The sequence below is a fragment of the Streptomyces sp. Y2F8-2 genome (assembly GCF_014905555.1).
Lineage (GTDB): Bacteria > Actinomycetota > Actinomycetes > Streptomycetales > Streptomycetaceae > Streptomyces > Streptomyces cynarae.
The window spans coordinates 57672-115342 of the sequence record NZ_BNGS01000012.1 but is presented as its reverse complement, the minus strand read 5'-3'; the positions used below and the strand labels follow the sequence as shown (position 1 = coordinate 115342).

The window sequence follows — 57671 nt, the reverse complement described above, 5'->3', positions numbered from 1 at the left end:
GCAGCGCCGCTCGGGTCGTCCGGACGATGCCGAGCACGTTGACGTCCAACACCCGCCGCCACTGCTCGTCGTCGTTGTCCTCCACCGTGCCCTGGGCGCCGATGCCCGCGTTGTTGACCAGCACGTCCAGACCGCCGAGGCCGGCGACGGCGGCGGCGACGGCGGTCCGTACGGACGCGTCGTCGCCGACGTCCGCCCGGTGGGCGAGCAGCGGCTTCTCGACCTGCGAGGGGTCGAGGTCCAGGACGGCCACCTGGGCCCCGCGCTCCGCCAGCAGCTCCGCGGTGGCCCGCCCGATGCCGGAGGCCCCGCCGGTCACCAGGGCCCTGAGGCCCTCGAAGTCGCTCATGCGGCGTGCCCCTTCTTGCCCTCGATGTCGGCGGCCCAGAAGGCGCCGCCGGGGAACGTGTACTCCGCGATGGACTCGGGCCGCATCGCGGCGGAGAAGCCCGGCGTGGCGGGTGCCGTGTAGTGACCCTCCCGGATCACCACCGGGTCGAGGAAGTGCTCGTGCAGGTGGTCCACGTACTCGATCATCCGGTCCTCGGTCGTCCCGGAGAGCGCGACGAAGTCGAACATCGACAGGTGCTGGACCAGCTCGCACAGCCCGACGCCGCCCGCGTGCGGGCACACCGGCACCCCGAACTTGACCGCCAGCAGCAGGATCGCGAGGTTCTCGTTGACGCCGCCGACGCGGGCCGCGTCGATCTGGAGCACGTCGATCGCCCCGGCCTGGAGGAGCTGTTTGAAGATGATGCGGTTCTGCACGTGTTCGCCGGTGGCGACCCTCACCGGGGCCACGGCCCTGCGGATCGCCGCGTGGCCCAGGATGTCGTCGGGGCTGGTCGGCTCCTCGATCCAGTACGGGTCGAACTCGGCGAGCGCCTTGGTCCAGGTGATCGCCTCGTCCACGTCCCAGCGTTGGTTGGCGTCGATGGCGATCCGCACGTCCGGGCCGACGACGGAGCGGGCGACCCGGCAGCGGCGTACGTCGTCGGCGAGGTCCGCGCCGACCTTCAGTTTGATCTGCCGGAAGCCGTCGGCGACGGCCTGCGCGGCGAGTCGGGTGAGCTTGTCGTCGGAGTAACCGAGCCAGCCGGCGGAGGTGGTGTAGGCGGGGTAGCCCCGGGCCAGCAGGTGGGCGGTGCGCTCGTCGGCGCCCTGCTTGCCGCGCCGCAGCAGCTCCAGCGCCTCCTCGGGGGTGAGCGCGTCGGTGATGTGGCGGAAGTCGATCTGACGGACCAGCCACTCGGGGTCGGCCTCGGCGAGCAGCCTCCACAGCGGCTTGCCGGCGCGCTGGGCGGCCAGGTCCCAGACGGCGTTGACGACCGCGCCGATCGCCATGTGCATCACGCCCTTCTCCGGGCCCAGCCAGCGGAGCTGGCTGTCGCCGATCAGGGCGTGGAACACCGAGCCGGGGTCGGCGCACACCTCGTCCAGGCTCCGTCCGACCACGTGTCCGCGCAGCGCCTCGATCGCGGCGACCTGCACCTCGTTGCCCCGTCCGATGGTGAACGTGAGCCCGTGCCCCTCCAGGCCGTCGCCGGCGTCCGTGCGCAGCACCAGGTAGGCGGCCGAGTAGTCGGGGTCGGGGTTCATCGCGTCGGAGCCGTCGAGCTCGCGCGAGGTGGGGAAACGGATGTCGAAGGTGTCGATCCCTGTGATTCGGGCGGCAGTTGGGGACACGGGAGGCCTTTCGGTCCGGGACACAAGGTCGTACACGAGGGCGTACGTCGTACGGCGCTTTACGACAACGAAGCGGGTCAGTCCTGGGCACGGCCCGTCGTCACGCGGGCTATCACCAGGGCGACGAGGATGATTCCGCCGTAGATGGCCTGGATCCAGAACGACGGCACCTGGGCGAAGGTGAGCAGGTTCTGCACGACACCCAGGAGGAGCACACCGGTGAGGGCGCCGAGCATGGTGCCCTTGCCGCCGTCCAGGCTGATGCCGCCGATGACGGCCGCCGCGAACACCGTGAAGATCATGTTCTGGCCCTGGTTGGCGCTGATCGCGCCGACGTACCCGGTCTGCATGATCCCGCCGACGGAGGCGAGGAGGCCCGCGACCACGAAGACGCCGAGCATCACCCGCTCGACGCGGATACCGGCCGCGCGGGCCGCGTCCGCGTTGCCGCCGATCGGTAGTCGCACGCCTTCTCGCCGTACGCGACGTTGTCGGCGCGCACCACCATCGCGACCTTGCCCTTGTCGGGCGCCACGTCGACGGCCACCACGGGGACGCCCTTGCGTTCCGCCTGGTCGAGGCCCGCCTCGATGGCGGCGCTGTCCAGCGGGGCGACGACCAGGCCCTTGACGCCCTGGTTGAGCTCGTTGTTGATGTCGGTGATCTGCTGCGAGGGGTCGCTGTTGGAGTTGACGGTCTTGAGGGCGTCGACACCCTCGGACTTCGCCATCTTGGGCACGTAGTCGTTGTACGACTGCCAGAACGGCGAGGTCAGCAGGGGCAGGATCACCCCTACCTTGCCGGTGCCGTCGCCCCCGGCCCTCGCGGCGCCGGTGTCCTTGGTGCTCGCCGCATGCGGCGAGCAGGAGCGAGGCGCCGACGGCGAGGGCCGCCGCGCCGACGACCCGGGGCCTGTTCCGCTTCGTCAGTGTTCTGCCGGGCATCTGGCAGCTCCTCGTTGAGCGTGTTCGAGCAGATGCCCGCATACTTATCAGACCAATCCCCCGCCAGAACAGCCCTCGACGTACGTTTTCGCACCATCGGGCCGTAGTGGTCCGACCACCTTGGTGGTTAGACTGCGGCGCACCCGGTGACTGGAGAAGTGGCGTGGACGAGACAGCCCCGTACAAGGGCACCGTGACGCAGCGCGCCATCGAGCAGATCAAGGCGATGATCGCCGAGGGCCGGCTCGAGCCGGGCCAGCGCCTGCCGACGGAACGCGACCTCGCGGCACAGCTCGGGATCTCGCGCAGTTCGATGCGGGAGGCGATCCGCGCGCTCACGGTCCTCGGCGTGCTGGAGGCCCGGCACGGCTCGGGCATCTACGTCACCCGACTGGAGGCCGGGGACCTGTTGGAGACCTTCGGCGTGGTGGCCGATCTCTCGCGCGGGCAGCGCCTGGTGGAACTGCTGGAGGTGCGCCGGGTCCTGGAGTCGACGGCGACGGCGCTGGCGGCCGCCCGTATCACGGACGACCAACTCGCCGAGGTGGAGAAGCACTTGGCGGCGATGAACGCGACGGACGACCCGGAGGAGATCCTCGCGCACGACCTCGCCTTCCACCGGGAGATCGCTGTCGCGGCGGGCAACGAGACGATGGCGGCGATCCTGGAGGGCCTGTCCTCACGAACGTTCCGCGCCCGTGTGTGGCGCGGCTATGAGGAAGAGGGCGCCTTCGCACGCACCCGCCGCGAGCACGCGGCGATCCACCGCGCCCTGGCCGCGCGCGACCCGGAGGCGGCCAGGGCGGCGGCCGCCGCGCACGTCGGCGAGGTGGAGGAGTGGCTGCGCAGCCAGCTGCCCTCCTGAACGGCGGCTTTCCGGCAACGCCGGCTACCGGCGCGGCTCCGGCGGCTCGTTGTCCAGTGCCAGATCGGTCTCGACGTCGTAGCCGACCGGGCCATGACCCACTGTGGGGTGCGCCATGTCGGCCCCCAGGTCGAAGCCGGCGTCTTCCACCGCACGCTCCAGCTCTTCCTCCTCGCGACGCCGGGCGGCGTCCCTGTGGTGCTCGTTCATCCGTTGGACAAGACCCCGGACGCCGTGGTGGTGGTCCTCGGGGGCATCGGCTTCGCTCATGGCCCCCATGCTCGGCGCGCGCACGGCGTCCCGGCAACGGCCTGCGGACGGCGAGCGGTGAACTCTGCACGCTCAGGACAGGATTGTGCAGTCCTGGGCCACTGCCCCTGCCCGGAATCTGCGAGAAAGACAGCACGCACAGGGAAGGAGCGCACGTGGCCGACGCAGCGATGGGTGACGAGGTCTACCAGCCGGACGGTTCCGAGGTGCAGGACGACGCCGGACTGCTGGACGCGTCCGACACCCTGGACTACCGGGCCGGTGACCAGGCGCTGGACGAGGGGTACTCTCCCCCGGAGCGGCCCTGGGGCGTGCTGCACACCGGCGTCACCGCGGCGGAGCGGCAGCGGGGGGAGAGTCTGGACGAGCGCCTCGCCGAGGAGGTACCGGACATCGGTGTCCTGGACGGCGACGGCATCGGGGACGCCTGGGACACGGACGGCGAGCTCGTCGACGACGAGGTCGGCGATGTGCGCGCCGGACGGCTGCTCGCGCCCGACGAGGGCAGTCACGAGAACACCGAGTCCGATCTGGTCGCTTCCGACGTCGGGCTGGACGGCGCCGGCGCGTCGGCCGAGGAGGCCGCGATGCATGTGGTCCCCGACTCCGACACCTACTGACGCACGGAGGAGCCCGGGTCGCCTACTTGAGCGGGGCGAAGACGCGCTGGGCCGCGACCGCGGCACCGCCCCGGGCCCACTCCTCGAAGGGCAGCGGCCTGACCACGAGATCGCAGTCCGCGGCGGCGCCGAAGGCGTGATCGGCGAAGGTCTGCCGGATCTGGTCGGCGAACAGGTCGTAGGACGCCACGCCCTCACCGGAGATGATGATCCGTTCCGGGCCGATGAGGTTGGCGACCGAGGCCAGCGCCAGGCCCATGGCATGTCCGGCGCGGGCGAAGACGGCCCGGACGGCGGGGTCGCCGGCATGGGCGAGCCGGACCGCCTTCTCCATCGTCAACTCCGGGTCACCGGTGGCCTGGCGGGCCTGCTCGGTGATCGCGTGGGTGGAGGCGACCGCTTCGACGCAGCCGGTGTTGCCGCAGGTGCAGGTGCGGTCGGTGCCGCCCACCGGGAGGTGGCCGATCTCGCCCGCCACGCCGTGCGCCCCCGAGACCACGCGGCCGCCGATGGAGAGACCGGCGCCGATGCCGGCCCCGACGGTGACCACGGCGAACGACGACAGGCCGGCGCCGGCGCCGAACCACTGCTCGGCCACGGTCAGGGCACGGACGTCGTTCTCGATGACCGTCGGAGTGCCGGTGGCCGACTCGACCAGCTGAGCCAGCGGTACCCGGCGCCAGTTCAGGAAGGGTGAGTACTGCACGGTGCCGGTCTGGCCGTCCACGTCGCCGGAAATGGCGACCCCGATGCTGTGGATCCCCTCAGACCCCGCTGCGCCTGCCGCCGCCCGCAGCCGGTCCACCAGGCGGGCGATCGCCACCACCACGGTGCCCACATCCCGCGAGCCGAGAGCGGCCCGCCGGGACGCCAGCGGCTGAGCGGTCAGGTCGGCCAGCACGCCGATGAGTTCGTCCCCGGTGACCTTCACGCCGATGAACCGGGCACGTTCGGCCCGGACCGCGATCAGCGTCGCCGGACGGCCGTTGGCCCGCTCCACGGTGGGTCGGCCCACCTCGGCGATCCACCCGTCGTCGATCAGCGGAGTGGCCACCTTGGTGACGGCTCCCGGTGACAGCCCGGTCCGCCGCCCGACCTCGGCACGGCTCAGCGGGCCGTGCTGGAGCAGGGTCTGGAAGACCAGGGCGGCAGCGGGGGGCTGGTCGGCGAGGCTCATGGAGCGACCATACCTTTCCCAAGGAAACTAAATCAACGGGCCTGCTCATCCCGCCTGTGCACCCTCTACGCCTACCTGAGGTGCAACGGGGCACAGCGGCCTCGGACTTCCTTCCGATGACATCGGATTTCTATGAGGCAACTATGTTGACGCTGGAAGGAAACCGTGGCTACATTCGCCGCACTCCTCGTCGGAGCGGCCGGGACGGATCCGCGCCGGGGAGGGGCGTGGCCACACATTCCCCGCTGGTCCTCAGTTGTTCTCCCCTCGGTGGCGCTCCGGGACGACCACCACCGAGGGAGCTCCCACCACCCTCGATCCTCAGGCGGAAGACCGCTTGCGCTCGCGCCGAGATGGAGTACATCCATGGCTCGTCCAGCTCGACCCGTACGCCTCAGAACACTCACCTGTGCCACCGCGCTCGCGGTGGCCCTCGCCGCGCCCACCGCGTGGGCCACCACCCCGTCAGGTTCTTCCGGCACCCAGGCCTCCGAAACGACGACCGCCTCGGCCGTGGCCGCCAAGCCGTACATGGGCTACAGCACTTGGAGCCTCGAATCCACCAACTTCCCCGGCTACGGCGGGGAGAAGTGGCTCACCGAGTCCCATGTGCTTCAGCAGGCCGACGTCCTGGCCTCGAAGCTGAAGTCCCACGGCTACGAGTACGTCAACGTGGACGCCGGCTGGAACGTCGACAACGGCAAGAACGTCGCGGACGACTACGCCCGCCCGACCGCCGACCTGAAGAAGTTCCCGCACGGCATGAAGTACGTCGGGGACTACCTGCACCGCAAGGGGCTGAAGTTCGGTCTCTACCTCGCGGTCGGCCTCTACATGGACTACTACAACGACGGCAGGACGCCGATCCACAACGCGCCCGGCTGCACCACCAAGGACATCGTCTACCCGGACCTGCGCAAGACCAGCGGCTGGGACAACGTCTCCTACCAGCTGAACTTCGCCAGCCCCTGCACCACCCAGTACATCCAGTCCGTCGCCGACGAACTGGCCGGCTGGGGCGTGGACTTCCTCAAGATCGACGGAGTCGGCCCCGGTTCCTTCCAGGGCGACGACGCGCACGACAACGTCCCCGACATCCAGGCGTGGCACACCGCGCTGCAGAACACCGGCCGCCCCATCCAGTTCGTCCTGTCCTGGTCACTCAGCCACAACCAGGCCGACGTGTGGAAGGCCAACTCCAACGGGTGGCGGGTCGACACGGACGTCGAGTGCTACTGCGACACGCTGGTGACCTGGAACAACTCGGTCAAGCAGCGCTGGAACGACGTCGTCCAGTGGATACCCGACGCCGGTCCGGGCCACTGGAACAACCTCGACTCCCTCGACGTGGGCGTCGGCGCCATGGACGGCATCAACGATGTCGAGCGGCAGAGCTACATGACGCTGTGGGCCATCGAGTCCGCGCCGCTGTACATCGGTGACGACCTCACCAAGCTCGACTCCTACGGTCTGAAGCTGCTCACCAACGACGAGGTCATCGCGGTCGACCAGGCGGGCCACCCGGCCAAGCCGGTCAGCCAGGACACGCCCCAGCAGGTCTGGTACGCCCGCAACCCGGACGGCAGTTACACCGTGGCGCTGTTCAACCTCGGCAGCGGCTATGCGGACGTGACCGCGAACTGGAGCGACCTGGGCATCAGCGGCAAGGCCGCGGTCCGCGACCTGTGGAGCCACAAGAACCTGGGTTCGGTCGGCGGTTCCTTCACCGCCGACCTGCCGCCGCACGGCTCACGTCTGCTGCGTCTGACCCCGAGCAGCACCGGCACCCACCCCGGCGTCCCGCTCGCCGTGCACGGCACCGCGTCCACCGCCACCAGCGTCTCGCTCGCCTGGGACGCGGTGAACTCCGGTACCGCCACGACGGGTTACGACGTCTACGCGAACGGGACGAAGGCCGCCACCGTCACCGGCACCTCCGCCACCGTGAGCGGTCTGAGCGCGGCCACCGGCTACTCCTTCACCGTGGTCGCCCACGACGCCAGGGGCCGCGTCTCCGCACCGAGCAAGGCCGTGGCCGTCACCACGCCGGCGGCCGGCGGACCGGTCTCGTACGAGGCCGAGGCACCGGGCAACACCCTCAGCGGCAACGCGAGCGTCGCGGACTGTTCCGCGTGCTCCGGAGGCAAGAAGGTCGGCAACCTCGGCTACAGCGGATCGGTCGCCATCACCGATGTGACCGCGCCCAAGGACGGCACGTACCTGATGAAGCTCGACTACACCGACGGCTCCTCCGGCCGCACGGTCGTCGTCACCGCCGGCGGGACGTCCTTCCAGCTGCCGCTGCCCGGTACCAACGACAACAACTGGGGCCACCCGCAGTCGATCACCGTGCCGGTTCAGCTCAAGGCGGGCACGAACACGATCAGCTTCGGCAACCCCTCGGACTACGTGTCCGACCTGGACCGGATCACCCTCTGATCGTGTCCTGATCACCGTCTGATCCCCGTCCTCCGTCCGTCGGCGATCCACCCGCCCGAACACGTAAGGAGAGTGCCGTGGTGGTCACGTCACAGGGCAACCCCACGACGCCGGTCCCACCGCCGTCCGCCGCGGTGGCCACCACGGCCACCCGACCGGGCAGGCCCCGCACGGTCCGCAAGCCGGGCCGCCACACCCCGACCAGGTCGGCGGCGGCCCGCCGCCGGGACCTGCCGGCCGCCCTGCTGCTGATCCTCCCCGCCGTGGCCGGCTTCGCGGTCTTCTTCGCCTATCCGACCCTGCGCGGCATCTACCTCAGCTTCACCGACTTCCACGTCCTCACCCCGCCGCACTGGGTGGGACTGGCCAACTTCCGGGAGATGTCCGGTGACGACGTCTTCTGGCACTCCCTGCTCGTCACCGTCTACTTCGTCGTCCTGTCCGTGTGCTTCGGCACCTTGATCTCCCTGGTGACGGCGGTGGTGCTGCACCGGGTGGCCCGGTCGTCCGTCCTGCGCGGCGTGATCCTGCTGCCCTTCCTGATCTCCAACGTCATCGCCGCCCTGGTCTGGCAGTGGATGCTCGACCCGCAACTCGGCGTCGTCAACATCGTGCTCAGGCACCTGACCGGCCACTCGATCCTCTTCTTCGGCAGCGGGGGATGGGCGATCCCCTCACTCGCCGCGATCAGCGTCTGGAAGTGGATGGGCTACTACGCCCTGCTGATCTTCGCCGGTCTGCAGACCATCCCGCCGACCATCTACGAGGCGGGCCGGGTCGACGGCGCGAGCGAGGTGCAGATGTTCCGCCGGCTGACGGTGCCCCTGCTGCGACCGATCCTCGTCATGGTGGTCGTCCTGACCGTGATCAACTCCTTCCAGGTGTTCGACATCGTCCAGGTCACCACCAGGGGCGGCCCGGCGAACGCCTCGAACGTGCTTCAGATGTACATCTTCGACAAGGCCTTCCGGCAGTTCGACTTCGGCTACGCCGCCACCCTGTCACTGGCCCTGTTCGCCCTGCTCATCACGGTCACCTTCACCCAGCTGCGGCTCGCCCGCGCGGGCGAGTCCGACCTGAACTGAAGGAGGCCGACGTGGCTGTCACCCTCGCACCCGGCCGGACGGCCGTCCCGCGCCGGCCCCGCCAGGACACCCGCAGGTTCTCACCCGGCAGGATCGCGGCCTGGATCTACCTCGGCATCATCGTCGTGGCCACCCTCTTCCCGTTCTACTGGATCCTGCGCACCGCCCTGTCGAACAACTACAAGCTGGCCACCAACCCCTCCTCGCCGTTGCCGGTCGGCTTCACCTGGGGCGCGTTCGAGCGGGCCCTCGGCATCGCCTCCACCGCCGAGGCGCAGGCCCAGGGCGGCTCCGGAGCCTCCCTCGACATCGCGCTGTACCTGCGCAACTCGCTGATCTACGCGTCCGTGCAGACGGCGCTGATCGTGCTGTTCTCCGCGTGCGCCGCCTACGCCTTCTCCCGACTGCACTGGCGCGGCCGCGACCTGGTGTTCAACGTCCTGATCAGCGCCCTGATGGTCCCCGGGGTGTTCACGCTGCTGCCCAACTTCGTCCTGGTGAAGGACCTCGGCCTCACCAACACCTTCGCCGGGCTGATCCTGCCCGGTGGCCTCTTCCAGGCGTTCACGCTGTTCTTCCTGCGGCAGTTCATGCTGGGGCTGAGCAGCGAGGTCGAGGAGGCCGCCATCATCGACGGCGCCGGACCGCTGCGGATCTTCCTGCGGATCATCCTGCCGATGTCGTCCGCACCGCTCGCCACCGTGTCGCTGCTGATGTTCGTCAACGCCTGGAACGACTACTTCTGGCCGCTGCTGATCACCAACGGGCAGAACGTGCAGCCGCTGACCCTCGCGCTGGGGGTCTTCAAGCAGTCCTCGCCGCAGGCCGCACCGGACTGGGCGGGACTGATGGCCGCCGCGCTCATCGCGGCGCTGCCGATGCTGCTGCTCTTCATCGCCTTCGGCAAGCGCGTCGTCAACTCCATCGGCTTCTCCGGCCTGAAATGACCGGCTCCCCACCTCGATTGGACGACACAGCCATGCACTCCACCGATCTGGTGCTGCGATGGCCCGCGCCCGCGGCCGAGTGGACCGAGGCCGCGCCCGTCGGCAACGGCCGGCTCGGCGCGATGGTCTTCGGCGGCGCCCACCGGGCCCGGATCCAGCTCAACGACTCCACCGTGTGGTCCGGAACCCCCGGCGGACCGGCCACCGCCCTCGCCGCGGTCCGAGCGGCCGGCGCCGGACCGCGGCGGCTCGAGGAGGTCCGCGCCGCGCTCCGCTCCGGCGACCAGGACCGGGCCGAGGCGCTGCTGATGACCTTCGAGGGGCCGTACAGCCAGGAGTACCTGCCCTACGCCGACCTGTGGCTGACCGTTTCCGGCGGCGAGCGGGCCGCCTACGGCGGCCGGACCCTCAACCTCGACACCGCGGTGGCCGAGGAACGCTTCGACCTCGACGGTACGGCGGTGCACCGCCGGGTCTGGGCCGACGCCGTGACGGGCACCCTGTGCGCGACGGTGGACGCGGCGGGCGGCACCGTGGACCTGCGCGTCGAACTGTCCACCCCGCTGCGGGAGGTGCACCGATCGGCCACCGTCAGCGGGCTCACCCTGGGCGTGGAGATACCGGTGGACGGGGCGCCCGCCCACGAACCCGATGTCGCCGAACCCCTGCGGTATGCCGACGGACCCGTCGACGGCTACGACCCCTTCGGCGCGCTCGCCCTCGCCCTGAGCACCGACGGCGCAGTGACCGTCGCGGACGGCAGCCTGCTCGTCGCGGGCGCCTCGCACGTCCTGGTCACCCTCGCCAGTTCCACCAACGCCGCCCGCCACTGGCGCGGACAGCCCTTGGCGGACCGCGCCACCCACCTTGAGGCCGCGCCCCGTACGGCCGCGCACGCCGCCTTCCAGGGCGCCGAGGACCTGCTCGAGGCCCACGAAGCCGATCTGCGCGGCCTCCTCGGCGGCACCGCCCTGCGCATCGGCGGCCGGCGCGGCGGCACCCACGACGTGGCGCGCGACATCCTCAGCGGGGACGACGAACGCCTCACCGCCACCGTGCTGTTCCAGCTCGGCCGCTACCTGCTGGCCACCGCCTCCCGCCCGCACGCCGGTCCCCCGGCCAACCTCCAGGGCATCTGGAACGCCGACCTGCGCCCCGCCTGGTCGTCCAACTACACCCTCAACATCAACACGCAGATGAACTACTGGGGTGCGGAAGCCGCCGGACTCGCCGCCTGCCACGAGCCGCTGTTCGACCTGCTCGACCGGATCGCCGCCCAGGGCAGCGAGGTGGCGCGGCAGCTGTACGGCGCACGAGGCTGGGTGGCGCACCACAACAGCGACCCCTGGGGCTGGGCGCTGCCGGTCGGCATGGGGCACGGCAACCCCTCGTGGGCGATCTGGACGATGGGCGGCGCCTGGCTGTCCCAGCACCTGTGGGACCACTACGAGTTCACCCGCGACCTGGACTTCCTGCGGGAGCGGGCCTGGCCGCTGCTCAGCGGCTGCGCCGAGTTCCTGCTCGACTGGCTGGTCGACGACGGCGCCGGACACCTCGACACCCTCCCCTCGACCTCTCCCGAGAACCTGTTCCTGGATGCCGACGGCACCCCCAGGTCACTGACCCGTTCCTCGGCGATGGACATGGCGTTGACCCGGGCCACCTTCGAACGCGTTCTGAAAGCGGCCGACATCCTCGACCTGGACACCCCGTCGGCCGACGAGATCCGCGCCGCGCTGCCCAGGCTGCGCCCGCCGCGGATCTCCGCCGACGGCCGGCTCCAGGAGTGGGCCGAGGACCTGCCCGAGGCCGACCCGCACCACCGTCACCTCTCCCATCTGTCCGCCGTGCACCCGCTCGGCCTCATCGATCCCGACACCACCCCCGGGCCGGCCGAGGCCGCGCTGAGGTCCCTGGACCGCCGCGGCCCGGGCGCCATGGGCTGGTCCTGGGCGTGGAAGATCGCCCTGCGGGCCCGGCTGCGCGACGCCGCCACCGCACGCGGCCTTCTGCTTCAGGCGAGCCGCCCGCTCGACTGCGACCCCGGCGCCGACGCCCCGGTCGACGGATCCCGGTGGGGCGGACTGCTGCCCAACCTCTTCTCCACCCATCCGCCCTTCCAGATCGACGGCAACTACGGCTTCATGGCCGCCCTCACCGAGATGGTGCTGCAGAGCCACACCGGCACCCTCCACCTGCTGCCCGCCCTGCCCGCCGAGTGGCCGGAGGGCGAGGCGAGGGACCTGCGCTGCCGCGGCGGCCTCGCCGTCGACTTCGCCTGGAGCGGCGGCGCGCTCACCTCGGTCACGGTGCGTCGCCTCGCCGGCGACGACACCGAGCCGGTCCGGATCCGCCACCGGGACCGTGGCCTCGTCGTGCGCGTCCCGGCCAGGACGCAGGTCGCCTTCGACGCGGATCTGCGCCCGCGAGGGGAGCCGGTGCCGTGCTGAGCGAGCAGGATCTGCCCGAGTTGTTCTCCTACCGCAGCGCGTACCGGGAGCCCGCCGACTTCGACGTCTTCTGGAAGGACACCCTCGCCGAGGCACGTGCCCGGCAGGAGGCGACGCTGGATCTGACCCCGGTGGCCACCGGTCTGGAGACCGTGGACGTCTTCGACGCCGTCTTCCCGGGCTTCGACGGGCATCCGGTCCGCGGCTGGCTGCGCATGCCCCGGCGGCGGTCCGGACCCCTGCCCGCCGTGGTGCAGTTCCACGGCTACGGCAGCGGGCGCGGCGCACCCATCGACGACCTGCTGTGGGCGTCGGCCGGATACGCCCATCTGCTGGTGGACGCGCGCGGTCAGGGCGGCGCCTGGGCGGGCGGCGGCGGCACGCCCGACCCGGTCGGCAGCGGCCCGGCGTATCCCGGTTTCCTCACCCGCGGCATCGAGGACCGGACCACCTACGTCTACCGGCGCATCTTCACCGATGCCGTCCGCGCCGTGGAGGCGCTGCGGGGCCGCGCCGATCTGGTGGACCCGGCCAAGGTCGCCGTCGTCGGCCCCAGCCAGGGCGGCGGAATCGCACTCGCGGTCGCCGGACTCGTACCCGGCCTCGCGGCCGCGCACGTCCAGGCGCCGTTCCTGTGCGACATCCGGCAGGCCACCCGGCTCACCGACGCGGATCCCTACGCCGAGATCGTCGGCTATCTGGCCGCCCGCCGGAACCTGGTGGAGCAGACCTTCGAGACGCTCGGCTACTTCGACGGGCTCGCCTTCGCCCGCCGGGCCACCGCCCCCGCCTGGTTCTCCGCCGGGCTGCGCGACGAGGTGTGCCCGCCGGTCACGGCGATCGCCGCGTACCACGCCTACGCCGGGCCCAAGCGCTTGCGGCTGTGGGAGTTCAACGGCCATGACGCCGGCGGTCCCGAGGACCTGGCCACCGCACTGAGCGCGTTCGGCGCGCTCCTGAAGACGTCGTCCCGTCCGCCAGGGGTGCCGTCCCCCGCCCCTGCGTCCTGAAGGAAAGAAGGAACGATGAGAAAAGTGCTGCGACTGCACAAGGCCGTCGCGCTCGGCGCCACGGTCACCCTCGCCGCAGTGGTCTCCGCCTGCTCCTCCGGCTCCTCCGCCGGCGGCGGTTCCCAAACCGTCAACTGGTGGACCTGGGACGACAAGCAGGCCGCCGCGTACCAGGTGTGCGCCACGGACTTCGAGAAGGCCCATCCCGGTGTCACAGTGAAGATCAGCCAGTACAACGTGGCGGACTACTTCACCAAGCTGACCGCCGGGTTCGTGGCCGGCAGCGCGCCCGACGCCTTCCAGAACAGCGTCCAGTTCTTCCAGGCGTACGCGTCCCAGCACCAGCTGATGCCGTTGGACGACTTCATCGCCAAGGACAAGTTCGACCTGTCCCGCTTCTCGGTCGGCGTGGAGGCCTGGAAGTTCACCGACGGCAAGCAGTACGCGTTGCCGCTGGACTGGGCGGCGACCGGCATCTACTACAGCGCGGACGCGCTGGCCAAGGCCGGGTACAGCAAGAAGGACGTCGACTCGCTGACCTGGAACCCCGACGACGGAGGCACGCTGGGCAAGATGATCGCCCACATGACGATCGACGCCAAGGGACGCCGCGGCGACCAGCCGGGCTTCGACAAGGCGCACGTCAAGACGTACGGCTACGGACAGGTCGCAGCCAAGGACTTCATCGGCCAGACCACCTGGAGCCCGCTGGTGGACACCACGGGCTGGCGCCTGGGCGACAAGCCCACCTGGCCGACGGTGTTCAACTACACCGACCCGCGGTTCGTGAAGACCATGGACTGGATCCGCACGCTGACGAACAAGGGCTACGCACCGAAGATCGGTGACTTCGCCAACAGCGTCAGCGACGTGGACCTGCTGGCGTCCGGCAAGGTCGCCATGGAGAGCGCCGGCTCCTGGGAGGCCGCGACCTTCGTGAAGATCCCGAACCTGAAGGTCGGCATCGCCCCCACTCCCTACGGCCCCGACGGCCGGACGAGGGCCGTGCTCAGCAACTCCAACGGCAACAACATCTGGGCCGGCACCAAGAACCCGGACCTGGCCTGGCAGTGGGTTTCCTACATGGGCTCCGAGTCGTGCCAGTCCAAGGCTTCGCAGACGGGTACATTCTTCCCGTCGATCCCGGCCGCCATGGACTCCTCGGCCAAGGCGCTGGCCGCCAAGGGTGTGGACCTGTCCGTCTTCACCGACATGCTGAAGAACAAGGTCCTCTACCCCTCCCCGGTCTACGGCAACGGCGCCGCCCTGCAGGACGCGCTGGAGCCGTTGTTCGAGGCGTACTTCGCCGGTCAGAAGGACGACTCCGTGTTCACGGACATGCGGGACAAGAGCAGGACGCTGCTCGCGAAGAGCTGAACCACCGAAGGCAACCGGTTGTCCGGGCGCCGGACGCGGCCCACGAGCAGGGTCCGTCCGGCGGGCCGGATCCATGAAAGGACTCTGCATGCCTGACACCACCGCGCGAATCGTGACCCTGCGCGCGGCCGGCACCTCACTCGTCGTCGAGCTCGCCGAGCCGGTGCCCAGAGTCCTGCACTGGGGAGCCGACCTGGGCGAGCTGACGGAGGACGGCCTGGCGGCGCTCGCCCTGACCGGTGAGCCCGCCGTGCTGAACAACTCCATCGACATCCCGCGCCGGTTCACCGTCTGGCCCACCGAGGCGGACGGCTGGTCCGGCACCCCGGCCCACCAGGGCCACCTGGCCGGCACCGCCGCCGCACCGCGGCTCAGCCTGGCCGGGACGTCGTACCACCCGCAGGCCGAGGGCGGGGAGCTTTCCCTGGACCTCACCGACGCCGGAGCCGGGCTCGACGTCACCGTCACCTACCGCCTGGAGCCCTCCGGCGTCCTGGGCGTGCAGACGCGGATCGGCCGCCGACCGGACGCCGCCCCGGAGCCGTACGACCTCGCGCAGGTCACCACCATGCTGCCGCTGCCGCGCCGGGCCGCGGAGATCCTGGACTTCACCGGCAAGTGGAGTCGGGAGCGCTCCCCGCAGCGCCGCCCGCTGGGATTCGGCACCTACTCCCGAGAGGTGCGGCGCGGCAAACCCGGCCTGGACTCGCCCTACCTGGTGACGGTCGGCGTGCCGGGGTTCGGTTTCCGCCACGGCGAGGTGTGGGGTGTGCACCTCTCCTGGAGCGGCGACCAGCGGTATCTCGTCGAGCAGCTGCCGGAGGGCGCGGGCACCCATGCCGCGGTGCTCGGCGGCGGAGAGCTGCTGCGGCCCGGGGAGATCCGGCTCGCCCCCGGTGAGTCGTACACCACGCCGGTGTGTCACTTCACCTGGTCCGACCAGGGCCTCGACGGGCTCGCGGACCGTTTCCACACCCTGCTGCGGGCCCGTCCCGCCCATCCGCGCACCCCCCGCCCGCTGATCCTCAACAGCTGGGAGGCGGTGTACTTCGACCACGATCTGGACCGGCTGCTGCGGCTCGCCGACAAGGCCGCCGAGGTCGGTGTCGAGCGTTTCGTGCTCGACGACGGCTGGTTCCGCGGGCGCCGCTCGGACCACGCCGGGCTGGGGGACTGGACGGTGGACCCGGTGGTGTGGCCCGAGGGCCTGACGCCGCTGGTGGACCATGTGCGCTCGCTCGGCATGGAGTTCGGGCTGTGGGTCGAGCCCGAGATGGTCAACCTGGATTCCGACCTGGCCAGGGAACACCCCGACTGGGTCCTCGGCCCGGCGCGCGGCGTCGGACCGTCCTCCCGGCACCAGCACGTCCTGGATCTGGCCAACCCGCAGGTGTGGGACTACCTGCTGGGCGCGCTGGACGCCCTGGTGGACAAGTACGGCATCGCCTACCTGAAGTGGGACCACAACCGGGAGCTCCACGAGGCCGTGCACGGCGGCGCCGACCGCCCGGTCGCGCACGCCCAGGTCCTCGCGCTGTACCGGCTGATCGACGCCCTCAAGGAGCGCCACCCCGGGCTGGAGATCGAGAGCTGCGCCAGCGGCGGCGGCCGGATCGACCTCGGCATCCTGGCCCGCACCGACCGGGTCTGGGCCTCGGACTGCAACGATCCGGTGGAGCGTCAAATGATCCAGCGGTGGACGGCCCAACTGCTGCCGCCCGAGCTGATCGGCGCCCACGTCGGCTCCGGCACCAGTCACACCACCGCCCGGGTCAGCTCGGATGCCTTCCGGCTGACCACGGCCCTGTTCGGGCATGCAGGCATCGAACAGGACATCACCCGGTGCGCCCCCGAGGAACTCGCGCGGCTCACCGCCTGGGCCGCGCTCTACCGGGAACTGCGCCCCCTGCTGCACGGCGGCCGCACGGTCCGCGCCGACCTGGCCGGCGACGCGACCCTGCTGCACGGGGTCGTGGCGCACGACGGTGCCGCCGCGCTCTACTGCTGGGCCCGGGTGGCCACCTCGCCCGAGGGGCAGTCCGGACGGGTGCAGCTGCCCGGCCTCGCCCCCGAGGCCACCTACCGGGTACGGGTCCGTACCGAACTGGGGCTGCCGTCCTTCCACCAGACCTCGGGCCCGGCGTGGCTGACCACCGCACTCGACGACTGGCTCGCGCTCCCCGGTCCGGTGCTCACGGTGGCCGGACTGCCCATGCCCAACCTCAACCCGGACCAGGCACTGCTGCTGGAGGTGCGGCGGAACGACTAGGGAAAGGGCGGGTCGTTGGAGGGTGACCCTGGTGACAGGTCTCCCCCGGGCTCTCGACGTGGCGCCGCCGGCACGGCAGAGTGCTGCTCGTACTCGCCAGTACGCCCATGCGCCAACCACGCCGAGCACCGACAGGGAGCGCCCGTGACCAGCTGGGTCGGCCGGACCGCCGCCGAGATCGCAGCCGCCGTACGGGAGAAGCGGGTCACCCCGCGGGAGGTGGCGGCGGAGCACCTCTCGCGGATCGAGGAGCTGGACGGCCGCGTCGGCGCCTTCCGCCGGGTCCGCACGGAGGCGGCGCTCGCCGAGGCCGACGAGGTCGCGGCACGCGCGGACCTGGCCGATCTGCCGCTGGCCGGCGTTCCCCTGGCGGTCAAGGACAATCTGGCGGTGCGCGGCGAGTCGGCGCGCAACGGCTCGGCCGCGACCCCCGACACGCCCGCCGAGCGGGACCATGTCACGGTGGCCCGGCTGCGCGCGGCGGGCGCGGTGGTGGTCGGTCTGACCAACGTGCCGGAGCTGTGCGTCTTCGGCACCACGGAAGGGGTGCACGGGACCGCCCGGAACCCGTGGGACCTGACGCGCACGGCGGGCGGCTCCTCCGGCGGCAGCGCGGCGGCGGTGGCCGCCGGGATGGTGCCGGTCGCGCTCGGCAACGACGGGATGGGGTCGCTGCGCATCCCGGCCGCGAACTGCGGCCTCGTCACCATCAAGCCCGGCCACGGCGTGATCCCCGCGGGCATCGGCAACGGCGACTGGTTCGGCATGTCCGAGAACGGGCCGCTGGCGACGACGGTCGAGGACGCACGGCTGATGTTCGACGTCCTGGCGGGGACAGGACAGGATCACGCGCCCAGGACCGCGCCACGCAGGGTCGCGCTCTCCCTGCGCAGCCCCCTGCTCGGCGTCACGGTGAGCCGCCCGTACGCGGACGCGGCCCGGGCGGCGGGGGCACTGCTGTCGAGGGCCGGTCACGACGTGCGGCCGGACGAGCCGCCGTACCCCTGGTGGCTGGGCACGACGTCGCTGGCGCACTGGACGGCGGGTACCTCGGTGGACGCGGAGGACCTCGATCCGCGGCGGCTGGCCCGGCGCACCCGGGTGCACGCGGCGGTGGGGCGGCGTTTCGTCGGGAGCGTGCGGTCCGGTGACCGGCGCGAGCAACTGCGTCGGCTCCTCGAACCGTTCTTCGCCGCGCACGACGTGCTGCTCACCCCGGCGCTCGCCCGTCGCGGCCCGGTCGCCGATGCCTGGCACGAGCGCGGCTGGCTGCGCAACGTGCTGACGAACACCGCCTACTCCCCCATAACCCCGCCCTGGAACCTCACGGGCTGGCCGGCGATGTCGGTCCCGTTCGGCACCCTCCCGAACGGCGCGCCCTGCGCGGTGCAACTGGTGGGACGGCCGGGCTCGGAGCGGGAACTGCTGGCGGTGGCGGGCCAGTTGGAGTCCCTGGGGCCCTGGCGGCGCACCGCCCCGCTGGGCCGGGGCGGTGCCACACGCTCCGAACCGGCCGGTTGACACCCGTCCTACCGGTTGGACTTCGCGACGCTGATGTCACCGAGCGCCGACTCCGGGTCCCGCTCGATGGCCAGGTCGCCGAGGGACACGATACCCACGGGCTCCCCGTTCTCGACGACCGGGACACGGCGCACGGAGTGCTCGCGCATCAGCCGTAGCGCGCGGTCCAGTTCGTCCTCGGGGCTCACGGTGACCAGGTCGCCGCTGCACGCGCGATCCACCGTGGTCTCCCGCGGGTCCGCTCCCTCCGCGACCGTGCGGACCACCAGGTCGCGGTCGCTGACCAGCCCGCGCAGCCGGTCGCCCTCCGTCACGAGGACCGCGCCGATGTTCTGGTCGCGCATCACCTGGGCCACGGTCGCCACCGGGGTCTGCGGTCCGACCGTCACGGGTGCGGCGGTCATGATGTCGCGTACGTGCTGGGCCATCATGTCTCCCTTCGCGCAACGCTGCGGTGCCGGTCACCGCGCTCGGCCGCCGGGTACCCGGCGAACCCGACGCCTCACCCGGCCGTTTCGGGCGATGCGCACGGGGCGTTCCGCAGAAAGGCTGCGCACCTCACGGCGGCCCGTTTCCGCGCGCCGTCCCTGGGGACTCGGTCAGCAAGCGCCGTGAGGCCCCGGTGAGATGAGGTCCGGCGCTCGAGGATGCAGAAGGAAGATGAACTGCCGTGACCGCACAGCCAAGTGAGAAGCCCGCCGTCCGCTCGCCCGAGACCGGTTGGGCGCAGGCCCGCCGCCTGCGCGACAACCGCCTGCGCACCTGTGTGCCGGCTGTCGACGACGGGAAGAGGCCCTGGCCGCGCCGCGACCCCGAGGGAAACATCGTCCGGGGCGAGGACTGAGGCCGGAGAACAGCCGGGCCATTTGGCTGCCGCGTACACGCTTCACCGACGAGGGCGTGGGTACCCAGGCGGGGCAAGCGAACGCGAGCGCGCGGCGCTTCCCCATGGGCACGGGAGGGCGTCCCCCTCCGCGGCCCGTTTCGCCGCGTGGACGAGACGCCCGGAAGGCGGCAACCACATGAGCGAGAACCCGGTCAAAGGCATCAAGGACAAGGTGGTCGACGCGCTGAGTGGCGACGGGCAGGCGGAGGGCGGCATCCCCGGCAGGCCCGGCGCCGAGCCGCCCGAGGTGGCGGAGCCCACCGAGCCAAGGCCGCCGCTGCCGCCCAAGCCCGACCAGGAGGCCCCGGCCGCGATCAGCCCGACCGGCCGCCCCACGGAAGCGGACCCGACGGCGCGGGCCCAGGGCGGCCCCTACCTCACCACCGCGCAGGGCAACCGCCTGTACGACACGGACCACTCCCTGAAGGCCGGTGAGCGCGGGCCCGTCCTGCTCCAGGATCACCATCTGCGCGAGAAGATCACCCACTTCGACCACGAGCGCATCCCCGAGCGCGTCGTCCACGCCCGCGGCGCCGCGGCCCACGGCGTGTTCCAGAGCTACGGCACCGCCGCGAACGTCACCAAGGCGGCCTTCCTCCAGCGGGACGCCGAGACACCGGTGTTCGTACGGTTCTCCACGGTGCTCGGCTCCCGGGGGTCGGCCGACACGGTGCGCGACACCCGGGGCTTCGCGACCAAGTTCTACACCGGTGAAGGTGTCTTCGACCTGGTCGGCAACAACATCCCGGTGTTCTTCATCCAGGACGCGATCAAGTTCCCGGACGTCGTCCACGCCGCGAAGCCGCACCCCGACCGGGAGATCCCGCAGGCACAGAGCGCGCACGACACGTTCTGGGACTTCGTCACCCTGCACACCGAGGCCACGTTCCACACGATGTGGAACATGTCCGACCGGGGCATTCCGCGCTCGTTCCGCATGATGGAGGGCTTCGGCGTCCACACCTTCCGGCTGGTCGACGCCGAGGGCGCCACCACACTGGTGAAGTTCCACTGGAAGCCGAAGCTCGGCGTGCACTCCCTGGTGTGGGAGGAGGCCCAGCTCATCGGCGGCACGGACCCTGACTTCCACCGGCGCGACCTGGCCGACGCGATCGAGGCGGGCGCGTATCCGCAGTGGGAGCTGGGCATCCAGACCTTCCCGGACACTCCCGAACAGACCTTCGAGGGTATCGATCTGCTGGACCCGACGAACATCGTCCCCGAGGAACTGGCACCGGTGCAGCCGGTCGGTCTGCTCACGCTGAACGCCAACCCGTCGAACTTCTTCGCCGAGACCGAGCAGGTCGCCTTCCACCCCGGTCATCTCGTGCCCGGCATCGACATCACCGACGACCCGCTGCTGGCCGGCCGCCTCTTCTCCTACCTGGACACCCAGATCACCCGCCTGGGCGGACCCAACTTCGCGCAGATCCCGGTGAACCGCCCGCACGCCCCGGTGAACGACATGCTGCGCGACGGCATGCACCAGACCGCCGTGCACACCGGGGTGGCCCCCTACCGGCCCAACTCCCTCGACGGCGGCTGCCCGTTCGTTGCCGGCACGGACGGCTCTGCGGGCACGGGCGACCACGCGTACGTCGAGGCCCCGGTGCGGATCCCCGAGGCGACGAAGTCCCGCACGGCGCCGGCGTCCTTCGCGGACCACTTCACCCAGCCGAGGATGTTCTGGCTGAGCCTGAGCCCGGTGGAACGGGAGCACCTGGTGGCCGCCTACACCTTCGAACTCGGCAAATGCTACGAACAGGCCGTCAAGGAACGAGGGCTGCGGGTACTCGCCAACATCGACCCCGAGCTGTGCGCACAGGTCGCCGCCGGCCTCGGCCTGCCCGCGCCCGAGGCCACCGTGCCGATCGTCGCGGTCGACCCCAGCCCCGCCCTGTCGCAGGTGGGCGAGACCTGGCCGCTGGACGGGCGCGTCATCGGCGTCGTCACCGACGGCAGCACCGACCTGGACGGTCTGCGCACGGTGCGGGACGCGGTGTTCACCGCGGGCATGGTGCCGCTGGTCATCGCTCCCACCGGCGGCAAGCTCGACCCGGACGGCGAGCCCATCTCCGTCCAGCGCAGCTTCGCCACCGCCCGGTCCGTCGAGTACGACGCCGTGCTGGTGGTCGGCGCTCCGGCGCCCGCCCCCGACGCGTACGGCGCACGCGACGCGAAGGCCGGGGAGCCCGGAGCCGACGGCAGCGTCGATCCCCGGGTGCTGCTGATGCTGGCGGAGGCCTTCCGGCACGGCAAGGCGATCGGTGGCTGGGCCGGCGCCGAGGCCGCGCTCCAGGCGGCCGGTGTGCCCACGGACGCTCCCGGAGTGGTGACCGCCCAGACCGGTTCCGGCGCGCTCCAGCAGATCTCCGGGCTGCTGACGAAGCACCGCGTGTGGGAGCGGTTCGCCTCCCGGGTGTGACCGTCGCCGGCCCCCACGTCGGTGTGTCGAACCGGGCGCCCCGGGGACTCGGACCGGGAGCCCGGTACTCGGAAGACCGGTGCGATCCCGCCATGCGGTGAGACCGGAGGAGCAGAACATGCGAGCACTGACCTGGCAGGGCCGACGCGACGTCCGCGTGGAGACCGTCCCCGACCCCCGGATCGAGAAGCCCGACGACATCATCGTCAGGGTCACGTCCAGCGGCATCTGCGGTTCCGACCTCCACCTGTACGAGCTCTTCGGTCCGTACATCGACCAGGGTGACGTCCTGGGCCACGAACCCATGGGCATCGTCGAGGAGGTCGGGCCGCAGGTTCGCACGCTCAAGCCGGGCGACCGGGTGGTCATCCCGTTCAACGTCTCATGCCGTGACTGTTTCATGTGCAACCAGGGCCTGCACTCGCAGTGCGAGACGACCCAGGTCCGCGAGCGCGGCACCGGCGCCTCCCTGTTCGGGTACACCAAGCTGTACGGACAGGTGCCGGGCGGGCAGGCGGAGCTGATGCGGGTGCCGTTCGGCGACAGGCTGCCCATCAAGGTGCCCGAGGGGCCGCCCGGACGACCGCTATGTGTACCTGTCCGACGTGCTGCCGACCGCCTGGCAGGCGGTGGAGTACGCGGCGGTGCCGGAGGGCGGCAGCGTGGCCGTCCTCGGCCTCGGGCCCATCGGCGACATGTGCACCAGGATCGCCCGGCACCGGGGCGCCGGTCTGGTCATCGGCGTGGACCTGGTGGACGAGCGGCTGGAGCGCGCCGCGGCGCACGGAGTCACCTGCTTCGACCTCCGCCGGCACAGCGGAAAGGACCTGACCGAGGCCGTGCGGGAGCTGACCGACGGGCGGGGGCCGGACTCCGTGATCGACGCCGTCGGCATGGAGGCGCACGGCGCGCCGTTCGCCAAGGCCGCGCAGTGGCTCACCGGTCATCTGCCCGACGCGGTGGCGCAACCACTGATGGAACACGCGGGAGTGGACCGGCTGGGGGCCCTGCACACGGCCATCGACCTGGTACGCCGCGGCGGCACCCTGTCGATCTCCGGGGTGTACGGCGGGGCCGCGAGCCCCGTGCCCCTGCTGACCATGTTCGACAAGCAGGTCCAGGTGCGCATGGGCCAGGCGAACGTCTGGAACTGGGTGGAGGACATCCTGCCCCTGCTCACGGACGAGGACCCCCTCGGCGTGGACGGCTTCAAGACGCACGCCATGCCGCTGGAGGACGCCCCCAAGGCGTACGCGATGTTCCAGGCCAAGGAAGACGGCATGATCAAGACCCTGCTCAAGCCGTGACCGCCCCGAGGACGGAACCCGAGGTGACGTACCCATGCCGACGACGGAACTGTCGACCGACGACCTGCGTGACATCGCCGAGCGGCTGACCGCCGAGGCGGACGCGCTGCGCGTGGAGCTCGCGGCGGCCGAGGCGCAGATGTCCGCCCTGTCCGCGGACTGCGACCTGGACGCGGGCGACGCGAGCGCGAAGACGGCCGCCCTCGAAAGCCTGCGCACGGACACCGAGCGCGCCCGGACGTTGCTGGACCGGATCCTCACCACCCTGTCCCGGGTGGGGGCGCCCGACTTCGGCCGGTGCACGGCCTGCGGCGGCGAGATCGGCCGCGACCGACTGCTGGCGGTGCCCCACACGGACCGCTGCATCGCCTGCGCACGGACGGGGACGGACGCCGGCATGTGAAGCCTGCGTCCGTCCCCGTCCGTGCGTCCCTGTCCCGCCCGTCCCCGTCCCGTGCGTCCCCGTCCGACGCCCGAACCGCGGCCGGCGTGCGCCCGGTACCCCAGGGGCGTCGTCAGACGTCCCGCTGCTCCAGCGGCCGTACGGCCGGGCCCTGCAGGACGCGTCCGTCGGTGTCGAAGCGGGAACCGTGGCAGGGGCACTCCCACGCCTGCTCGGCGCGGTTGAAGGCGACGAGGCAGCCCAGGTGGGTGCAGCGCGCCGACACGGCGTGCAGCTGCCCCGAGTCGTCCCGGGACACGGCGCACACATGGCCGCCGACGCGCAGTACCGCGCCGTCTCCCGGGGCGACGTCGTCGACCGAGCCGCCGCCGATGAACGGCGCCACACGATCACCCACGAAGTGCTGGGCGACCTTCGCCTGGTATTTGAGGAAGGCGGGCGCCTCCCTCAGGACCGTGCCGACCCGGCGCGGGTCGTACAACTGCGCCCACGGCGGCTCGCGCCCGTCGATCAGCGCGGACAGCAGGAGCCCCGCCATGACACCGCCGCTGAGCCCCCAGCCGCCGAAGCCCGTGGCGACGTAGGTGTGGCGGCTCGCCGGGTGCAGGAGCCCGACCAGCGGCACGGTGTCCGAGGAGTCGTTGTCCTGGGTGGCCCAGCGGTGCCTGAACTCCAGGGGCCCGAAGTGCTCGGTGGCCCAGTCGGCCAGTCGGGTGAGGTGTTCCCCTGTGTCGGAGGTGCCCGGGGTGAAGTGCTCGCCGGTGACGATCAGCAGACGCGTGCCGTCCTGGTAGGGGGTGGTGCGGATCGACCGCGTGTTCTCCTCGGGGGTGATGTACATGCCCCGCGGCGCGCGTCCGGCGTCGATCGGTGCCGTCAGCACGACCTCGCGGCGCGGCGAGAGCCGGGCGAAGAGCATCGCGCGGTCGAAGATCGGGTAATGGGTGGCCACCACGACGTCCCGTGCGGTGACCGTGTGCCCGGCCTCGGTGGTCAGACGGCAGGGCTCGCCTTCGTGGAGTCCGACCACGCGGGTGTGCTCGTACAGCTGCCCGCCGCCGCGCGCCAGCTCCTCGGCGAGCGCGAGGAGGTACTTGCGCGGGTGGAACTGCACCTGGTCGGCCACCCTGACCGCGCCCGCCACGGGAAACGGCAGATCCATGTCGGTGACGAACTCGGCGGGCAGCCCCGCCTCCCGCGCGGCCTCCGCCTCGGCGCGCAGCTCGGACACACGGTCGTGGTCCGTCGCGTAGGTGAACGCCGGTGCGGTCTCCCAGTCGCAGTCGATGCCGAGTTCGTCCACCAGCTCGGCGGCGCGGCCGATCGCCTCCAGTTGGGAACGGCCGTACAGGCGTGCGCCGTCCGCGCCCCGGGTGCGGCGCAGTCGCTGGTAGACGAGGGAGTGCAGCGCGGAGAGCTTGGCGGTCGTGTACCCGGTGACGCCCTCGGCGAGGCGTCCGGCCTCCAGCACGGCGACGCTGCGGCCGCCGCGCGCCACCTCCCAGGCGGTGCTCAGGCCCGCGACCCCGCCCCCGACGACGGCCACGTCGACGGTGATGTCCTCGGTGAGGGCCGGCCGGGGAACCCCGGGTGCCGTTTCGATCCAGTACGACGTCTGCGTGCCGGTGTGGTCACTCATGGCGCACCGAGTTCCCCGGGGCGGGCCGTCGAAGCGCGGCCGGTCAGGGCAGTGGCGTGCCGCCCGTGGCGTTGACGATCTCGGCGGTGATGTAGCTCGCGTGCTGGGAGGCGAGGAAGACGTACGCGGGAGCGATCTCGGCCGGCTGGGCGGGCCTGCCCAGGGGTGCCTGCTTGCCGAAATTGGTGGTGTCCGGGAGCGTGGCCGGGATCAACGGGGTCCACACGGGCCCCGGGGCCACCGCGTTCACCCGGATGCCGTCGGAGGCGACCATCTGCGCCAGCCCCTGCGTGAAGGTGACGATGGCGCCCTTGGTCGTGGCGTAGTCGAGCAGGTGCGGACTGGGCTTGTACGCCTGGACGGACGTCGTGTTGATGATCGATCCGCCGGGCGGGATGTGCGGCAGAGCCTTCTTGCAGAGCCAGAACATCCCGTACAGGTTCGTCCGCATCACCCGGTCGAACTGCTCCGTGGTGATGGCCTGGATGCCGTCGGACTGGGCCATCTGGTACGCCGCGTTGTTGACCAGGACATCGATGCGTCCGAACTCGGAGAGCGCCCGTTCGATCAGCCGGTCGCACTGCTCCTCGTCACGGATGTCGCAGGACACCGGGACCGCCTTGCGGCCCGCCTCTTCCACGAGACGCGCCGTCTCACGGGCCTCGCCGCTCTCCTGCTCCAGGTGGGTGAACAGGATGTCCGCGCCCTCCCGCGCGTAGGCGAGCGCGACGGCGCGTCCGATCCCGGAGTCGCCGCCGGTGATGACGGCCTTCCGGTCCGTGAGGAGGCCGCTGCCGCGGTACGACTCCTCCCCGTGGTCCGGCGGCGGGTCCATGGGGCCGGTCCAGCCCGGATGCGGCTGGTCCTGCTGGGGGAACTCCGGCTGGGGATGCTGCTGTCCGGGGTGCTGAGGTGCGTTGTCGTTCACGGTGCGCCGAGTCCCCCCGCCGGACGGGATCGACACATGCACGGACGCATCGAAACAGACGCATCGAACACATCATTCGCGCACATATATTCGACTGAGAGAGTCCCTACAGCGCCCGGTACATGACGTGCAGGCCCACCCTCCCGAACCGGGGATGGTCGTACGCGTCCGGAACGGTGCCCACGATCGCGAACCCGAGTGACGTCCACAGCGCCACCGCGGGGTTGGTCTCGACGACCGCGTTGAAGACCATGCCCCGGTAGCCCTGGGCCTTGGCCGCGGCCAGGATGTACTCGGCGAGAGCGCGGCCGATGCCCTGTCCCGCGTGGTCGGGGTCCACCATGAAACCGGCGTTGGCGATACCGGCCGCGGGGCCACCGTAGTTGGGCGTCACGTAGGCCGAGCCGACGACCGCTCCGGTGTCGTCCTCGGCGACGTACACGCGTTTGGCCGGCGCCATCCACAGGGCGCGGGCCGCCCCCTCAGAAGTGTCCGGGTCCCAGGTGTAGGTCTCCCCGGCGGCGACGATCCGGTGCCAGAACGGCCAGATGCGCGGCCAGTCGCCGGCCGCGGCTGCTCTGATCAGCATGGGCGTGAGTCTGGCACGCCCATGCCGTCAGCGATCACGACGGGGCCGACGGGTCAGTCCACACTCGGCAGGATGTGCGGCTCGGCGAGGTCGTCCTCGTAGCCGGCCAGCCGGATGGGGGCGGAACGGGCCCACACGTCCAGGCTGCCGAGCTTCTTCTCGGTACGACGGCCCCCGCGCTCCGTGCGTTCCTTGGGGCGCTGTTCGTGATGCGTCGTCTTCTCCGGTGTCACCGCGCACTCCTTATGTGTCGGGTAACCCTCAGGACGTTCCGGTCCAGTGTGCCGCTGTGCCCTCGACGTCCGGTCGGGTATGAGTCAGAAAGGTCGGACGCGGTGGCGCCGGCAACTCGTGCGGGAGCAGGCCGTGGTGACCGGCCTGTTCCAGGACGGACCGTGGGTGTGGGTAGGACCCCAATGGCTGTCCGTACACCTCAGGTTAACCAAATGAGCGGGCTCCCGCTCGATGGGGCTGAAACAAGCGTGTAACTGTCTTGAGTCGTACGGCTTCCAACGGTCGCGCTTTCCGCCGTTTTGGCGGCGTTCAACATGGTTCGCGGCCACCCGTTCGGTCCCCTCCTCGAACTGCTCACCGGTACGGCAGGTGTACGGACCGGCGCTCACGGTGCTCGGTTCAGGTCCCGTTGGCCGATACGCGAGCTCACCCTGATCCGCTGATGACCGGCAACGGACAAGCGGCCTGCGCACCGGGCGCGTAGAAGTGGGCGCGGACACGGCGCAGCCATGCCTCGACGGCCGTCTCGTCGGGCCGTTCCGGCAGCGCGGCGCGCGCCTCGCCGAAGGCGTTCTCGTAGTAGCGGAGCAGGGGCAGCGCGGCCGTCGGGTCGGCGGCGACGCGCTCCCCGAACTCGTGGTACTCCTGCGGGTTCTCCACGCGGAGGGTCAGGCGCCCGGTGGTGTACAGCTCCAGGCCCTGGTGGCAGAGCCGCTTGAGGTGGCGGGCGTGTTTGGCGGTGCGTCTGCGCGTGTCGGCGGAGAGGGAGCCGTCCGCTCGGGCCTCCAGGCGGCGGAACTGCTGGGTTGCGTAGCCGAGATAGGCGTCACGGACCCGCTTGGCGCACAGGAAGGACGCCCGGATGCCGATCAGCTCCTCGCCGAGCGCGGTGCGCACCTCGTACAACTCGTCCGGGAGCCAGACCAGTTCCGTCGCGGTCGGATTGCCGCCGAGCGCGAGCCGGCACCACTTCGCGGCCTCGTGCAGGGTGCGGTCCGGGGCGGTGGAGACGTGGGACTCCTTGGGCGGGTGCAGTCCGTGCAGCCGCTCCGTGGCCGCCGCGAACAGGCCGAGCCGGTCCACGTCGGATCCCTCGTGGGCGAGCCCGTACGCGGTCGAGCCGACGATGCCGGACAGCAGGACGTTCGGAACGGTCACGGTCGCCCGCCTCCCTTGGTTCTCACGCTGCGCCGGGACGGCCGCGGTCAGTGGGGACTCGAGGTCATGGCGGGGCGTTAACCGCAGGGGCGGCACCACGGCGAAGGGTTTTCGCACGTACGCCCCGGGGCCTCCGCCTCCGGGGCGCACGCCGTACGGGACAGGCGGTCGCTCAGGGGAACAGCGCGATCCCGAACAGGATCAGCAGGATGATGCCGACGATCATCATGACGGTGGCCCAGGTGCTGCGGTGCTTCACCGGCTCGGTGGGGCCGCCGCCGCGCGGCCGGTCCTCCGGCAGGACGCAGTCCGCCGGACGATCGGACATGTAGAACTGTTCGTCGCTCGGGTAGACGTTGCGGGGATCACCGGCGGCGCGGGGATCGATCTCATGTGGAGTGGACATGGGACCTCCTTGCGCGGTGCTCGTCGAGGACGAGTTCCCGGCCGGCGCCGGATGACGCGTCAAGGGCGCCGCGTCACCGCCTTCGGGCCGCTTCCGGGCTCACCACTTCCCCGGCGCGTAGTCCTTCAGGAAGACGCCGTACAGGTCCTCGCCCTGTTCGCCGCGCACAATCGGATCGTATACCCGGGCCGCGCCGTCGACGAGGTCGAGCGGCGCGTGGAAGCCCTCGTCCGCCAGGCGCACCTTGTCCGGGTGCGGGCGCTCATCGGTGATCCACCCGGTGTCGACGGCGGTCATCAGGATGCGGTCCTTCTCGAACATCTCCTGGGCGCTGGTGCGGGTGAGCATGTTCAGGGCGGCCTTGGCCATGTTGGTGTGCGGGTGGCCGGCGCCCTTGTAGCCGCGGCTGAAGACGCCCTCCATGGCGGAGACGTTCACGATGTAGGTGCGGCGGGCCTGCGACGCCGCCATCGCCGGGCGCAGGCGGCTGATCAGGATGAAGGGCGCCGTCGAGTTGCACAGCTGGACCTCGAGCAGCTCGATGGGCGTGACCTCCTCGACCGTCTGCACCCAGCTGTTGGTGTCGTGCAGGTCGGGGACGAGGCCGCCCGCGTCGATGGCCGTACCGGCGGCGATGCGTTCCAGGGACGCCGAGCCGGAGACCAGCGCGAGGTCGGTGACGTCCTGCGCGGTCAGCGCGCCGCCGCCGGCCACGGGCAGCGCGGCCACGGCCCCGGAGCCGAACGTGCCGATGACCTCGGCGGCCGGCAGCTCGCCCGCCGGGAGCGGGGCGGACTCGGCTGCCACGAGTTCGCTGTAGGCCTGCGGGGAGCGGCGCACGGTCTGCGCCGCGTTGTTGATCAGGATGTCCAGCGGTCCCTCGGCGGCGACCGAGTCGGCGAGCGCCACCACCTGGGCCGGGTCGCGCAGGTCGATGCCGACGATCTTCAGCCGGTGGATCCACTCGTCGCTGTCGGGCTGGGCCTTGAAGCGGCGGATCGCGTCGTTCGGGAAGCGCGTGGTGATCGTGGTGTGGGCGCCGTCGCGCAGCAGGCGCAGCGCGATGTACATGCCGATCTTGGCGCGGCCACCGGTGAGCAGGGCGCGCTTGCCGGTGAGGTCGGCCCGGGCGTCGCGGCGGGCCCGGTTCTCGGCGGCGCACTTCTGGCAGAGCTGGTGGTAGAAGTAGTCGACCTCGACGTAGCGGGTCTTGCACACGTAGCAGGAGCGGGGGCGCTGGAGTATCCCCGCGATCCGGCCGGCCTCGGTGGCCGAGGACGGCAGGATGCCCTCGGTCTCGTCGTCGATGCGCTGCGCGGAGCCGGTGGCGGTGGCCTCGGTGACCGCCTTGTCGTGGGCGGTCTTGGCGGCACGGCGCTCCTGGCGGCGGCGCTGCTTGACCGTGCGGTAGATGTGCGAGGTGGCGCGGCGCACCTTGATCGCGTCGGGGTGGTCGACGTCGAGCTTGTCCAGCTCCTCGAGCACACTGAGGCAGACGGCGAGACGCTCCGGGTCGATGCCGGGCCCGTACGCCACCTCGTCCATGGCCGCCGGGCCGTCCTGTGTCACCGTCATCGCGCTGCCGTTCCTCGCTCTCCCGCGCAGCGCTCCGACCGCGCTCGCTTTCGAACGGGGAATTTTACGGAGCGGCGGGGCGGGTCACCAAACCCGCGATGATCACTTCAGCACTTCTGGGGTCCCCCGGCTCGAAGAGCTTGCCGGAAGTTCGAGGACGAGGCCGTGGGCCGACGGCGGGGGCCCGGGGGCGCAGCCCCCGGAAACGGGACCGGTAGCGGGGGCGGCGGAGCCGGGAGGACCCCGCCGACGAGCGGGCCGCCCACCACCGCGGACACGTGCCCCGGCACCACTCGGGATGCCGGGACCAACGCGTCCGTCCCCGTTCAGATGCGGCAGGCCGCCAGCAGTGTCTCGACCTCGTCCGGGACCGCCCGGGCCAGGCGCTCCAGGTCCGGGACCGCCCGGCCGTCCGCGACGAGCCCGTAGTGGACGCGGCCGCGGTACGTGGAGATCGCCACCGCCAGGGACTGGCCGCGGGCCAGGGGGGCGAGCGGGTAGACCTCGGCGAGCGGGTTGCCGCCGAGCCTCAGCCCGAGGCTGGGCAGCGGCACGCTGGTGACCAGGATGTCGAACCAGAGCCGTGCGGCCTGGCTGACCAGCGGTCCGCCCAGCCGGTGCCCCAGCGCCGGCACATGGTCGGCGAGCAGCGCGACGGCGCCCGCGCCCCGGTTGGGCCCGGCGTCCTTGTTGCGGTCCATGGCCGTACGGACCGTCCGCAGCCGCTCCAGCGGGTCCGGATCAGCGACCGGAAGCCGTATCAGGTAGCCGGAGAGCCGGTTGCCCTGTGGGTGCGCGGTGCGCGGCCGGCGCTTGGACACCGGGATGAGCGCGCGCGGCTCGACACCCGCGCTGCCGTCGCCGCGCTCATCCAGCCAGCGCCGCAGGGCGCCCGCGACGACCGCGATCAGCACGTCGTTCACGGTGCCGCCCGCCGACTTCCGCACCCGGTGCACATCGTCGAGGTCGATGGCGACACCGGCCGTACGGCGGGTGCCGCTGGGCTCGGAGGTGAGCGCGGACGAGGAGCGCATGCCGAGGGTGGACAGGGCGACGGAGGTGCCGATGTCGAGAGCGCGCCCCACGTCGGCGAGCGTGCCGCGCAGCAGCCCCGGGAGCCTGCGCACATCGGGCAGGAGGCCCCGGGCGGGCTCCGGCGGGCGCGGCCGGGGCTCGGGCATGTCCATCGGGTCCATGACGGCGGCCGCGAGGGTCAGCGCGCGCAGCCCGTCGGCGAGCGCGTGGTGGAACTTGAACAGCACGGCGAAGGAGGTGCCGTCCTCCCCCGGCAGCACATGCGCCTCCCACGGCGGCCGGCCGCGCACCAGCGCGCGCTCCATGAGCCGCCCGGCCTCGGCGTGGAAGTCGGCGGTGGGCGCGTGCAGCCGCACATGGCGCAGGGGGTCGAAGTCGGGATCGGGCTCCCGGGTCGCGCCGCCCAGGGCGAGCGGGAGGCGCGCGGCGGCGAGGTCGCGCGGCAGGCGTACGTCCGGCAGCCAGACGTCGCGGATCCGCATGCGCAGTCCCGGGACCGCGGCGGCGCGGGCCGCCAGCAGATCCGCGGCATGGGCGCCCGCGGTCGGCGAGTGGCAGGAGAACACGCCGAGGGCACCGAGGTGCATGGGGTGCCGGGCGGACTCGATGTTCCAGAACGCCAGGTCGAGTGGTGCGAGCAGGTCAGAAGTCAATGGCTTGCCTCGCGTCGACGATGAGGGAAGCACGAGTCAACCTCCGACAGACGATTACGGTCAAGTACGATCAGGCTACGTACAGTTAACAGCGGATTAAGTCCCGCCTCGCCGAGAGAGGCGGGACTGATGTGGCGGAAGAGGTCATTTCAGCGGGGGCGGCGCGGCCTGCGGTGCCGTACCCCACCCGGACGGCCGCGCGCCGACCGTGAACTCCAGCGTGCCCAGTCGGCGCAACGCGTCCGTCGTGACGTACGTGCGTTCGTACGCCGTTCCGTCGATGCGCACCTTCTGGACGTACCGGTCGCTCTGTGACGTGCCGGGTGCGGTGACGGTCAGCTTGCCGCGCGGGTAGTACGCCCGGTCGAGCACCAGGTCGACGCGGTCGAAGACCGGGGTGGTCAGACCCCAGGTGGGATAGCCGGGCTGCACGGGGAAGAGGCCGATGGACGACAGCACGTTCCAGGCGGACATGGTGCCGAGGTCGTCGTTGCCGGTCATCCCGGTCGGGCCGTTGGTGAAGAGGGTCAGCGCCGCGTGCACCACGTCCGTGGTCTTCCACGGCTGACCGGTCGACAGATACGTGTAGGGGGCGATCAGGTCCGGCTCGTTCTGCGGGTTGTACGTGGCCGCGTCGTAGTAGGCGTACGCTCCGTGCACCCACACCTCACGTGCGGTCTTCTCCGGGTCCTTGAGCAGCGCGTCGTAGGCGAAGAAGGCGTCGAGCCGGTCATTGGCCGCCTGCCGGCCGCCGATGAGGCCGACCATGCCGGGCAGGTCCTGCGGCACGAGCCACTGGTACTGCCAGGCGGTGCCCTCGTGGAAGCCCTTGCTCCTGGCCGGATCGGCCGGTCCTGCGAAGGCGCCGGACGCCTCGCGGGCGCGGAAGAAGCGGGTCGAGGGGTCGAAGAGGGTGCGGTAGTTCCGCGACCGGGCGGCGTAGCGGGCGGCGTCCGCGGGGTGTCCCAGGTCACGTGCCATCTGGGCGAGCATGGCGTCGGCGAGCGCGTACTCCAGCGTCACCGATCCGCCGTGGTGGTAGTCGGAGTCGCCGGGCTTGGTGTAGGGGCGGCCCTTGATGTAGGGCGCGAAGCCGTGTGCGATGTACTCGCGGTTCGCCTCACGGCCCGTGTACATGGTGTCGGCGGGCGGCAGGCCGTCGGCGTTCTTCTTCAGCGCGCGGTACGCCCGCTCCTCGTACCCCTTGAGCAGCCCCTGATGATAGGCGTGGGTCAGGTACGGGGTGACGGGGTCGCCGCTCATGATGTTCGTCTCGACCGGGCCGTAGCCCCACTTGGGCAGCCAGCCGCCCTGCTCGTCGACCTTCAGCAGGGAGATCGCCATGTCGCGCGCCTCGCGCGGCGCGAGCAGGGACAGCAGCTGGGACTGGGTGCGGTAGGTGTCCCACAGCGACCAGTTCTGGAAGTACGTGAAGCCCTGCGCCCGGTGGACCTTCTGGTCCCAGCCGGTGTAGCGGCCGTCGGCGTCGCTGCCGATGTTCGGCGCGAGGAACGACCGGTACAGCGAGGAGTAGAAGGTGGTGTGCAGGGGGGTGTCACCGCCCTGGACCCGGACGTCATCGAGACGGTCCTCCCAGGCACGGCGGGCGGCCTCCCGCACGGTGTCGAACGAACGGCCGTACGTGGTAGCGAGGTTGACGTCGGCGCCGTGTGCGTCGACGTACGACAGCGCGGTGGTCGCCTCGACGGTGCGGTCCTTGGTGGTGTCGAAGGTGACGTACGCGCCGTTGCGTCCGGGCCCCGCCGACTTCGTCGCCCCCGGGGTGATCGAGTCCTGGTACCAGGTCCCGTGCGCGGTGAACGGCCGGTTGAAGCGGGTGACCGTGTAGACCGTGTACGGCCGGGTGGAGCGGCAGAAGCCGCTGCCCGTGATCTCGGTGCGCACGGTGCGGTCGTCGAGGATCTCCACCTTGGAGGACACGTTCTTGTGCAGCGCCTGGCCCGCGTTGAGCAGCACGTTCGCCTTGTCGGTGGCCGGGAAGGCGTAGCGCTGCACGGCGGTGCGCTGGGACGCCGTCAGTTCGGCGTCGATGCCGCTGTCGAGGCCGACCCGGTAGTAGCCGGGGCTCGCCTGCTCGTTCGCGTGGCTGAACACGGCCGCGTACTTGGCGTAGTCCGTCTCGGTCACGTCACCCGTCGTCGGCAGCACCGGCAGGTCTCCTCCGATGGCGCAGCCGACGCCGGAGAGGTGCACGAGGGAGAAGCCGCGGATCCGGCTCTGGGTGTGGTCGTAGCCGGTGTTGTGCCCGGTGTCCGGGGAGAACTGCACCATGCCGAAGGGCACGGCGGCGCCGGGGAAGGTGTTGCCCTCGTCCTGCGTGCCGATGAACGGGTTGACCAGACCGGTGAGCCCGCCGTCGCGCGGCTCGGCGGCATGCGCGGCCGGCGGGAGGCACAGCGTCGCGGCCACCACCGTGCTCGCGGCGGCGAGGCGCAGGCGCCGGGTGCGTCTCATCTCGGAAGACCTCCGGAGGATCGATGTCGTCGAGCACATGGTGGTGGCGGGGCGTCAGTTTCCCGGGCAGCCGGCGGGGTTGTTCCGTGACGCGTCGCAAATCAGCACCTGGTGCGCGACCCGCAGACGCGTCGTCCGGCTCGGGAACCCGGCGGGAGCGGGTGAGCAGACCGCGGTCGACATCCACGAGTCGTGGGTGAGCCGGAGCCGCCCGCGCGGGCCGATCGGCCGGCCGGCGGGCACGCTGAAGATGCGGCGGTACCCCATACGGTCCTCGTGCCGCTCGATGCCGGAGAGCTGCGACTTCACGGGATGGGGAACGAGGGTGTGCGCGCCGAGGTTCTTCCCGAGCGGCGGCCGTTCACCCGCCCGTGCCGCCCGGCGGTGCTACCGGGCCGGGGCGGTGTCGTAGTCGTTACGGGCTTGTTCGACCTCGTCCAGGTGCTCGGCGGACCATTGTGCGAGGTGGGCGAAGAGCGGGGCGAGACTGCGACCGAGTGCGCTGATCTCGTACTCGACCCGTGGGGGGACCTCCGGGTGGTACGTGCGCACGATCAGCCCGTCGCGCTCCAGTTGCCTCAGCCGCTGGGTCAGCACCTTGGGCGTGATCCTGTCGATGCGCCGCTGGAGTTCGACGAAGCGCTGACGGCCGTGGGCGTGGAGGCTCCACAGGATGGGGGTCGTCCAGCGGCTGAACACGATGTCGACGACCGGGGCGATGGGACAGGCGAGTTCGGGGTCGGTCCCGGCCGACGCCGCCCAGGTCGCTTCACCGGCCATGCGCACCCCTTTGGGATAGCCACTTTCCTGTAGGTACCTACTATACCGACGGTGTTAGCGTCCCTGTGTCTCGACAACCACCGTGAAGAAACAGGGAGTTGACCATGTTCGTAGTGACGGGGGCGACCGGCAACGTCGGCCGGGCGCTGGTGCAGATCCTGGTGGCCGGCGGCGAGCAGGTGACCGCGACGTCGCGTGGGATCTCGGAGGCCGACATGCCGGAGGGCGTCCGGCGGCGGACGGCGGACCTGACCGACCCGGAGAGCCTATGGCCCGTGTTCGACGGCGCCGATGCGCTCTTCCTGCAGAACGGCGGCCCCAGTGCGCACCTGCTGAGCCCGCGGGACATCCTGGACGTCGCCAAGGCCGGCGGTGTCGGACGGGTGGTGCTGCTCTCGTCGCAGGGGGTCGTGACCCGGCCGGAGTCGGGCTCGCACGGGGGCGTCGCCCGCGCCATCGAGGACGCCGTACGGGAGTCGGGCCTGGAGTGGACGATCCTGCGACCCGGCGGCTTCCACTCCAACGCGTACGCCTGGGCCGAGCCCGTCCGTACCCGGCGGGCCGTCGCGGCACCGTTCGGAGACGTCGGACTGCCCACCGTCCACCCGGGGGACATCGCCGAGGTCGCCGCGGCGGCGCTGCGCGAGGACGGTCATCACGGCCGCGTCCACGAACTGACCGGGCCGTCGCTCACCACGCCCCGGCAACGGGCGGAGGCGATCGGCGACGCGCTCGGCGAACCCGTACGGTTCATCGAGCAGACCCGCGACGAGGCCCGCGCGGAGATGGTGCGGTTCATGCCCGAGCCGGTGGTCGAGACCACCCTGGCCATCCTGGGCGAGCCGACCCCCGCCGAACAACGCGTCAGCCCCGACGTCGAACGCGTCCTCGGCCGCCCGCCCCGCGCCTTCGCCGACTGGGCCCGGGAGAATGTCGCCGCCTTCCGCTGACGTACCAGCCGGTGTCGGCCAGGGCCCGCAGGGACTACGACACCCGCTGCCCCTTCCCCAGCGCGATGACTCCGCCCTTCGACACCGTGTACAGCTCGGCGTCCCGCCCCGGGTTGACGCCGATCGTCGCGCCCGGGGGTACCTCCACGTTCTTGTCGAGGACCGCTCCGCGGACGATCGCGCCGCGGCCGACGTGGACGTTGTCGTGCAGGACCGAGCCCTGGACGACGGCGCCCGGGTCCACCAGGACGCCCGGGGACAGGACCGACCGCGTCACCTGGCCCCGGATCAGGCACCCGGCGCTGATGATCGACTCGCTGGCGATGCCGCCCGAGTTGAAACGGGCCGGTGACAACTGGTTGGAGTGCGTGTAGATGGGCCAGTTGCGGTTGTAGAGGTTGAAGGCCGGGCGCTCCGCGATCAGGTCCATGTGCGCCTCGTAGTACGCGTCCAGGGTGCCCACGTCCCGCCAGTAGCCCCGGTCGCGACTGGTCTCGCCGGGCACGTGGTTGGCGCTGAAGTCGTACAGCTGGGCCTCGCCGCGCTCGGTGAGCTGGGGCAGGATCGAACCGCCCATGTCGTGCACCGAGGTCTGGTCCTCGGCGTCCCGCTGCAACGCCTCGATCAGCGCCTTGGTGGTGAAGATGTAGTTGCCCATGGAGGCGAAGACGGTGTCGGGGTCGCCCGGCAGCCCGGGCGGGTCGGCGGGCTTCTCCAGGAAGCGTTCGACCGTCTGGCCGTCCGAGCCGGGCGTGATCACGCCGAAGGAGGAGGACTCCGCGCGCGGCACCCGTATGCCCGCGACGGTCACGCCCGCCCCGCCCTCGATGTGCTGTGCGAGCATCTGCCGCGGGTCCATGCGGTAGACGTGGTCGGCGCCGAACACCGCCACGTACTCCGGCTGTTCGTCGTGGATCAGGTTCAGCGACTGCAGGATCGCGTCCGCGCTGCCCAGGTACCAGCGCGGACCGAGCCGCTGCTGGGCCGGTACCGGGGTGACGTAGTTGCCGAGCAGGCTGGACATCCGCCAGGTGGTGGTGATGTGCCGGTCCAGGGAGTGCGACTTGTACTGCGTGAGCACGCAGATGCGCAGGATGTCGCCGTTGACGAGGTTCGACAGGACGAAGTCCACGAGGCGGTAGGTCCCGCCGAAGGTCACGGCCGGTTTCGCGCGGTCGGCGGTCAGCGGCATCAGCCGCTTGCCCTCCCCGCCGGCCAGTACGATTCCCAGCACCGAAGGTCCACCGCGCCGCATGCCGCCGCCCCTCTACGCCCGGTTGTGCTGCACTTTGCTGATTACTACCCCTGTTTGAGGACATCCTCGTACAGGCGGACCGTGCGCCGGGCCACCGCGTCCCAGCCGAACTCCCCCGCCGCGCGCTCCCGTCCGGCCTCGCCCATCCGCCGCGCGGCCACCGGATCGGCGAGGACGGCGTCGAGAGCACGCGCGAGGTGCTCCTCGAAGCCGTCGTCCACGTCGACCAGCAGGCCGGTACGGCCGTCGTCCACGACCTCCGGGATGCCGCCGGTGCGCGAGGCCACCACGGCGGTGCCGCACGCCATGGCCTCCAGGTTGACGATGCCGAGCGGCTCGTACACCGACGGGCAGACGAACACCGTGGCATGGGTGAGGAGCTGGATCACCTCGGGGCGCGGCAGCATCTTGGGGATCCAGTGCACGCCCTCACGGCCCCTGCTCAGCTCCTCGAACAGGTCACGGAACTCACGGTCGATCTCGGGGGTGTCCGGCGCGCCCGCGCACAGGACGACCTGGGCCGCCGGGTCGATGTGCCGCACCGCGCGCAGCAGATGGGGCACGCCCTTCTGGCGGGTGATCCGCCCGACGAACAGGACGTAGGGGCGGTCCGGGTCGACGCCGATGCGGGAGAGGACGTCCGTGCCCGGGTCCGGCCGGTACAGGGTGGTGTCGATCCCGTTGTGCACGACGTGGACCCGTGCCGGGTCCAGGGCCGGATAGCAGGTGAGGATGTCGTCGCGCATGGCGCCGGAGACGGCGATCACCGCGTCCGCGGCCTCGATCGCGGTGCGCTCCGCCCAGCTGGAGAGCGCGTACCCGCCGCCGAGCTGTTCGGCCTTCCAGGGGCGCAGCGGCTCCAGCGAGTGCGCGGTCATCACGTGCGGGATGCCGTACAGCAGCTTGGCGAGGTGGCCGGCGAGGTTGGCGTACCAGGTGTGGGAGTGGACCAGCTCACGGCCCTGGAGGGCGGCGGTCATGGCCAGGTCCACGGAGAAGGTGCGCAGCGCGTCGTTGGCGGAGTCGAGGCCGGTCCACGGCCGGTGGCGTATCACCCCGCCCGCGCCGCCCTCACCCCAGCAGTGCACGTCGAGGTCGACGAGGGAGCGCAACTCCCGGGCGAGGAACTCGACATGGACGCCCGCACCGCCGTACACGTCCGGCGGGTACTCCCGGGTCAGCAGTCCCACACGCACCCGGTACCCCCTGTCTCAGCGGCTGGTTCCCACATGGTCACCCAGATGCGGCCGTTGCGGAAGACCACCTGTGTTCACTCGCGCCCCGGCGGGCGGTCGAAGCAGCAGTCGCCGCACAGTCCGCCCGCGGGCAGCCGGTAGTAGAGGCAGCAGCTGCGGCGGCGGCCGGCGGGGTCAAGGGTGCCGGACAGGTCGGGGTGCGCGAACAGTCCCGCGGCGAGGGAGCGGGCCCGCTCCCCCACGTCCGTACGGCCGGTCTCCCGCGCCCAGCGGTCGATCATGCGGACCGTGCCGGCGAGCGCGGAGCCCGCGTTGCCCCACAACAGCCGTGCGGAGACGCCGTGGCGCGCGCTGAGGACGGCCATGAGGGGCGCGAGGTGCCCCTCACGCACGACCGCGTCGAGCGAGGCGACGGGCAGCGGGCGCACCTCGCTCAGCCAGAGGTCGTCGGGCACACCGCCCTCCGGGTCCCAGCGCAGCAGCTGGGGATCGAGGTCGGGCACCCGCCCGTACAGCGCCGCACTGCCCAGCGCGACGGACCAGATCCGGGCCGCCAGGCCCTGGTGGGCGAGGGAGGCGGCGACCCGGGGTTCCGGTGCCCGGAGACTGTGCGCGACCTTGCGGATGCGTTCGGCCAGCGGATCCGCGCCGCCCTCCGGCGGCTCGGACGCGTACGCCTGCGCCAGCGTGGGCAACGCCCCACGCGGCGGTGCTCCGGTGCGCAGGACGAAGAAGCCGCCGAGCGCGCCGAGCGCCGAGAGGTCGGGGTCGATGTCCTCGAGGTCCACAAGGTCAGTACTACCAAGCGCGCTCCGGGCTCCGGGCTCCGGGCTCGGCCTGGGGACCGGCCCGTCGGCGCCCCTCTCGGGGATGAGAGAAACGCTCTCGTACTCCATCGGCAGTATGACCCAATGGGTGCTCAGGGACGACGACGGGGAACAGCCTCGGGCGGCATCGTGTTGACCATGGAAGAAGACCGTTCGTCGCGCCGGGCCGCCCGCTCCGGCCCCACGCGAAGGAGTCGCTGATGAGCGCCCTCGCGTTGTCCGTGCTCCTGTCGCTCGTCTCCGCCGTCGCGTACGCGGGCGGGGCGATCGTGCAGGAGCAGGTGGCCGTGTCCGCGCCCGGCCGGTCCTACGCGCCGCTGCGCAGGCCGGCCTGGTGGGCGGCGGTCGTGCTGAACGGTCTCGGCGGACTGCTGCACGTGGCGGCGCTCGCCTACGGCCCCTTGAGCCTGGTCCAGCCGCTGGGCGCGCTGACCATCGTGTTCGCGCTGCCGATGGCGGCCCTGTGCGTGGGTCGCCGGGCGGGGACGACCGCCTGGCGCGGTGCCGTCATGGCGACCGTGGGTCTCGCGGTCCTGCTGTCCCTGGTCGGGGTCTCCGACACGCACTCCCTCGGCGGTGCCCAGCGGTTGACGCTGGCCCTGGTCACCGCCGGTGGCGTGATGGCGCTGATGGTCGCGGGACGGGCGACGCACCGGCATCCGGCGGTCCGCAGCGTGCTGTTGGCGGTGGCGTCCGGTGTCGCGTTCGGCATGTCGTCGGTGTTCACCAAGACGGTCGCGGTGGACTGGACCGGCGGGGTCTCCCTCGCGGACCTGCCGAGCCTGGCGGCGATAGGCGTCTTCGCGACGGCCGGTCTGCTGCTGTCGCAGGCCTCCTACCGGGGCGCGGGCCTCGCGGCACCCCTCGCCACGCTGACCGTCGTCAATCCGGTGGCGGCGGCCGCGGTGGGCATCACCCTGTTCGGCGAAACCTTCCGCTACGGCATCACCGGCACGGTGCTCGCCCTGGTCTGCGGTGTGCTCGCCGCCGGCGGACTGATCCTGCTGACCACGGAGCGGATCGACGGCGATCGGCGCCCGACGGCGGTCGGCGAGGCCGTCACGGGGGCCGTGGGCGAGCCGTGGCCGAAGGCGCGGCCGGTCCCGGAGCCCGCGACGCCCGTGCGGAAGACGGTCCCGGGCGGGCAGGGCATGGTGGAGAAGGCGTACGAGGACTGGCATCCCGGCGCGTACGGCGTGCCGTCGCGCCCGTACGACCCCCTGCACACCGGGGTGTTCATTCCGGCGCCCGTCCCGGACCGGTATCGCGCTCGGGCCGGGTCCTGACCGGTCCGGTCCCGTCGGACTGCATCGGCCCGCCCGGTGTCAAACGGGTACGCCACCCGCGCGGAGATAGGCGACCGGGTCGATGTCGCTGCCGAACCCGGGCCCCGTCCGCACCTCGAAGTGCAGATGGGGACCCGTGCTGTTGCCCGTGGAGCCGGAACGGCCGATGCGCTGGCCGGCCACCACGCTCTGCCCGTCCTTGACGGAGATCGCCGACAGATGGGCGTACTGCGTGTAGCGGCCGTCGGCGTGCCGGATGACCACCTGGTAGCCGAAGGAACCGCCCCAGCCGGCACCGACCACCTGCCCGGCCGCGACGGCCCGCACGGAGGTGCCGGTCGGCACGGGGAAGTCGACGCCGGTGTGGTAGCCCTTCGACCACGCCGACCCGGCGGCGTGGTAGCGAGTGCCCGTAGCGGCGTTCACCGGGGCGACCATGGGGTGGGTGGGGGCGCTGTGGTGTGAAGGCGTCTTCCGGGGGGTCGACTTGTGGGTTCCCTCGGACGTCTTGTGGGTCCGCTCGGACGTTTTGTGAGTCGTCGCCTCGGACGTCTTGCGGGTCCGCTCGGACGTTTTGTGAGTCGTCGCCTCGGACGTCTTGCGGGTCCGCTCCGGCGTCGCCTCCGGGTGCGCCGGGGCCTTGGCCGCCTTGCCCGCCTTCGCCCGCAGGTTCAGCCGCTGCCCGGGCAGGATCAGGTCCGGGTCCGCGCCGACCGTCGTCCGGTTGGCCGCGTACAGCCCCTGCCAGCCGCCCTGGACGTGGTGGGAGTCGGCGATGCCGGAGAGCGTGTCGCCGTGCACCACGGTGTACATCTCGGTGGTGCCCGCCTGTGACTGGGGCGTGGTCTGCGGTTTCACGTCGCGCACGGAACGTTTGACGGTCGCCGGCGCGGTCTGTGATGTGCCCGGGCCGGATCCGCCCCGGGTCAGACCCGCGCGTGCGGAGCACACCGGCCAGGCGCCGGGCCCCTGTCCCTCGAGGACCTTCTCGGCCACGGCGATCTGCTGGTCCCTGGAGGCCATATCCGCGCGCCGCGCGTACGCCGTCCCCCCGTAGGCCTCCCAGGTCGACTGCGTGAACTGCAGTCCCCCGTAATAGCCGTTGCCGGTGTTGATGCCCCAGTCGCCGCTGGACTCGCAGGCGGCGACCTTGCTCCAGGTGTCCACGTCGGCCGCGTGCGCGACGCCGGTGCCGATGAGCGGGAGTGCCATGCCGGCGCCGCCCGCCGTGACGGTGAGCGAGGCGCGGTTGATCCTTGTCGGCTGATACCGGCGGTGCCGGCCGCGTACGGCCATGGAAAGCCCCCTCGACATGCGTCAGGAGGGGCAAAAGTAAACGCCGCGAACAGGCCATGACAAGACGGGGAATCGGTCGCTCCGTCGCGTCAACTGGCCGGGAATCGCGCCTGGTTGCGGCCGGCGGAGAGAACTGCCGGGGTCCGCGCGTGACGCCGGCTCCTCGGTGGGAGACCCCGGACGGCGGCGGGAGATCGCGTACGGCGTCGGGAGATTCCGGATGTGCGGCGGGTGTACCGGCGCGTCACGATGGTCACCAGGCAATACTGACCAGCACGAGCGGCACCACCCTTCGATGATGTCGTCCGGACCGAACCGGCACCGCCGATTCCAGGACCTCTAGGAGCCAACCGTTATGAGCACTTCAGCCCAGATCGGCGTCACGGGTCTCGCGGTCATGGGCCGCAACCTCGCCCGTAACTTCGCGCGCAACGGCTATGCGGTCGCCCTGCACAACCGGACCGTGTCACGGACCCATGAGCTGGTGAAGGAGTTCGGACACGAGGGCGACTTCGTGGCGACCGAGTCCGCTGAGGACTTCGTGGCGGCGCTGGAGCGGCCACGGCGCCTGATGATCATGGTGAAGGCGGGCGGGCCGACGGACGCCGTGATCCAGGAGTTCGCACCGCTGCTCGAGCCCGGTGACATGATCATCGACGGCGGCAACGCGCACTTCGCGGACACCCGCCGCCGCGAGAAGGAACTGCGGGAGCGGGGCATCCACTTCGTCGGCACCGGCATCTCCGGAGGCGAGGAGGGCGCGCTGCACGGGCCGAGCATCATGCCGGGCGGCTCGGCCGAGTCGTACGAGTCGCTGGGCCCGATGCTGGAGAAGATCTCCGCGAAGGCGAAGGACGGCGCGCCGTGTGTGACCCACGTCGGCCCGGACGGCGCCGGGCACTTCGTGAAGATGGTGCACAACGGCATCGAGTACGCCGACATGCAGTTGATCGGCGAGGCGTACCAGCTGCTGCGCGACGTCGCCGGCTACTCCCCCGCCGAGATCGCGGAGATCTTCCGCACCTGGAACACCGGCCGCCTGGACTCGTACCTGATCGAGATCACGGCGGAGGTGCTCTCCCACGTGGACGCGGCGACGGGCAAGCCGTTCGTGGACGTGGTCCAGGACCAGGCGGAGCAGAAGGGCACCGGCCGCTGGACGGTGCAGATCGCGCTGGACCTCGGCGTTCCGGTGTCCGGCATCGCGGAGGCCGTCTTCGCCCGCTCGCTGTCCGGGCACACGGCGCTGCGCGAGGCGTCGCGGGGCCTGGCCGGGCCCAAGGCGTCGCCGCTCGGCACGTCCGAGGCGGCGGCCTTCGCGGACCGGGTGGAGCAGGCGCTGTACGCGTCGAAGATCGTGTCGTACACGCAGGGCTTCCACGAGATCGCGTCGGGCAGCGCGGAGTACGGCTGGAACATCGACCTCGGTGAGGTGGCGTCCATCTGGCGCGGCGGCTGCATCATCCGCGCGGCGTTCCTCGACCGCATCCGCGCGGCGTACGACGCCCGGGCGGACCTGCCGAGCCTGCTGTCGGACGAGACGTTCGCGCAGGAGATCGCCGCGGCGCAGGACGACTGGCGCGAGGTCCTGGTGGCCGCGACCCGCCAGGGCGTGCCGACGCCGGGCTTCTCGGCGGCCCTCGCCTACTACGACGCCCTGCGCGCGGAGCGGCTGCCGGCCGCGCTGACCCAGGGGCAGCGTGACTTCTTCGGCGCGCACACCTACCGGCGGACGGATCGTGCGGGGTCGTTCCACACGCTGTGGGGCGGGGACCGGTCGGAGGTCGAGGCGTAGGGCGCAGGGCGGCTCAGAGGCCGGGCGGCTCGGGGCTTCGGGGGCGGCGGGCTCGGGGGCTTCGGGGGTGGGCGCCTCGGGGGCTTCGGGGGCGGGCGGCTCTGGGGTCGCCGGACGCCGGCGTGCCCGTCCGTCGGCGTCCGGGTACGGCAGTGGCCGCGGAGTGGCCGGAGACGGCAGTGGCCCGGTGCACGGGGGTTTCCGCCCGTGCACCGGGCCGGTGTGCTTTCCGTGTCGGGGCGTCCTACGAAAGGGGCGGCCCCGGTTCTCCGGGTTCGGGGACGGGGTCCGGGCCCGGCGGTTTCGGGATCGGCGACGGGGGCGGCTCCGGCGTGGGCACCGGCCCCGGGCCGGGGTGCGGGCGGTCGGGGCCCGGTTCGGGGTGCGGGCGGTCCGGACCCGGTCCCGGCGGCACCGGCTCGGGTCCCGGGGGCGTGGGGCCGGGTGCCGGAGGTGTCGGCTCGGGTCCCGGTGGCGCGGGTCCCGGTTCCGGGGGTGCGGGCTCAGGCCCCGGCGCGGGGCCCGGTTCGGGGGTCGGCTCCGGTCCCGGGGTCGGTCCCGGTCCGGGTGGTGGTCCCGGCTGTGCGGGATCGGGGAGCGGATGCGTCATCGTGTCCTCCAGCCAGTCGTACGTCGGCCTGGACTTGTCCCCCGGGTACCCGGGCGCCGTACGGGCACTCACCCCGTTGCGGGACGGGCCGGGGCCCGACCGGGCCACCGCGGTCCGCCGCGGCCGGCCGGGCACAGCGCACGGCGGCGCCGCCACCGGTCAGCCGTGTGAACCGTTCCGAGGGCCGCGTGAACCGTTCCGAGAACCATGTGCCGCTGCGGTGGCCGCAGCGGCGAGTCCGAGCTCCGGGCTCGACAGGACGGGGACGGTGGTCGCGGTCAGGTGCCGGGCCGGGGCCATGGACGCCTGGGCGAGGACGATCGCGTCGGCGTCGGTGACCGAGTCGGCGGCGTCGGCGATCAGGCGGAGGTAGCCGTCGGTGTCCCCGGCCTCGAAACGCGCCCATGCGTCGTCGACGAGCAGGGTGCGCGGTTCGACGTGACCTCGGCCCACCGCCTCCTCGCGCACCAGGGCGACGGTCGGCTCGAGGGTGCTCTCCAGCGCGGCTACGACGACGATCCGGGGCCCTGTGGCCACCGCGGCCGCGGCCATCGGCCGGTCCACGCGCAGCACCGGCACACCGACGTCCGCGCGCTCGGCGACCGCGCCGATGGTCGAGCAGGTGCACAGCACGGCGCGTGCGCCCGCCGCGGCGGCCCCTCGCAGGACGTCCCGGACGTCGTCGGCCACGACGCCCGGGCCGTACGCGCGGGCGCGGTCCAACAGCTCCGTCGCCACGTGGTGCGTCAGGCCGAGCCCCGGATGGGCCGCGTCGCGCAGGGTCTCGAAGACGGGGACGTGGACCGGCGAGGTGTGCAGCAGGGCGAGCGGGCCGGTGTGCGGGGTCACCCGGCGGCCACGGCCTGCGGACTGCGCTCCTGGTCCGATCCCGGTACCGGGGCGGACGGGTCGGCGCCCAGGGCCACGATCCGGTTCTCACCGTCCACGTGCACCACCCGCGGCCGCAGGCTCCGTGCCTCGGCGTCGGAGACCTGGGCGTAGCTGATGATGATCACGAGGTCGCCGGGGTGGACCAGGTGGGCCGCGGCTCCGTTGATGCCGATGACACCCGAGCCGCGTTCGCCCTCGATGACGTACGTCTCCAGGCGGGCACCGTTGGTGATGTCGACGATGTGGACCAGCTCCCCGGGGAGCAGGTCGGCGGCGTCGAGGAGATCGGCGTCGATGGTCACCGATCCCACGTAGTGCAGGTCGGCCTGGGTGACGGTGGCACGGTGGATCTTGGACTTGAACAGAGTACGCAGCACTTTGGACTCCTGAAAGACGGCTCCCTGCCTGCTTTGTGCAGGTCAAGGGCGGTCTTTACTGTACACCGGCACGCGTCGGAGTTGATGATTGTGAGGAACATCGCTTCATTCAGACGACAGGGTTCCCTGCCTGCATTTCCGTGCGAACCAGGCTGTTGTGACGCCGCCGATCAGACGTCTGCCAGGAAGACCCTCTGGGGACTGATGCTGATCAGACGCTGACTTGCTTGACGATACGTCAGTTATGAGAAGTTGGGCGCGCCGCGTGACGGTCAGGACCCCAATGACCGCCGTGACCACGCCGATCGCAGGTACGAGCGGGGGAAACACCGGGCCGGACGGGCCGAAAGCCGCCTTGCCGAGGATGAGCGACGCCACCAGCGTGACGGCGTGGGACTCAAACATGCCCTGGTCCAGGTTGTCGCCGCATTGGAGGAGCCAGCCATCGGGCCGGACTGCTGGGTCGGCTGTCCGCGGGACAACGACAGCGCCTGCGCTGCCCGCCGTCGCAGGCGTGCTCGGTGGACCGGCCGATGCTGGCACTGCTCAGCGACCGGCGGTCCTGTGCCGGCAGCCGGCCCTTCGAACGCATAAGTTGGACGTGGTTGGCACCTGTCCGTCGTACCTTCCCAGGCGCTGCTGTCACAGAAAGGGGAACCGACGGAATGCGAGCTGGAGAACCACGAAAATCCATCCCATAGAACTGTCAGACGATCATCACGCTCAGCAGCCAACGCCCCTCACGGGCTCAGTCCGCGAGGTCGGCCTTGCCGAACAGGACCGCGTAACTGGAGGGGAGCTGGCTGATGATCTGATTCAGCTCTCCGCCGGTGACAGCGTCGGCGACGGTGGTCAGGACCGCGCTGGCGTCCCACTGCGCCGTACGAGGTCGGGCATGGGTGCGCTCGGCGACCCGGCGGTAGAACTCTTCGATCCCGAAGCTTCGCGCCTGCTGCGGCGCGGCATGGTCCAGGACTTGTCCCAGCGGGCCGGGCAGCTGGGATGCGAGGTCCTTGACCTCTCCCGGGCTGATCCGTTGGGCCAGCACTTCGAGCACGGCGTTGGTGACGTCCGCGGCTTCGTCCTGGTCGTTGTATTCGCCTCGCTCGCGCACACGGGCGAGGAACCCATCGTATTTCATAGTTGACTTCCTTCTGCCTTGGTCACCGCTGGTCATGGGGGGCGCCCGGTGCGCCGTCGGGGCGGCCGGGTCCGTCCGCCGGCGCGTAGCTGCCGTTCGCAACGCCCTTGGCCCGAGACTCACGCAGGGCACGGCGCAAACGCCCGGAGCCCCAGGAACGGCCGCCCACCGCCTGTTCGAGTCGGTCGCCGCTCGTCGGGCCGGCTTCTTGGAGCGCGTGGGTCATCTGTTCGATCTCGTCGTCGAGGCGTTGTCCGGCCGTGGCGGACGTACGACTTGCCGTGCCCGCGGTGCCGGCCATCCTCGGCGAATACAGGGTGCTGCCCGGTCCGGTGCCCGGGCGGTAACGGCGGGCTCCGGCGCGCTCCTACTCCCGGCGGCGGGCGGTGCGGTCGGCGATTTCAGGACCTCGCTCACCGTCAGGCGGACCTGGTTCGCTCCCGCGTACGCCACGAAGAACGTCAGCGAGACCAGCAGGAAAAACCACCAACGGTGGGGAGTCGCGTAGCGCGTCTCCGCCGCCGTGAGGGGCGCCGACCCGGCCGCAGTGCCGGATGGGTGCCCGGAACCGCGGCGCTCGCGTCTCAGCCGCTGCTCTCGGTACTTTCACTCCTCTCGGTGATCTCGACGTGTCGCGGCTTTGCGACGTCGGCCTTGGGGACGGTGATGCTGAGCACTCCGTCCTGCATCTCAGCCTTGATCTTGTGGGTGTCCAGTTCTCCGGGCAGCCGCAAACGGTACTCGAAGGCTCCGACGCGGCGGGTGCTGCGGCGCAGGACACCCTTGCGTTCCCGCTCCTTGATCTCTCCGGTGACCACGAGTTCGGGACCGTTGGCCTCTACGTCAATGTCCTTGCTCTTCACACCGGGGAGTTCGATCTCTATGTGGAACGCGTCCTCGGACTCCGACACGTCCGCGAGTGGCGTCCACGCAACCGCGGGTGCCGCGCCCACCGTCGACTCCAGCAGGCCGCTCATCTGGTTGAGCAGTTCGTCGAACTCGACCAGGGGGTTGAGAGGGGTGGGTGCCCAGACGGGCCGTTCCTGCAGGCCGCCACCGCGGTGGCGCCGGACGGGCATGGCCATCGCCATCGCCTCCTTCTTCCTTCTCGTGATCTCGTCGTCCGCCATGCGTCATGCGAGCCATGCGGACTCCTTGTGACGTATGCGTGGGGAGACGTCCGAGTGGCCCGCGACAGCTGACGTGCCGGTGGTGCCGGGTACGGCCGAGTGCCCCAGGTGCCGGTGCACGAAGTGGATGGCCATCGCGCCCTCACCGGCCGCGGAGGCCACCCGCTTCACCGAGCCGCTGCGGACGTCCCCGACCGCGAAGACCCCGGGCAGGCTGGCCTCCAGGGTCATGCACGAGCGCCCGCGGCCGTGCCACACCTCGGGGGAGGCGCAGGCTTCCTGAGCCTCCGGCCCGGTGAGGACGAAGCCGCGGGAGTCGAGGGCGATGATGCCGGCGAGCCACTCGGTGTGAGGGTCGGCGCCGGTGAAGACGAACAGGCTCCGTACCGCGAGCCGGCGGTGCCCGCCCGTGCGGTTGTCGACCACGTCGAGCTCCTCCAGCGCTTCCTGGCCGATGACCTCGGTGACCTCGGTGTGCAGCATGACCTCCACCCGCGGATGGCGCTCGACCTGGTCGACCAGGTAGCGGGACATGTTGGCCTCAAGGCCGGCTCCTCGGACCAGCAGGTGCACCTTCGGTGCGTATCCGGCGAGGAACAGCACCGCCTGGCCCGCCGAGTTGCCTCCGCCGACGACGGCCACCGGGTCGGTGCGGCACTGCTGGGCCTCGTAGACGGTCGCCGAGTAGTGCACGCTCGTTCCCTCCAGGCGTTCGATGCCGGGCACCTGGAGCCGGCGGTAGCGGGCACCCATGGCCAGGACGACGGCGCGGGCGGCGATCTCGCTGCCGTCGGCGAACGCCACCACGTAGTGGTCGTCGTCCTTGGGATGGAGACCGGTCGCCTCCAGCGGAAGGCTGATCCTGGCGCCGAACTTGTCGGCCTGGAGCACGGCGCGTTCGGTGAGTTCGGCGCCGGAGATGCCGGATGGGAAGCCGAGCAGATTCTCGATGCGGGACGACGTGCCGGCCTGGCCGCCGGTGGCCATCGCCTCCACCACCGTGGTGCTCAGGCCCTCGGAGGCGGCGTACACCGCGGCAGCGAGGCCGGCGGGTCCGGAGCCCACGATGAGGACGTCGCCGTGGCGGTTTCCGGCGGGTAGTGACGGCAGGCCGATGAGCCGGGCCAGTTCCGCGTTGCTGGGGTTGCGCAACAGGGTGGTGTCCCGCCAGATGACGAGCGGTGTCTCCTCCGGGCTGACGCCGAAGCGGCGCAGCAGCTCCTCGGCCTCCTCGTCGGTCTCCAGGTCGATCCAGCGGTGCGGCAGCCGGTTGCGGACGGCGAACTCGCGCAGCCGTCTGGTGTCGGGCGAGTAGCGCGAGCCGATGATGCGGAAGCCGGCGCCCTGTCCGACGAGCAGCGCGCGACGGCCCAGACAGGCGCGCAGCACGATGTCCCCGATGGTGGAGTCCTGGGACACCAGGTGGCGCAACTGGTCCAAGGAGACGACAAGGACCTCGCCCGGCTCCCTGGCGACAGCGGTGTAGAAGGCCACTTGTCCGTACAGCAGGCCGAGTTCGCCGATGAAGCGACCGGGGCCGTGCACGCGCAGCACGTGCTCCTCGGGAGTGCCGTAGTCCTCGACGACGGCGACGGAACCGCTGAGGACGACGAAGAACGTCTCGCAGCGCTCCCCCTCCCGGATCAGCACGTCGTTCGGAGCCATGCTCCGGCGTTGCCCGTGCTCCGCCAGACGTGCTATCTGGTCCTCCGTGAGGCGCGGATACGCGCCGTAGATGTCCGGGGTCTCCCAGAAGGCGGCCTCGTCCGCCTTCTCCGGCACCGGTTCTTCGCCCGGCAGCGACTGGCGGCCGGACATCAGACGAACGCCTCGTGAACGTAGCACCAGCGCCAATCCTCGTCGGGCTGGAACGACTGCACGATCGGATGGGCGTCGGCAGCTGCGTGCCTGCGCGCGTGCTTGTTCGGCGAGGAGTCACAGCAGCCGACGTGCCCGCAGGTCAGGCAGAGCCTCAGGTGGACCCACGGGGAGCCGAGCATCAGACACTCCTGACACCCTTCTGGGGTCAGCGGCTTGACCGGCCGGACGAGCGCGAGGTGGGGGTCTGCATGCAGGGTCATCCGGATCACCCTTTCCGGGCGGTGATCGACTGTTCCACCCACCGGCGCAGAGCGGGGGCGGGCGCCGCCCCCGCCTGCCGGGCGACCGTCTCGCCCCGGTCGAGGATCAGCAGTGTCGGTACGGCCTGGACCCCGAAACGCTGCGACAGTCGCGGGTTCTTGTCGACGTCGACCTTGACGAGTTTGATGCGGCCGGCGAGGTCGGTGGCCACCTTCTCCAGCGCCGGACTGACCATGCGGCAGGGGCCGCACCAGGTGGCCCACAGGTCGACCACGACGGGGACGTCGGCCCGCTCGGCGACCTCGGTGAAGTCGTCGTCGCCCGCGTCCACCATCCACGGCAGGGGCTGCTTGCAGTGGCCGCACTTGGGGCGGCCCTCCGCGGCCACGGGCACCCGGTTGGTCCGCCCGCAGTGGGGACAACTGACGGTCGTCGCCTGCATCGTGCTCATGCCGCCCGCGCTCCCTTCACGTCCTCGGGCTGGTCGTAGGTGACTACCAGCTCTCCATGTTCGGCGTCGACGCGGACCGTCGCGCCGTCCTGGACGTCACCGCGCAGCAGGGCGCGCCCGACCATCGTCTCGACCTCGTGGGAGATGTAGCGGCGCAGCGGCCGGGCCCCGTACACCGGGTCGTAGCCCTGGTGGGCGATCAACTCCCGGGCCGCCTCGGTGAGTTCGACAGTGATGCGGCGTTCGGCGAGCCGGCGGCGCAGCTCGTCGAACTGCAGCTCCACGATCCGCTCGATCTGCCGCTCACCGAGCGGTTTGAACAGCACGATGTCGTCGACGCGGTTGAGGAACTCCGGGCGGAAGTGCCCGCGCAGCTCGCCCATCACCAGGGCGCGGGCGTCCGGCTTGATCTCACCCTCGGCGGTGGCGCCGTCGAGGAGGTGCTCGGAGCCGATGTTCGACGTCATGATGATCACGGTGTTACGGAAGTCGACGGTGCGGCCCTGAGCATCGGTGATGCGGCCGTCGTCGAGGATCTGCAGCAGGGTGTTGAAGACATCGGTGTGCGCCTTCTCGATCTCGTCGAACAGCACAACGGAGTACGGCTTGCGGCGTACGGCCTCGGTGAGCTGGCCGCCTTCCTCGTAGCCGACGTATCCAGGTGGTGCGCCCATGAGCCGGCTGACGGTGTGCCGCTCCTGGTACTCACTCATGTCGAGACGGACCATGTTCTCCTCGGAGTCGAACAGGGCCGCCGCGAGGGTCTTGGCCAGCTCGGTCTTCCCGACGCCGGTGGGGCCGAGGAAGATGAACGAGCCGATGGGGCGGCGCGGGTCGCGGATGCCGGAGCGGGCGCGGATGATGGCGTCGGCGACGAGTTTGACGGCCTCGTCCTGGCCGATGACGCGCTCGCGCAGGATCTCGTCGAGGCGCAGCAGCTTCTCGCGTTCGCCCTCCTGGAGACGGGCGACGGGGATGCCGGTCCAGGCGGCGACGATCTCGGCGATCTCCTCCTCGGTGACAACCTCGCGCAGCAGCCGGTTCTGCCCTTGTTTGGTGGCCAGCTGCTCCTCCTCGGCCTTCAGCCGGCGCTCCAGGTCCTGGAGGCGGCCGTAGCGGAGTTCGGCGGCGCGGTTGAGGTCGTAGGCGCGTTCGGCCTCCTCCGCCTCGTGGCGGACCTGCTCCAGTTCCTGGCGTAGCTCCTGCACGCGGCGGATGGCCTGCCGTTCGGCCTCCCACTGAGCACGTTTGGCGTCGGCCTCGCCGCGCAGGTCGGCCAGTTCCTTGCGCAGTTCCTCCAGGCGAGCTTTGCTGGCGGCGTCGGTCTCCTTCGACAGGGCCGCCTCCTCGATCTCCAGGCGGGTGACGCGGCGGGTGATCTCGTCGAGTTCGGCGGGCATCGAGTCGATCTCGGTACGCAGCCGGGCGCACGCCTCGTCGACGAGGTCGATGGCCTTGTCGGGCAGGAACCGGTCGGTGATGTAGCGGTGACTGAGGGTGGCCGCGGAGACCAGTGCGGTGTCCTGGATCTTCACGCCGTGGAAGACCTCGAGGCGTTCGCGCAGTCCGCGCAGGATGGAGATGGTGTCCTCCACGCTCGGCTCGTCGACCAGCACCTGCTGGAAGCGGCGTTCGAGGGCGGCGTCCTTCTCGATGTGCTTGCGGTACTCGTCGAGGGTGGTGGCGCCGATCATGTGGAGTTCGCCGCGGGCGAGCATCGGCTTGAGCATGTTGCCCGCGTCCATGGCCCCTTCGGCGGCGCCCGCGCCCACGACGGTGTGGAGTTCGTCGACGAAGAGCAGGATGCGTCCCTGGGCGGCCTTCACCTCGGACAGGACGGCCTTGAGTCGTTCCTCGAACTCGCCGCGGTACTTGGCGCCGGCGACCAGGGAGCCCATGTCGAGAGCGAACACCGTCTTGTCGCGCAGGCCCTCGGGGACGTCACCGCGAACGATGCGCTGGGCCAGGCCCTCGACGATGGCGGTCTTGCCGACGCCGGGATCGCCGATGAGGACGGGGTTGTTCTTGGTCTTGCGGCTGAGGATCTGGGTGACGCGGCGGATCTCCGCGTCACGGCCGATGACCGGGTCCAGCCGCCCGGACCGAGCCTCGAGGACGAGGTCGCGGCCGTACTTCTCCAGAGCCTCATAGGCCACTTCGGGGTTGGCGGAGGTGACGCGCTGGTTGCCGCGGACCTGGGTGAGCGCGCTCAGGAACGAATCCCGGGTCACGCCGTGCTCCTTGAGCAGGCGTCCGGCGGCGGTCGCCGAGCCCTCCTCGGCCAGGGCGAGCAGGAGGTGCTCCACGGACACGTACTCGTCCTTGAGGCGTTTGGCCTCCCGCTCGGCGGCATCGAGCAGGCGGGACAGGCGCTGAGTGACGAAGACCTGGCCGGGTGCCGCGCCGGGACCGGTGACCTTCGGGCGGCGGGAGAGTTCCTCGCGCACGGCCGCGCGCAGCTCCTTCGGCTCGGTGCCGGCCTGTTGCAGCAACCGTGGGATCAGACCGTCCTCCTGATCGAGAAGCGCGAGCAGCAGGTGTTCCCCGTCGACCTCGGTCTGCCCCATGCCGACGGCCGCGCTCTGGGCCTCCTGGAGTGCTTCCTGGGACTTCTGCGTGAGACGGTTCATGTCCATGGGGGTGTTTCACTCCTCGTACCGGCGCGGCGCAGGGCGGCTTCGAGCATGCTGATGCGGTCCAGCAGGTCGAGCACCAGGCCGATGGATGCGTAGTTGAGGCACAGCCCGGTGCGCAGCCGCTGGACGCGGGCAAGGGCGGCCGGTGCCGTGGGTTCGAACACCAGCCCTCCGGAGGCGTCGCGCTCGGCCTCGACCAGGCCCAGAGCGACGAACCGGCGGATGAGGTCGGGATGGACCCCGGAGCGGCGGGCCACGGTCTGCAGGGAGAGCCTGGGCACCGGCACGATCGCGTACCGGACGCGTGCCGGCGCGGGAGTTGTCAGCCGAGACGCCGGGCGCGCCCCGGCGCGTGGGTCACTCATCGTGTCCTCCTGGGGTCGAACGAGGAGACGGCGGCGAGCTCCTCGAAGAGTGCGCGCTCCCGGTCGCTGAGCCTGGACGGCACCATGATCCGGAGCTCGGCGTAGAGATTGCCGTTCGTGCCGTGCGGGTTCGGCATGCCCTCACCGCGCAGCCGCAGCCGCCGGCCGCTGGACGAGCCCGCGGGCACGCTGACCTTCGCCGTCGCCCCGCTCGGCGTGGGCACCGGAACCGTCGCGCCCAGCGCGGCCTCCCAGGGTGTGACCGGAAGCTGCACGTACACGTCCCGGCCGTCGAGGCGGAACTGGGGGTGCGGCTGGATCCGCACCCGCAGGTACAGGTCCCCCGCGGGGGCGTCACCGTTGCCCCGGCCGCCCTCGCCCGCCAGCCGGATACGCTGCCCGTCGGTGACACCCGGTGGCACGTCGACCTCGTACCGCCGCGGCTGCCCGGTGGGACCGGCGAGCGTGACGGTGCGATGACCTCCGCGGTAGGCCTCCTCGACGGTGAGCGGCAGTTCGGCCTCCTGGTCGGCTCCGGGGACACGCACCCGTCCGGCGCCCCCGAAGAACGAGCCGAACAGGTCGTCGACGTCGACGCCCTCCGCGCCGAAGCCGCTGGTGGCGTACCGGACCCGGGGGCCGTCCCCGGTGGACCAGCGGAAGCCGCCGCCGGGTCCCGCGCCGGCACCGACCCGCTCCTCCCAGTCCTCGGGGACCTTCCGGAAGTCCTCGCCGAAACGGTCGTAACGGGCCCGCTGGTCGGGGTCGGACAGGACACTGAAGGCCTCGTTGATCTCCTTGAACCGCTCCTCCGCCGCGGGGTCCTTGTTGACGTCCGGGTGGTACTTGCGGGCCAGCTTGCGATACGCCCGCTGGATCTCGTCCTTGTCGGCGTCTCGCGGGACCCCGAGAACCTCGTAGAAGTCGCGTGCCATGGCCGCTCACTCCCGCTTGGCGACGGTCACGGCGGCCGGCCTCAGCTGCCGCTCGGCCTCGCCGTAGCCGGGGCGCAGCACCTGCGCCACGGTGTTCGGTTCGGCGTCGGGGTCCTGGACCACGCCGACGACCTCGTGCCGGGAGGGGTCGAACGGGACGCCGGTCTCGGCGTGACGCTCGTAACCAAGGCGTTCGAGGATGGACACGGCCTGGTCGCGCACGGCGCGAACCCCCTCGACGATCGCCCCGGGGTCGGAGCCCGCGTGGTTCAGGGCCAGTTCGAGGTTGTCGACGACGGGAAGGAAGGCCGCGGCCGTGCGGGCGCGTTCGAGCGCGCGCTCCCGGTCCAGTTCCCTGGCGTGTCGCTTGCGCAGGTTGTCCAGATCGGCGAGAGCACGCCGCCAGCGGTCCTCGACCTCTTTCAGCGCGGCCGCGTACTCGTCCTCGACCCCGGCCGGACCGGTGGCCGCGTCGGGCCCCGGTTCGGCCTGCGTGGTCGGCGGCGCGGGCTCGGGCAGGTGGCCCTGCGGCGGTTGTCCGGCGCCTTCGGGCGGTAGGTCGGACGATCGGTCCTGGGGAGAAATCGGCATGGCCGGCACCTCAGCCCTTGTCGAACTCGGCGTCGATCACGTCTTCGTCGGCGCCGGCACCGCCCTGCCCGGCGCCGTCCGGCCCGGTGGTGTCCGACGGACCACTCGCCGCCGCGGCTTCGGCCTGGTGGGCGGCGAGCCCGGCGTAGACCTGCTGGAGTTCGGAGATCAGCGGCCTGACCTTGTCCACTCCGGCCTCGTTCTTGACCGCGTCGCGGGCCTCGGCCACCAGCATCTCGGCGCGCGCCTTTTCGTGCGCGGGCGCGGCGTCGGCCAGTTCGTTCAGGCGCTTTTCGACCTGGTAGGCGATCGCGTCGAGTTCGTTGCGGGCGTCGACGGCCTCGCGGAGTGCCTGGTCCTGGCCCCGGTTGCTTTCGGCTTCCTGGACCATGCGTTCGACCTCGCTCCGGTCCAGGTTGGAGCTCTCGCTGATGGTGATGCCCTGTTCCTTGCCGGTGTCCTTGTCGCGCGCGCTGACGTTGAGGATGCCGTTGGCGTCGATGTCGAAGGTGACCTCGATCTGCGGTTCGCCCCGCGGCGCCGGCCGGATGTCGGTGAGCTGGAACCGGCCGAGGACCCGGTTGTCGGCGGCCCGCTCGCGCTCGCCCTGGAGGACGACGATGTCGACGGCCGGCTGGTTGTCCTCGGCGGTGGAGAAGGTCTCGCTGCGGCGCACCGGGATGGTGGTGTTCCGCTCGATGATCTTCGTCATCACTCCGCCGCGCGTCTCCACGCCCAGGGACAGGGGGGTGACGTCGAGCAGCAGGACGTCCTTGACCTCGCCCTTGAGCACCCCGGCCTGGATCGCGGCACCCAGGGCCACGACCTCATCGGGGTTGACGCTCATGTTGGGGTCCTTGCCGCCGGTCAGTCGACGCACCAGGGCCTGGACGGCGGGGATGCGGGTGGAACCGCCGACGAGGATGACCTCGTCGATGTCGCTCTCGCTGACCTTGGCGTCGGCCATGGCCTGCTGGACCGGACCGAGGCAGCGCTCCACCAGGTCGCCGGTGATCTGCTCGAACGTGGACCGCATGATCGAGTCGGTGAGATGCTTGGGCCCGGAGGCGTCGGCGGTGATGAACGGCAGGCTGACCTGGGTCTGGGTGACGGAGCTGAGCTCGGTCTTGGCCTTCTCGGCCGCCTCGAACAGGCGTTGCAGCGCCTGCGGGTCCTTGCGCAGGTCGATGCCGTTCTCCTTCTGGAAGTCGTCCGCGAGGTAGTCGACCAGACGCCGGTCGAAGTCGTCGCCGCCCAGATGGCTGTCACCCGCCGTGGAACGCACCTCGACCACGCCGTCGCCGACATCGAGGATGCTCACGTCGAAGGTGCCGCCGCCCAGGTCGAAGACGAGAACGGTCTCGTGCTGCTTCTTGTCCATGCCGTACGCGAGGGCGGCCGCAGTCGGCTCGTTGATGATCCGCAGCACTTCCAGTCCCGCGATCCGTCCGGCATCACGGGTCGCGGTGCGCTGGGCGTCGTTGAAGTAGGCGGGCACCGTGATGACCGCCTCCGTGACCCGTTCCCCCAGCTGCTTGGAGGCGTCGTCGGCGAGTTTGCGCAGCACCAGGGCACTGATCTCCTCAGGCGCGTACAGCTTGTCACGCACCTTGAAGCGGGCCTCGCCGTTCTCTCCCGGGACGACGTCGTAGGCGACGGCCTTGGCCTCGTCGGGGATCTCGTCGAAGTGCCGGCCGATGAACCGCTTGGCCGAGTAGATGGTGCCCTTGGGATTGAGGATCGCCTGGCGGCGGGCCAGCTGGCCCACCAGGCGCTCGCCGGTGTCGGTGAAGGCCACGACGGACGGTGTCGTGCGGTTGCCCTCGCTGTTGGGCACGACGGACGGCTCGCCGCCCTCCCACACCGCGATCACCGAGTTGGTGGTGCCCAGGTCGATGCCCACTGCCTTGGCCATGAGGAACTCCTTCCGCGGCGGTCGACGTCCGTCGGCGACCGTTCATCCTCCGGGCCCTGTCCGCCCGGCTTCGAAACTCGTTCAGCTGGGGGCGGGGCCGCTGCGCGGGCGGCCGCCCCTGGAGGAGGCACTCCCCGTGTTCGCGCCGGCCCTGCTGTCCAGCCCGGCGACCAGCCGGACGGCCTCATCGGCGACGTCCTCGTCCACCACGACGTCGTACCGGCTGGGCTCCATCGAGCGGACCGAGGCGAAGTTCCTGCGGCCGCCCTGGGCCGCGTGCAACAGCACGCCGAGCAGCGCACCGACGACCGCTCCGAAGATCAGCCCGTACAGGGCGAGGAGCAGACCGGAGACGACCGGATTCAGCCAGTTCAGCAGCCCGAAGATCCAGCCGACGAGTACGCCGGGCAGCGCTCCGGTGGCTGCGCCGTGGAGGGCGGCCTCGCCGTACCCCATTCGACCGATCACTTGTTCGACCAGGCGCATGTCCCGACCGATGATCGCCACCTTCTCAACGGGAAAGCCCTGGTCGGCGAGGTGATCGACGGCATGTTCGGCTTCCTGGTACGTCGAGTACGAGGCAACGGCCCTGCGGGCCTGCTCGGTCATGGCCACTCCTTCCGCCGACGGACCGCCGAGCGGTCCCGACAGGTCCCAGAGTGGCTGTTCGCCCGGTCACCCCGCCTGCGCCCAGCGGGTCCAAAAGTGGCACCGGCGGTCGGTCTGCGAGGACAGGAGGCGGGACGACGATTCGGGTTCGCGGCGGGGTACCTCACGGTTCGGCCCGGC

The 57671-nt window shown here is 71.3% G+C and carries 50 protein-coding genes and 3 pseudogenes (1 of these 53 only partly in view); 17 read left to right on the top strand and 36 right to left on the bottom strand.

The genetic code is table 11. The features are described from left to right. The 4 genes and pseudogenes from SY2F82_RS32890 to SY2F82_RS32875 all read right to left on the bottom strand — a co-directional run. On the bottom strand, positions 1-349 hold the 5' end (the start) of the coding sequence (locus SY2F82_RS32890) for an SDR family NAD(P)-dependent oxidoreductase (RefSeq protein WP_200421876.1). The gene continues 407 nt to the left of window position 1, outside the view; the window shows 349 of its 756 coding nt (coding positions 1-349); it begins with the start codon at positions 347-349; its stop codon lies off the left edge, out of view. Then, entirely contained in the window at positions 346-1686 is a 1341-nt protein-coding gene (locus tag SY2F82_RS32885; protein ID WP_200421877.1) for an L-fuconate dehydratase, read from the bottom strand. The genes SY2F82_RS32890 and SY2F82_RS32885 overlap by 4 nt, the downstream gene beginning before the upstream one ends. A gap of 77 nt (positions 1687-1763) precedes the next feature. Next, positions 1764-2141: pseudogene (locus SY2F82_RS32880) on the bottom strand (ABC transporter permease); the annotation flags it as partial. 2 nt (positions 2142-2143) lie between these two features. Then, positions 2144-2630 (bottom strand): annotated as a pseudogene (locus SY2F82_RS32875) (substrate-binding domain-containing protein); the annotation flags it as partial. A gap of 163 nt (positions 2631-2793) precedes the next feature. On the opposite strand from SY2F82_RS32875, the gene SY2F82_RS32870 reads away from it, so the two are divergent. Next, positions 2794-3495 carry a FadR/GntR family transcriptional regulator gene (locus SY2F82_RS32870; protein WP_200421878.1) on the top strand — a complete coding sequence of 234 codons (702 nt, stop codon included), beginning with the start codon at positions 2794-2796 and terminating at the stop codon, positions 3493-3495. 24 nt (positions 3496-3519) lie between these two features. Here the strand turns inward: SY2F82_RS32870 and SY2F82_RS32865 are convergent, their stop codons facing one another. After that, on the bottom strand, positions 3520-3765 hold the full coding sequence (locus tag SY2F82_RS32865) for a hypothetical protein (RefSeq protein ID WP_200421879.1): 246 nt from the start codon (positions 3763-3765) through the stop codon (positions 3520-3522). A gap of 170 nt (positions 3766-3935) precedes the next feature. Between SY2F82_RS32865 and SY2F82_RS32860 the strand changes: the two genes are divergently transcribed. Continuing rightward, a complete protein-coding gene (locus SY2F82_RS32860; protein WP_200422144.1) occupies positions 3936-4385 on the top strand; it encodes a DUF5709 domain-containing protein in 450 nt (149 codons plus the stop codon). A gap of 22 nt (positions 4386-4407) precedes the next feature. On the opposite strand, the gene SY2F82_RS32855 is transcribed toward SY2F82_RS32860, so the two are convergent. Then, positions 4408-5562 (bottom strand): ROK family transcriptional regulator, encoded by a 1155-nt coding sequence (locus tag SY2F82_RS32855; RefSeq protein WP_200421880.1) that lies wholly within the window; start codon positions 5560-5562, stop codon positions 4408-4410. A gap of 366 nt (positions 5563-5928) precedes the next feature. Here SY2F82_RS32855 and SY2F82_RS32850 point away from each other — a divergent pair, with 366 nt between their 5' ends. The 8 genes from SY2F82_RS32850 (at position 5929) to SY2F82_RS32815 (ending at position 18660) form a co-directional block, all read left to right on the top strand. Further along, positions 5929-8001 (top strand): fibronectin type III domain-containing protein, encoded by a 2073-nt coding sequence (locus SY2F82_RS32850; protein ID WP_200421881.1) that lies wholly within the window; start codon positions 5929-5931, stop codon positions 7999-8001. A 77-nt stretch (positions 8002-8078) separates the two neighbouring features. Beyond that, complete coding sequence (locus SY2F82_RS32845; protein WP_200421882.1) at positions 8079-9086, top strand: carbohydrate ABC transporter permease; 1008 nt, start codon at positions 8079-8081, stop codon at positions 9084-9086. Between the two features lie 11 nt (positions 9087-9097). After that, positions 9098-10033: a carbohydrate ABC transporter permease gene (locus SY2F82_RS32840; RefSeq protein WP_200421883.1), complete on the top strand. Its 936-nt coding sequence runs from the start codon at positions 9098-9100 to the stop codon at positions 10031-10033. 32 nt (positions 10034-10065) lie between these two features. Further along, positions 10066-12483 (top strand): glycoside hydrolase N-terminal domain-containing protein, encoded by a 2418-nt coding sequence (locus SY2F82_RS32835; RefSeq protein WP_200421884.1) that lies wholly within the window; start codon positions 10066-10068, stop codon positions 12481-12483. After that, positions 12477-13493 (top strand): acetylxylan esterase, encoded by a 1017-nt coding sequence (locus SY2F82_RS32830; RefSeq protein WP_200421885.1) that lies wholly within the window; start codon positions 12477-12479, stop codon positions 13491-13493. The genes SY2F82_RS32835 and SY2F82_RS32830 overlap by 7 nt, the downstream gene beginning before the upstream one ends. 15 nt (positions 13494-13508) lie before the next feature. Beyond that, entirely contained in the window at positions 13509-14870 is a 1362-nt protein-coding gene (locus tag SY2F82_RS32825; protein ID WP_200421886.1) for a sugar ABC transporter substrate-binding protein, read from the top strand. An 88-nt stretch (positions 14871-14958) separates the two neighbouring features. Continuing rightward, positions 14959-17139, top strand: coding sequence for an alpha-galactosidase (locus tag SY2F82_RS32820; RefSeq protein ID WP_200421887.1), 2181 nt, complete (start codon positions 14959-14961; stop codon positions 17137-17139). A 144-nt stretch (positions 17140-17283) separates the two neighbouring features. Next, the gene (locus SY2F82_RS32815) at positions 17284-18660 is read left to right on the top strand and encodes an amidase (RefSeq protein ID WP_200421888.1); all 1377 of its coding nucleotides are present in this window, start codon (positions 17284-17286) and stop codon (positions 18658-18660) included. A gap of 8 nt (positions 18661-18668) precedes the next feature. Here SY2F82_RS32815 and SY2F82_RS32810 read toward each other — a convergent pair whose 3' ends face one another. Beyond that, positions 18669-19088, bottom strand: a complete 420-nt coding sequence (locus SY2F82_RS32810) for a CBS domain-containing protein (protein ID WP_200422145.1) — start codon at positions 19086-19088, stop codon at positions 18669-18671. Between the two features lie 242 nt (positions 19089-19330). Between SY2F82_RS32810 and SY2F82_RS32805 the strand changes: the two genes are divergently transcribed. The 4 genes and pseudogenes from SY2F82_RS32805 to SY2F82_RS32790 all read left to right on the top strand — a co-directional run bounded on the left by SY2F82_RS32805 (position 19331) and on the right by SY2F82_RS32790 (position 23681). After that, positions 19331-19504: a hypothetical protein gene (locus SY2F82_RS32805; protein WP_200421889.1), complete on the top strand. Its 174-nt coding sequence runs from the start codon at positions 19331-19333 to the stop codon at positions 19502-19504. Positions 19505-19682: 178 nt separating this feature from the next. Further along, on the top strand, positions 19683-21971 hold the full coding sequence (locus SY2F82_RS32800; RefSeq protein WP_200421890.1) for a catalase: 2289 nt from the start codon (positions 19683-19685) through the stop codon (positions 21969-21971). A 118-nt stretch (positions 21972-22089) separates the two neighbouring features. Then, positions 22090-23278 (top strand): annotated as a pseudogene (locus tag SY2F82_RS32795) (alcohol dehydrogenase catalytic domain-containing protein). Positions 23279-23312: 34 nt separating this feature from the next. Then, complete coding sequence (locus SY2F82_RS32790; protein WP_200421891.1) at positions 23313-23681, top strand: TraR/DksA C4-type zinc finger protein; 369 nt, start codon at positions 23313-23315, stop codon at positions 23679-23681. Between the two features lie 112 nt (positions 23682-23793). Here the strand turns inward: SY2F82_RS32790 and SY2F82_RS32785 are convergent, their stop codons facing one another. The 11 genes from SY2F82_RS32785 to SY2F82_RS32735 form a co-directional block, all read right to left on the bottom strand. Continuing rightward, a complete protein-coding gene (locus SY2F82_RS32785; RefSeq protein WP_200421892.1) occupies positions 23794-25320 on the bottom strand; it encodes an FAD-dependent oxidoreductase in 1527 nt (508 codons plus the stop codon). 43 nt (positions 25321-25363) lie between these two features. Beyond that, positions 25364-26248 (bottom strand): SDR family oxidoreductase, encoded by an 885-nt coding sequence (locus tag SY2F82_RS32780; protein WP_200421893.1) that lies wholly within the window; start codon positions 26246-26248, stop codon positions 25364-25366. Positions 26249-26354: 106 nt separating this feature from the next. After that, positions 26355-26837, bottom strand: a complete 483-nt coding sequence (locus tag SY2F82_RS32775; protein WP_200421894.1) for a GNAT family N-acetyltransferase — start codon at positions 26835-26837, stop codon at positions 26355-26357. Positions 26838-26890: 53 nt separating this feature from the next. Next, complete coding sequence (locus tag SY2F82_RS32770; protein WP_200421895.1) at positions 26891-27070, bottom strand: hypothetical protein; 180 nt, start codon at positions 27068-27070, stop codon at positions 26891-26893. Between the two features lie 427 nt (positions 27071-27497). Further along, positions 27498-28229: a DNA polymerase beta superfamily protein gene (locus SY2F82_RS32765; protein ID WP_200421896.1), complete on the bottom strand. Its 732-nt coding sequence runs from the start codon at positions 28227-28229 to the stop codon at positions 27498-27500. Positions 28230-28401: 172 nt separating this feature from the next. Further along, a complete protein-coding gene (locus SY2F82_RS32760; RefSeq protein WP_200421897.1) occupies positions 28402-28635 on the bottom strand; it encodes a hypothetical protein in 234 nt (77 codons plus the stop codon). A 99-nt stretch (positions 28636-28734) separates the two neighbouring features. After that, positions 28735-30210, bottom strand: coding sequence for an SDR family oxidoreductase (locus SY2F82_RS32755; protein ID WP_200421898.1), 1476 nt, complete (start codon positions 30208-30210; stop codon positions 28735-28737). Positions 30211-30536: 326 nt separating this feature from the next. Next, positions 30537-31898 carry a wax ester/triacylglycerol synthase family O-acyltransferase gene (locus SY2F82_RS32750; protein ID WP_200421899.1) on the bottom strand — a complete coding sequence of 454 codons (1362 nt, stop codon included), beginning with the start codon at positions 31896-31898 and terminating at the stop codon, positions 30537-30539. Positions 31899-32042: 144 nt separating this feature from the next. After that, the gene (locus SY2F82_RS32745) at positions 32043-34373 is read right to left on the bottom strand and encodes a GH92 family glycosyl hydrolase (RefSeq protein WP_200421900.1); all 2331 of its coding nucleotides are present in this window, start codon (positions 34371-34373) and stop codon (positions 32043-32045) included. 54 nt (positions 34374-34427) lie between these two features. Beyond that, positions 34428-34682, bottom strand: coding sequence for a hypothetical protein (locus SY2F82_RS32740; protein ID WP_200421901.1), 255 nt, complete (start codon positions 34680-34682; stop codon positions 34428-34430). A gap of 78 nt (positions 34683-34760) precedes the next feature. After that, entirely contained in the window at positions 34761-35153 is a 393-nt protein-coding gene (locus tag SY2F82_RS32735; protein WP_200421902.1) for a helix-turn-helix domain-containing protein, read from the bottom strand. Between the two features lie 104 nt (positions 35154-35257). Between SY2F82_RS32735 and SY2F82_RS32730 the strand changes: the two genes are divergently transcribed. Beyond that, entirely contained in the window at positions 35258-36103 is an 846-nt protein-coding gene (locus SY2F82_RS32730; RefSeq protein WP_200421903.1) for an SDR family oxidoreductase, read from the top strand. A gap of 34 nt (positions 36104-36137) precedes the next feature. On the opposite strand, the gene glgC is transcribed toward SY2F82_RS32730, so the two are convergent. The 3 genes from glgC to SY2F82_RS32715 all read right to left on the bottom strand — a co-directional run bounded on the left by glgC (position 36138) and on the right by SY2F82_RS32715 (position 39342). After that, a complete protein-coding gene (gene glgC, locus SY2F82_RS32725) occupies positions 36138-37358 on the bottom strand; it encodes a glucose-1-phosphate adenylyltransferase (RefSeq protein ID WP_200421904.1) in 1221 nt (406 codons plus the stop codon). A gap of 44 nt (positions 37359-37402) precedes the next feature. Continuing rightward, positions 37403-38554: a glycogen synthase gene (glgA, locus tag SY2F82_RS32720; protein WP_200421905.1), complete on the bottom strand. Its 1152-nt coding sequence runs from the start codon at positions 38552-38554 to the stop codon at positions 37403-37405. A 74-nt stretch (positions 38555-38628) separates the two neighbouring features. After that, positions 38629-39342, bottom strand: a complete 714-nt coding sequence (locus SY2F82_RS32715) for a (2Fe-2S)-binding protein (RefSeq protein WP_236041832.1) — start codon at positions 39340-39342, stop codon at positions 38629-38631. A gap of 239 nt (positions 39343-39581) precedes the next feature. Here SY2F82_RS32715 and SY2F82_RS32710 point away from each other — a divergent pair, with 239 nt between their 5' ends. Beyond that, positions 39582-40667 carry a DMT family transporter gene (locus SY2F82_RS32710; protein ID WP_200421907.1) on the top strand — a complete coding sequence of 362 codons (1086 nt, stop codon included), beginning with the start codon at positions 39582-39584 and terminating at the stop codon, positions 40665-40667. A 39-nt stretch (positions 40668-40706) separates the two neighbouring features. Here the strand turns inward: SY2F82_RS32710 and SY2F82_RS32705 are convergent, their stop codons facing one another. Continuing rightward, complete coding sequence (locus SY2F82_RS32705; RefSeq protein WP_200422751.1) at positions 40707-41963, bottom strand: transglycosylase family protein; 1257 nt, start codon at positions 41961-41963, stop codon at positions 40707-40709. Between the two features lie 355 nt (positions 41964-42318). Here SY2F82_RS32705 and gndA point away from each other — a divergent pair, with 355 nt between their 5' ends. Further along, positions 42319-43758 carry an NADP-dependent phosphogluconate dehydrogenase gene (gene gndA, locus SY2F82_RS32700; protein WP_200421909.1) on the top strand — a complete coding sequence of 480 codons (1440 nt, stop codon included), beginning with the start codon at positions 42319-42321 and terminating at the stop codon, positions 43756-43758. A 769-nt stretch (positions 43759-44527) separates the two neighbouring features. Here the strand turns inward: gndA and SY2F82_RS32695 are convergent. From SY2F82_RS32695 to SY2F82_RS32630, 14 genes are all read right to left on the bottom strand, one after another. Then, positions 44528-45217: an aspartate/glutamate racemase family protein gene (locus tag SY2F82_RS32695; protein WP_200421910.1), complete on the bottom strand. Its 690-nt coding sequence runs from the start codon at positions 45215-45217 to the stop codon at positions 44528-44530. Beyond that, positions 45214-45636, bottom strand: coding sequence for an aspartate 1-decarboxylase (panD, locus tag SY2F82_RS32690; RefSeq protein WP_200421911.1), 423 nt, complete (start codon positions 45634-45636; stop codon positions 45214-45216). The genes SY2F82_RS32695 and panD overlap by 4 nt, the downstream gene beginning before the upstream one ends. Positions 45637-46384: 748 nt before the next feature. Next, positions 46385-46777, bottom strand: a complete 393-nt coding sequence (locus SY2F82_RS32685) for a DUF2267 domain-containing protein (RefSeq protein WP_067043084.1) — start codon at positions 46775-46777, stop codon at positions 46385-46387. A 22-nt stretch (positions 46778-46799) separates the two neighbouring features. Beyond that, positions 46800-47078, bottom strand: coding sequence for a hypothetical protein (locus SY2F82_RS32680; protein ID WP_236041833.1), 279 nt, complete (start codon positions 47076-47078; stop codon positions 46800-46802). Positions 47079-47361: 283 nt separating this feature from the next. Then, positions 47362-47862, bottom strand: coding sequence for an Hsp20/alpha crystallin family protein (locus tag SY2F82_RS32675; RefSeq protein WP_200422146.1), 501 nt, complete (start codon positions 47860-47862; stop codon positions 47362-47364). 48 nt (positions 47863-47910) lie between these two features. Continuing rightward, the gene (locus SY2F82_RS32670; protein ID WP_200421912.1) at positions 47911-49725 is read right to left on the bottom strand and encodes an FAD-dependent oxidoreductase; all 1815 of its coding nucleotides are present in this window, start codon (positions 49723-49725) and stop codon (positions 47911-47913) included. Beyond that, a complete protein-coding gene (locus SY2F82_RS32665) occupies positions 49725-49988 on the bottom strand; it encodes a UBP-type zinc finger domain-containing protein (protein ID WP_200421913.1) in 264 nt (87 codons plus the stop codon). Before SY2F82_RS32665 ends, SY2F82_RS32670 begins: the two co-directional genes overlap by 1 nt. A 5-nt stretch (positions 49989-49993) precedes the next feature. Then, positions 49994-50440: a thioredoxin gene (gene trxA, locus SY2F82_RS32660; protein ID WP_200421914.1), complete on the bottom strand. Its 447-nt coding sequence runs from the start codon at positions 50438-50440 to the stop codon at positions 49994-49996. Then, the gene (gene clpB / locus SY2F82_RS32655) at positions 50437-53076 is read right to left on the bottom strand and encodes an ATP-dependent chaperone ClpB (protein ID WP_200421915.1); all 2640 of its coding nucleotides are present in this window, start codon (positions 53074-53076) and stop codon (positions 50437-50439) included. The genes trxA and clpB overlap by 4 nt, the downstream gene beginning before the upstream one ends. Then, positions 53067-53441: a chaperone modulator CbpM gene (locus SY2F82_RS32650; RefSeq protein WP_236041834.1), complete on the bottom strand. Its 375-nt coding sequence runs from the start codon at positions 53439-53441 to the stop codon at positions 53067-53069. The genes clpB and SY2F82_RS32650 overlap by 10 nt, the downstream gene beginning before the upstream one ends. Next, complete coding sequence (locus tag SY2F82_RS32645; protein WP_200421916.1) at positions 53438-54376, bottom strand: DnaJ C-terminal domain-containing protein; 939 nt, start codon at positions 54374-54376, stop codon at positions 53438-53440. The genes SY2F82_RS32650 and SY2F82_RS32645 overlap by 4 nt, the downstream gene beginning before the upstream one ends. A 6-nt stretch (positions 54377-54382) precedes the next feature. Further along, positions 54383-54967 (bottom strand): nucleotide exchange factor GrpE, encoded by a 585-nt coding sequence (locus tag SY2F82_RS32640; protein WP_200421917.1) that lies wholly within the window; start codon positions 54965-54967, stop codon positions 54383-54385. 10 nt (positions 54968-54977) lie between these two features. Continuing rightward, a complete protein-coding gene (gene dnaK / locus SY2F82_RS32635) occupies positions 54978-56882 on the bottom strand; it encodes a molecular chaperone DnaK (RefSeq protein WP_200421918.1) in 1905 nt (634 codons plus the stop codon). Between the two features lie 81 nt (positions 56883-56963). Continuing rightward, positions 56964-57491 carry a general stress protein gene (locus tag SY2F82_RS32630; RefSeq protein WP_236041835.1) on the bottom strand — a complete coding sequence of 176 codons (528 nt, stop codon included), beginning with the start codon at positions 57489-57491 and terminating at the stop codon, positions 56964-56966. Positions 57492-57671 lie beyond the last annotated feature (180 nt).

Coding starts and splice junctions, on each gene's coding strand:
- SY2F82_RS32865 (WP_200421879.1), bottom strand. CDS start 3,765: ATGAGCGAAGCCGATGCCCCCGAGGACCACCACCACGGCGTCCGGGGT.
- SY2F82_RS32860 (WP_200422144.1), top strand. CDS start 3,936: ATGGGTGACGAGGTCTACCAGCCGGACGGTTCCGAGGTGCAGGACGAC.
- SY2F82_RS32855 (WP_200421880.1), bottom strand. CDS start 5,562: ATGAGCCTCGCCGACCAGCCCCCCGCTGCCGCCCTGGTCTTCCAGACC.
- SY2F82_RS32850 (WP_200421881.1), top strand. CDS start 5,929: ATGGCTCGTCCAGCTCGACCCGTACGCCTCAGAACACTCACCTGTGCC.
- SY2F82_RS32835 (WP_200421884.1), top strand. CDS start 10,066: ATGCACTCCACCGATCTGGTGCTGCGATGGCCCGCGCCCGCGGCCGAG.
- SY2F82_RS32825 (WP_200421886.1), top strand. CDS start 13,509: ATGAGAAAAGTGCTGCGACTGCACAAGGCCGTCGCGCTCGGCGCCACG.
- SY2F82_RS32820 (WP_200421887.1), top strand. CDS start 14,959: ATGCCTGACACCACCGCGCGAATCGTGACCCTGCGCGCGGCCGGCACC.
- SY2F82_RS32810 (WP_200422145.1), bottom strand. CDS start 19,088: ATGGCCCAGCACGTACGCGACATCATGACCGCCGCACCCGTGACGGTC.
- SY2F82_RS32800 (WP_200421890.1), top strand. CDS start 19,683: ATGAGCGAGAACCCGGTCAAAGGCATCAAGGACAAGGTGGTCGACGCG.
- SY2F82_RS32790 (WP_200421891.1), top strand. CDS start 23,313: ATGCCGACGACGGAACTGTCGACCGACGACCTGCGTGACATCGCCGAG.
- SY2F82_RS32785 (WP_200421892.1), bottom strand. CDS start 25,320: ATGAGTGACCACACCGGCACGCAGACGTCGTACTGGATCGAAACGGCA.
- SY2F82_RS32775 (WP_200421894.1), bottom strand. CDS start 26,837: ATGCTGATCAGAGCAGCCGCGGCCGGCGACTGGCCGCGCATCTGGCCG.
- SY2F82_RS32760 (WP_200421897.1), bottom strand. CDS start 28,635: ATGTCCACTCCACATGAGATCGATCCCCGCGCCGCCGGTGATCCCCGC.
- SY2F82_RS32755 (WP_200421898.1), bottom strand. CDS start 30,210: ATGACGGTGACACAGGACGGCCCGGCGGCCATGGACGAGGTGGCGTAC.
- SY2F82_RS32745 (WP_200421900.1), bottom strand. CDS start 34,373: ATGAGACGCACCCGGCGCCTGCGCCTCGCCGCCGCGAGCACGGTGGTG.
- SY2F82_RS32735 (WP_200421902.1), bottom strand. CDS start 35,153: ATGGCCGGTGAAGCGACCTGGGCGGCGTCGGCCGGGACCGACCCCGAA.
- SY2F82_RS32730 (WP_200421903.1), top strand. CDS start 35,258: ATGTTCGTAGTGACGGGGGCGACCGGCAACGTCGGCCGGGCGCTGGTG.
- glgC (WP_200421904.1), bottom strand. CDS start 37,358: ATGCGGCGCGGTGGACCTTCGGTGCTGGGAATCGTACTGGCCGGCGGG.
- SY2F82_RS32710 (WP_200421907.1), top strand. CDS start 39,582: ATGAGCGCCCTCGCGTTGTCCGTGCTCCTGTCGCTCGTCTCCGCCGTC.
- SY2F82_RS32705 (WP_200422751.1), bottom strand. CDS start 41,963: ATGGCCGTACGCGGCCGGCACCGCCGGTATCAGCCGACAAGGATCAAC.
- gndA (WP_200421909.1), top strand. CDS start 42,319: ATGAGCACTTCAGCCCAGATCGGCGTCACGGGTCTCGCGGTCATGGGC.
- SY2F82_RS32685 (WP_067043084.1), bottom strand. CDS start 46,777: ATGAAATACGATGGGTTCCTCGCCCGTGTGCGCGAGCGAGGCGAATAC.
- SY2F82_RS32680 (WP_236041833.1), bottom strand. CDS start 47,078: ATGGCCGGCACCGCGGGCACGGCAAGTCGTACGTCCGCCACGGCCGGA.
- SY2F82_RS32675 (WP_200422146.1), bottom strand. CDS start 47,862: ATGGCCATGCCCGTCCGGCGCCACCGCGGTGGCGGCCTGCAGGAACGG.
- SY2F82_RS32670 (WP_200421912.1), bottom strand. CDS start 49,725: ATGTCCGGCCGCCAGTCGCTGCCGGGCGAAGAACCGGTGCCGGAGAAG.
- SY2F82_RS32665 (WP_200421913.1), bottom strand. CDS start 49,988: ATGACCCTGCATGCAGACCCCCACCTCGCGCTCGTCCGGCCGGTCAAG.
- trxA (WP_200421914.1), bottom strand. CDS start 50,440: ATGAGCACGATGCAGGCGACGACCGTCAGTTGTCCCCACTGCGGGCGG.
- clpB (WP_200421915.1), bottom strand. CDS start 53,076: ATGGACATGAACCGTCTCACGCAGAAGTCCCAGGAAGCACTCCAGGAG.
- SY2F82_RS32650 (WP_236041834.1), bottom strand. CDS start 53,441: ATGAGTGACCCACGCGCCGGGGCGCGCCCGGCGTCTCGGCTGACAACT.
- SY2F82_RS32645 (WP_200421916.1), bottom strand. CDS start 54,376: ATGGCACGCGACTTCTACGAGGTTCTCGGGGTCCCGCGAGACGCCGAC.
- SY2F82_RS32640 (WP_200421917.1), bottom strand. CDS start 54,967: ATGCCGATTTCTCCCCAGGACCGATCGTCCGACCTACCGCCCGAAGGC.
- dnaK (WP_200421918.1), bottom strand. CDS start 56,882: ATGGCCAAGGCAGTGGGCATCGACCTGGGCACCACCAACTCGGTGATC.
- SY2F82_RS32630 (WP_236041835.1), bottom strand. CDS start 57,491: ATGACCGAGCAGGCCCGCAGGGCCGTTGCCTCGTACTCGACGTACCAG.